Origin of the sequence: Clostridium sp. 19966 (genome assembly GCF_032335695.1) — a bacterium.
Classification (GTDB): Bacteria; Bacillota; Clostridia; order Clostridiales; family Clostridiaceae; genus JACTOJ01.
In genome coordinates this window covers 1-57,671 of sequence record NZ_JACTOJ010000023.1, presented here as the reverse complement: position 1 = coordinate 57,671, position 57,671 = coordinate 1, and the positions used below count along the sequence as shown (strand labels likewise).

Below are 57,671 nucleotides of genomic sequence, written 5' to 3'. Positions count from 1 at the left end.
TTCCATATTTAATAGTGATCCAAAATTTTTAAAAACAGGTATATGGGCTATAAAAATTTATATGGCAACTTCTTTTATATTAGGAGCTCAGTCTGCCTGCCAACAAACTTTTATAGCAGTTGGACAAGCAAAATGGTCTATATTTCTTGCATTATTACGTAAAGTAATCTTGCTTATTCCACTTATATATATTTTACCTAATTTCTTTTCAGATAAGGTTTTTGCCGTATTTTTCGCAGAGCCTGTATCAGATTTAATAGCAACTACTGTAACTGTGATTACATTTAAAGTTCAATTTAAGAAAATGTTAGATAAAAATGTTGAACTAATGGAGAAAAAAATTGCTTTGTAGAATTAAATAATAAGGAGATAATGTTAATGAAAAAGAAAATGGTAGCATATTTAGTAAGCGATCCAGGAGGACAATATAAAGTAGATGGGCAAAGACTTCCTACCAGCCTGAATACCGATAATGGCTTCCTACACAATTTACGATTACATTGGAAAGAAAATTCTAGGGGACTTATTGTTTGTTCATCTCCAGATAACCCAGAGATTAATGATAGTATTAAAAATATTTTTCAGCAATCCTTTCCAATGAGCGGCTTATCCGTAACGAAGTTTGATGTATGTGATAATCGTAATAAGGAAATTGTACAGAAAATTTCTAAATATGATGTTGTTATTTTGTCAGGAGGTCATGTGCCAACCCAAAATGATTTTTTTCATAAAATTCATTTAAAGGAAGCGTTGAAACAATTTGATGGAATTCTTATAGGAATTAGCGCTGGATCAATGAACAGTGCAGAAATTGTATATGCACAGCCAGAACTAGAAGGGGAAAGTACGAATCCGAAGTATCAGCGGTTTCTACCGGGTTTAGGAATTACGAACATAATGCTTGTGCCACATTATCAGGATGTGAAAAATGATATTTTGGATGGAAAGCGTGTAATGGAAGATATCACATATCCGGATAGTTATGGACGAGAATTCTATGCTCTGGTAGATGGAAGTTATGTTCTTGTAGAGAATGGGGTACAGACTTTATATGGAGAGGGCTATCTGATAAAAGATGGGACTGTTCAACGAATTTGTGAGATAAATGAGCACATTTGCTTAGGGTGAAGAAGAGACTTATAAAAAAATTAAATGAGCAGATGACATTGTAAAATAGATAGGATAGTCCCCCAATGGGGCGTGGCCCAAAGAGCCACTTTTCTAACATATTATCTTTTTTCTTTACCGGTAGCATCACCATACATGAGGCTTTCAACTTCAGCTACGGTTGAAAGATTAGCATCACCCATCATGCTGTATTTTAGGCATGAACCAGCTGTTGCAAATTCTATAATATCTTGAGTTGAATATCCAGCTGTTATTGCATATATAAGCGATGCGGCAAAAGCATCTCCTCCGCCTATATTATCTATAACATGTATGTCATACTTCTTAGCATTATAAAATTCTTTTCCGTCATAAAGTACTGCCGTCCAGTCCACATCTTCTGCTGTAAATCTGTTTCTTAAAATTATGGTAGCATATTTCATATTGAATTTTTCCACAAACTTTTTAAGTATTTCATTGCAGTCTGCTTTGTCGTCTTCTGGTAAGCCTAATGCCATTTGTGCTTCATCAAGGCTTCCAAGAGATACATCACAATAAGGTAGAAGCTCTCTTATTGCCTTGCTAAAGGCTTCTTTCTCCCATAGAGTTGCTCTGAAGTTTAAATCTACGCTTATTGTTAAGCCTTTTTCTTTAGCTGCTTTTACTGCATCTAAAGTTATTTTTGCACATTCTTCTGAAAGAGCTGGAGTTATTCCTGAAAAATGGAACCAGTCAGCTCCTTCAAAAATTTTATTCCAATCAAAATCTTCTCTTTTAGCGTTTGCTATTGCAGAGCCTTTTCTATCGAAAACAAACTTAGTTGGTCTTTGAGATTCCCCATATTCGCTGAAATAAATACCTATTCTGTCTCCGCCTCTTACTATGTCCTTAGTATCAACTCCATATTTTCTTAATTCATTTATTGCACATTGGCCTATGTCATTGGCTGGAAGCTTAGTTACATAACTTGTTTCTTTTCCGAATACAGCAAGCGAAACTGCTACATTTGCTTCACTTCCACCATAAAATGCATTGAACTGCTTAGCTTGAGAGAATCTATCATATCCTGCAGGGGAGAGTCTAAGCATCATTTCTCCTATTGTTACTATCTTTCCCATTTCTTCACCTCGTGTAATAATTTTTATTAATATTATTATATTTGTGCAAAATACTTTTTTCTATGTAATAGATAAGAAAAGAATTCTAGCATAATTTAATTATATGTTAAATAATTAAAAATATCAAAGTATCGTTAAGTGCTAAACATTACCCATTTAGTCTATAAAAGAATTAAGGGTTTTATTTATGACTGTGAGGAATAAAAATGGTGCTGAAGGCTCAAAATGCCACAGCACCTTTAACTTTTGTTACTTTCCTGGAGTGAAAGGACAATAGCCTATCTCATCACTCTTGTGCTTCATTTCTTCCCATAATGCTTTATCCTTTAAGGCATCCATGGCTGTAGGATAAAGTATATAGTTTTCCTTATAAATATGGTCTCTTAGATGAAATACAATATATTTAGCTAATTCATCTACTTTTATCTTGCATTCACTAAAATCCATGTTTGCAGCCGCATGTGCAGTTTCTTTAAGCATTCGTTTCCTCTTTCTTAAATCGTCATGTTCCATTCTCATGATTCTTGTTGGACCTGTGATGTTTCTCTTTTCCAGCTCTGGGAATAGCACATCCTCTTCACGCTTATGATGTTTTTCAGCATCAAGAATATTGATAGCTAAGTTTTCTAATTTTTTGAATAAGTCTGGATTTTCACTATAACTATCTAATGCTTGAATAACCTTGTTTAACTCTTCCAATTCCATTAAAAACTCTTTTATTTTATCATGCTCAATAATTAGGGTATCCAACATATGTCCTGGTTCTATCTTCTTTTTAAGCTTTACTAATTCATCACTTAACACTTCCATGTGTATGTCACAAAGGTTTCTTAATTCCTGTGGGTCCATACCTTGTTCTATAAGTCTCTGCTCTGCCACAGATAATTCAATAGGATCAATGTTTGCAACTATATTAAGAGCTTCTCCTCTTACTTCTTCCGTTACCACATTGTCATTAAGCTTTTTGAGAATAGCTGTAAGTTTTTCAATTCGATCTTCATTAACTAAATACATAAAAATACCTCCTGTAAATTTGTTTAAACTGGTTAATCTATGAGTTGATTTTACTACTTAAAGGTTATAATTAATGTGATTTGAATCACTGATTAGTAAAAATAATTTTGGTACAATACAGATGTGAAATAAATCAAATCCATTTATTCTGGGATTAAATAAATATATTGGAGGCGTTATTATGAAGGCTTACGTTGATAAGGATGCTTGCATTGGTTGCGGACTATGTGAATCGGTTTGCTCAGAAGTTTTTTTCATGGACGATGATGGAAAGGCCCAGGCGGTAGAGGCAGAAATTTTAGCTTCTAAGGTTTCTGAAGTTCAAGATGCTGCTAGTTCCTGTCCTGTTGGAGCAATAACAGCAGAATAAATTTGAAAATGCTGCTAGGTGTAAAGCATATGGCAGCATTTTTATTGCTTTTAAAGCCGGTTTATTTTTTACCTTCTTAGCAAAATATGATAAAATAAGTATTAAACTCATGAATAAGTAAGAGAAAATTATTGATTAAAAGATGGGTTATAATACCTAATTATAACCCATGTAGTCAATAAATATTGATTATTCATCTATAAGGTTATATAATATTTTTATCAGGTTGTGCTTTTTTATTAAAATAGGGAGGCTTAATATGTTTTTTTTATTTAATTATCATCCATATATTGCTATAATTGGAGATATGAAAGAATCTAAGAAAATTGAAAACAGAAAAGAAGTACAGGAAAAGTTTAATAAAATATTAAATGAAATAAACGGCAAGTATGAAGAAGATATAGCTTCAAAATTTATAATCACCTTGGGGGATGAATTTCAAGGGTTGCTGCATAATGGAGAGCATACTCTGCAAATCATATCTGATATTGAAAGAAAAATGTATCCAGTTAAACTTAGATTTGGAGTAGGAGTAGGGGCTATAACTACTGATATAAACAAGGATATGGCTATCGGAGCGGATGGACCGGGGTATTACAATGCGAGAAAAGCCATTGAATATTTAAAGGAAAAAGAAAAGAGGAAACAAAGTAATGCATCGGATATAAGATTTGAAGTGGAGGGAGAAAACCAGGCAGCTGCAATTATGATAAACACCATATTGTCCTTAATGACAGTAATTAAGGAATCCTGGAGTGAAAGGCAGCGTGAAATAATTTGGAACATGATGGAGCATGAAGACAGCCAATCTAAGGTGGCTGAAAGATTGAATATTAAGCAGCCAGCTGTTCAAAAAAGTCTAGCTAACGGAAAATACTATGCCTATAAAGAGGCTTTAGATAATATAGAGAAAGCTTTGGCAGAGATAAGGAGAAAAGATGTTTAAAGAATATTTCATATTGCTCCTTTTGGCACATATAATCGGAGATTTTTATCTTCAGAATCAGAGTATGGCAGATAAAAAGGAATACAGCATAAAATGGCTGTTGTTTCACTGCTTATGCTATTGGGCAGCCGTAATGATTGCTTTAGTGCCTATCATGTCACTGAAGGTAGTTGTATTCGGAACTGTACAAGCTATTTTACATGCCATTATTGATGTTGGTAAGTTTGCTGAAATTTATATATTAAAGAAGAATAAGAAACTAATGCCTCTTAAGGAAAGAAACATATTTGTTTTAGATCAAGCATTACATGTTACTTCTATAGTGATTATTGCATATTTGTTTGTACTTCAAGACGGCACAATCAGCGTTTCTAGTGGTGTTTCTCAATTCTTTAAAATTATTGGAGTGTCAGGAATATCCTTAGTATCCATGGCAGCCGCATTATTAATTATCCATAAGCCGGCAAACATAACTATATTTAAATTACTGGGAGTTTATAAGCCAGGGACTAAAGAGGATTTGGTGAAAAAGGATTATAATGCAGGAAGATTTATAGGCACAGTTGAAAGAATTATTATGCTGATATTTATCTCTATTGGTCAGTATTCAGCAGTTGGACTAGTACTTACAGCAAAGTCCATAGCAAGATACGACAGAATATCTAAGGAAAAAGATTTTGCAGAATATTATTTGCTGGGTACATTGTTAAGTACAGTCATCGTAATTATTACTGCTCTATTATTATAACAGCTAAAAAGCTGTACAAATAAGGCAGCATATGTACATATAATCTTACTAAATAGATATGAATAATGTCTTATAAGTTATATTAATGAGTTATACAAGGGTGGTGTAGAAAATGTATAAAAAATCTCTTTTCTTTAGCATTTTAGCATTAATAATCCTACTAACAATAACTGCTTTAATTTTTAATTTATCTGCTGCTGGCAAAGTTGCTGGAAGCATAGGCTTAATAGGCATGCTTTTATCAGCTGTTTTTTATGGTATTCTAGGAAGCGGCGATAGAATCAGATTAAATTACTCTGTGGAAAATAAAAAAGAATCAGCTGATAGGCAAAAGGCGGCCTTAATTCTACTTATCCTTTCTTTGCCCTATATAGTGGTAGCAATAATAATACTAGGTTTCATTAATTAATGCCTTTGTTTTAAATCATATAAAATTACATTTATATTATCCCATTTCGATGTAGGCAATACCAAATATTAATTACTAATGCGATACATGTGACTGCTATAATTCCAACTGCTATAGGCAATGTTATTCTCAGAGAACGTCTTCCCATTTCCATCCACTTTTTTAAATGCCGCTTATAAAAATGTAGGCTCAGATTTCAATGATGGTAAAATAAGCTACATTTAAAATAAGAGCTAGACAAGCTCTTATTATTTGTTCATTGTATCATTTTCTGTAGACTTATTTAGAAATTTCATGGCTAATTCTTCACGTAATCCGGGAACATTTGTTGTCCCATTTTCTTTTGATATTCTGTAAAATTCACATTTATAATTTATTCGTTCCAAAGCATTTTGTAAAATTGAAATCTGCTTTTCGGTCTTTTCTTTTTGATGAACGAATAGCTCATATCGCTGGTCAATTGTAGAATCTCCTTCTTCACACCATTCGAAAAATTGTTTGATATCCTTAAGTGGCATTCCTGTATTCTTTAAGCATTCGATCATTTTAAGACATTCAACATCTGTATCATCGAATACTCGGATATTTCCAGGCGTTCTATTGACCAGAGGAAGGAGTCCTTCTTTGTCATAGTAACGTAGGGTTGATACGGATATGTCTAGCATTTCTGAAATATCGCCAATAGAATAATTCATAAATTATCTCCAATAATTTTAAATTTAAATTTTAAATAAAGTATTGACCTAAAGTTAGGTTTAGGTATTAGAATATATTTATCATAAGACATAAATGAAACTTATGCAAGACTAAAATATATTTTTAGCTAAAAAAAATAAAAAAAGAAAAGGGGTATTTGATATGAGTTTTATGAAATATTCCCCAACCAGACTACTGTTTGGGCAAGGGCAATTAAATCAATTAAGAGAGCAGCAGCTTCCAGGAAAGAAGGCTTTACTAGTTATTTCTAGTGGAAAATCAACAAAAGCAAATGGTTATCTTAAAAGATGTGAAGAGGAACTTCATGCTGCAGGAGTAGAAACAGTTCTATTTGATAAGGTGGAAGCGAATCCGTTAAAATCAACTGTAATGTCTGGTGGAGCCTTTGCAAGAGAAAATGGATGTGATTTTGTGGTTGCATTAGGCGGCGGAAGTGTTATGGACGCATCAAAAGCAATTGCAGCTATGGCTACAAATGAAGGAGATCTATGGAATTATATGTATGGTGGAACTGGAAAAGGCCAGCCACTTACAAAGGAACCATTACCAGTTGTAGCAATTACCACTACAGCAGGAACTGGTTCAGAGGTTGATCAGTGGGGCGTTGTTACCAATGAAGAGACCAATGAAAAGATGGGCTTTGGTGGTCCAGACTCTCTTTACCCAGTTTTGGCGATAGTAGATCCTGAGCTAATGAAAAGCGTTCCGCATGCCTTTACAGCTTATCAGGGCTTCGATGCATTATTTCACAGTACAGAATGTTATATATCAGCAGCTGCTAATATGATGAGTGACATGTATGCTCTGACAGCAATTGAGAATATTGGAGCATATCTTGCTAGAGCTGTAAAGGATGGAAATGATATGGAGGCAAGAGAACATGTAGCATTTGCCAATACTCTTTCTGGAACTGTTATGACCATCAGTGCATGTACTAGTGAACATTCTATGGAGCATGCAATGAGTGCCTATCATCAAGAACTTCCACATGGAGCAGGACTTATCATGATAAGTAAAGAGTATTATCAGTATTTTATAGATAAGCATGCATGTGATGACAGGTTTGTTCGTATGGCAAAAGCATTAGGTATGCAGGAGGCAAAAGATCCTCAGGACTTTATTACGATGCTTATAAAGCTGCAGGAGGCATGTGAAGTAGCTAATCTGAAAATGTCAGACTATGGAATACAAAAGAGTGAATTAGATAAGATGGCAACAAATGCAAGGGAAACAATGGGGGGACTATTTATGTGTGATCCATGTCCTTTATCCCAGGAAGATTGTATAAAAATATATGAAAAATCATATAAGTAAGAAAAAAGAAGAATGAGAAGGAGAATGAAAAATGGACGTAAAAGGACTAGAAAAGGTATCTGACTTTTCACTTGGAGAAGAAAATACTGCTTATGCACCTTATTTTATTGGGAAAAGCTATTTAAATCTTTTGAATAGCAAGGAAGTTTTTATCAGCAATGTAACATTTGAACCGGGATGTCGTAATAACTGGCATATCCATCATGGCAGTGGACAGATATTGATTTGTGTCGGTGGTCACGGATGGTATCAGGAGATGGGTAAAGAACCACAACTTTTAAAGAGCGGAGATGTGGTATATATTGCTCCCGAAATCAAGCACTGGCATGGTGCTGTAGCAGATGAGGCTTTTGCACATCTAGCCTTATCTGTTCCAGTAGAAGGCGGTTCCAATGAATGGTGTGAACCAGTGACAGATGAAGAGTACAGGAAATTGAAATAAGACAAATTAAAAAGAGGAGGATTTATTTATGAGATATGTGACATTAAATAATGGAGTAAAGATGCCAATCTTAGGATATGGTGTTTATCAAGTAGACCCAGCAGAATGTGAAAAATATGTGCTTGAAGCAATTGATTCTGGATATCGTTCTATTGATACAGCTCAAGCTTATGCAAATGAAGAAGGTGTTGGTAATGCCATTATAAAAAGTGGTGTTCCAAGAGAAGAATTATTTATTACTACAAAAATCTGGATTAGCAATGGAGGCTATGAAAAGGCAAAGGCATCCATTGGGGAGTCATTAAAGAAATTGAAGACAGATTATATTGATTTAATGCTTATTCATCAGCCATTTAATGATTATTATGGCACTTATAGAGCTATGACAGAAGCATATAAAGAAGGAAAATTAAGAGCGATTGGTGTAAGCAATTTCTATCCTGACAGGTTGATTGACCTATGTAAGTATCAGGAAGTAATTCCGGCAGTTAATCAGGTAGAAACACATCCGTTCCAACAGCAGAAAGAAGCTCATGAAATCATGAAAAAGTATGGTATTATCCATGAATCCTGGGGACCCTTTGCCGAAGGAAGAAAAGATATATTTACAAATCCTATACTTACAAAAATTAGTGAAAAATACAACAAATCTGTGGCACAGATAATTTTAAGATATCTTATGGAAAGCGATATTGTAGTTATTCCTAAATCTATTCATAAGAACAGGATGATTGAGAATTTCAATGTGTTTGATTTTGAACTTAGTTTAGAAGATAAGAATGAAATCGCAGGGCTGGATGAGGCTCAAAGTGCATTCTTTTCGCATTATGATCCGAGTACAGTTGAATATTTAACAAGCTGGAGTTTATAAACAGTTAATAATAATTTAGATTAAAACTTTATGAAAAACTATTTATGATCTAGATAATAGTTTTTCATAAGAATTGGAGGTTACTATGAAAAAGCAGACAGCAGGCAGAGACGCGCTTGGAACATTTGCACCTAAATTTGCAGAATTAAATGATGATGTCCTATTTGGTGAGGTTTGGTCACGAGAGGATAAATTGTCCCTGAGAGATCGAAGCTTGATTACCGTAACTGCATTAATGACAAAAGGGATTTTTGATAACTCTTTAAAATATCATATGGCAAATGCAAAGAATAATGGTGTGACTGCAGAAGAAATTGCTGAGGCTATAACACATCTAGCCTTTTATGTGGGATGGCCAAATGGTTGGGCAGCCTTTACACTGGCAAAAGAAGTTTGGGAGGAATAAAGTGTATGGGAAAAAAATTGATTATGTATTATTCTTACACAAATAATACGAAGAAAATTGCAGAGCAGCTTCAGAAGGCTACTGGTGCTGATATATGTGAAATTGAAACAGCAAAACCTTATACAGGGGATTACAATTCGGTGGTTGATCAAGGGAAAAAGGAGATAGATCATGGATTTAAACCGGAAATAAAACCTCTTTCAGTAAATTTAGCAGCTTATGATACGATTATTATAGGTACTCCAGTATGGTGGTATACTTATGCTCCAGCAGTTGCAACTTTTTTATCTGAATATGATCTGTCAGGAAAGACTGTAATTCCATTTGTAACGAATGGAGGATGGATTGGACATACAATAAAGGATATGGAAGAGGCTTGTAAGAATAGCATTGTTACAAATGCCATTGATATCAGATTTGATACAGACAAAATGGTAATGCCTGAAAGCAAGCTTAAGAAATGGATTGACTGTTTATAAGCAGCTATATAAAATCATGGATTACAAATAGAATTTTCTAGGTATGATTCTGAAATATGATATAATATTGCTATAGAGTAGTAAAATATCATAAATCAAAACATATTAAAACAAAGGAAAATTAAAATATGGATTTAAAAGCTAGAGCTAGAAAATTAAAATCAGATATACCTGCTGTATTTATTGCTTTAAGGAAGAAGGAAACACCTGTAATTGCAAAAATTTTTGCAGGAATTACAATTGGGTATGCGTTATCACCTATTGATTTTATACCTGATTTCATACCGATTATAGGTTTGTTAGATGACTTAATTTTACTTCCAATATTTATAGCGATAACAGTAAGATTTATACCAGAAAGAACATTTAATCAATGCAGAATTGAGGCAGAAAACTTATGGAGTAGCGGAAAGCCTAAAAGGTGGTACTTTGCAATACCAATTATATTAATATGGATAGCATTAATATTGCTAATTATCAAGGCTATTATGAGATAAGATGATTTAATTAAGCAGTTATATTGAAATCCCTTAATTCTCTTGCTTTTGACTTTTTCCATGCATGATGGTATAATAATAAAAAATTGAAATTTGAGGTGAAAAAATGATTAACTTTTCTTGCTAATTTTTAAAGTACAATATAACAAAAAGATAGGCAGCTATGCTTTGTTTTTTGTTGTACTTATGCGAGAAAGTTGTTATTTTTTTCTTAACATATGCCTTGTGTTATGCTATAAAGCTTAGCTTAACTATGTATGTTTAAGAGCTGTAAGAATAATAATTTCTTGCGGCTCTTATTTTTTTATAAATAATAAGAATAAGGAGGATTAATAATATAATGAGCGATAAAGATACTTTGTTAACACATGATAATCTCCATATGAAGCCGGATGCTTCAGGTGACATTTATATGGAGTAGTAATAAAGTCACCTATTGTTCCGACTTTGTTATATATACTATTAATTACAGAGGAGGACAAAAACATGTCTTTAATAAATGCTACAAATCTAACCTTCGCTTATGAAAGCAGTTACGATAATATTTTTGAAAATGTAAATTTTCAAATTGATACAGAATGGAAATTGGGCTTCACAGGAAGAAATGGAAGAGGTAAAACTACCTTTTTAAATCTTCTACTTGGAAAATATGAATATAGCGGAGGTATTTCAGCTAATGTGACTTTTGAATATTTTCCTTATGAGACGCAAGAAAATGAAAGCTTCGTCATAGATATCATAAAGGAAATCAGCCCAAATTCAATGGATTGGGAAATAATCAAAGAATTATCCTTATTGGATATAGAGGATGATGTTTTATATCGACAGTTTAATACACTGTCAAAGGGTGAGCAGACCAAAGCTTTACTTGTTGCTATGTTTTTGAAGGAAAACTCATTTTTGCTTATTGATGAGCCTACAAATCATTTGGATGTAGATGGCAGAAAAAAACTTAGTAATTATCTCAGAAAAAAGAAGGGATTTATTCTCATCTCACATGATAGGTCTTTTTTGGACAATTGTATTGACCATGTTCTTTCAATAAATAAAACAAATATAGAAATACAAAGAGGTAATTTTTCCAGCTGGTGGGAAAATAAAAAAAGGCAGGATGAATTTGAGCTGGCAGAAAACGAAAAGCTGAAAAAAGATATTAATCGCTTATCAAAAGCTGCAAAGCGAACAAGTAATTGGTCAGATAAAGTGGAAAAATCCAAAAAAGGAACAACAAATTCTGGCTCTAAGCTGGATAAAGGGTATGTGGGGCATAAGGCTGCTAAAATGATGAAACATTCCAAGTCAATGGAAAATAGACAGCAGGCAGCTATTGAAGAAAAATCTATGCTTCTCAAAAATATTGAAAGTTCCGACAGCTTGAAGCTTTCTCAACTTTCTTATCATAAAAATAGGCTTGTGGAACTTGAAAATGTTTCGATTTTTTACGGTGACACCATGGTCTGCAAGGATGTTGATCTTATTATTGAACAAGGTGACCGAATTGCACTGAAAGGTAAAAATGGTTCGGGAAAGTCAAGCATTATAAAACTTATTTGTGGTGAGGACATAAATTATACAGGTATTTTTACAAAAGGGAGTGAACTTAAGATATCCTATGTATCTCAGAATACATCCCATCTTAAGGGAAACTTAACGGATTACGCTTTTGAAAACAATATTGATGAAAGTCTTTTTAAAGCTATTTTAAGAAAACTTGATTTTTCAAGAAATCAATTCGAAAAAGATATGTGTTCTTTTAGCGGGGGACAAAAGAAAAAAGTTCTTATTGCAAAAAGTCTTTGCGAGAAAGCTCATTTGCACATATGGGATGAGCCGCTTAATTTTATTGATATTATATCCCGCATGCAGATAGAAGAGCTATTGCTTCAATATTCTCCAACTTTATTATTTGTGGAGCATGACAGTGAATTTTGCAAAAATGTTGCAACGAAGTTTTATGAGCTTTAGCCGGAATTAAATCCATCGGTTTCTGACACAAATTTTCTTCTGATTAGAGAGTTAAACTTTTCTTCTTTGGAAAGTATTTCAGTCATTATTTTTGAGGACAGTCTATAAACCTAAGTGTTACATAGATTAATGGACTGCCCTCATTGTAAAAAGTAAAATTTTTAGCACTATTTTATTAATAAATTAAAAAGGATTTGATAAAGGGAATGAATGCTAGTGAGTATTTGGAAAAGGGCCTTGGAATTAAAATAGATAAGAATACTGCTGACATAATTAATGGTGAAGCTCATTTCGTGAATTTCCATGACAAACATATTGTGCTGCTGGAAGGTATAAAATCTACAAGCCTTTATTTTATCATTCATGGCATAGTTAGAGGATATTATATCGATGATCAAGGAAATGACATTACAAAATGTTTCAGCAGTGAAAATGAATTTTTTTCTTCTGAAGGCTTACGGAAATCAAGTGTTTCATCATTTACTATCGAATGCCTGGAAGATTGTCAAAGTATTCAGCTACCATATGAATTGGTACATAAAATTATAAAAGAAGATGAAGACTTAAACAACATATTTGTTAAGTATTATCTAAGAGAAGTGGAAAAACTGGAAAACAGGATTAAGAATTCAGCTTTAATGAATGCTGAAGAACGATATATTAATTTTTGCGAACAATATCCTAATCTTCATGATAGAGTTGAATTAAGATATATTGCATCTTACATAGGCGTCAGAGCTGCATCTTTGAGCAGGATAAGGAAAGGGATAAAAAATAATTCTTTCAATTAACATATGTGAATTACTGCAGCATTTCTTGCTTCTATAATTATATAAGAAGAAAGGAGTGCTTACCTATGGAATATGTATTAATTACGGGAGGAACAAGTGGAATAGGCTTTGAGCTTGCTAGAAATTTTGCTAGAGATGGCTGCAATGTTGTAATAGTTTCTTCTAGCAGTGAAAGCTTGCATAACGCTAAACAAAAATTAGAAGATGAGTTCAAGACCACTGTATTTACCTATCAGCAGGATATGGGAAAGATAGGTGCAGCAACAGAAATATATAACTGGACAAAAGAATCTAATTTAAGAATTTCTATACTTGTGAATAATGCTGGAATAGGCTTGGCTGGCGCTACAGATAAAATCCATTTAAAGAAAGATGAAAGTATGATGGTATTAAATATCATAAATCTTGTAGAACTCTGTAAACTATATATTTCTGACATGTATGGACAGGGAAAGGGTAAAATTTTAAATGTTTCCTCAACTGGCGCTTTTCAGCCTGGACCATATACCAGCACATATTTTGCAAGCAAAGCTTTTGTACTAAGCTATAGCAGAGCAATTCGATATGAAGCAAAGAAAAAGGGTGTACAAGTATCTGTATTATGTCCAGGAGCCACAAAAACTAATTTCTTTATTAGAGAAGAAAAAGAAACTCCACGTGGTGCTATGGCTGCCGAAGAGGTTGCTAGATTTGCGTACAAAGGATTTATGAAAAATAAAGAGATAATTGTTCCGGGATTCATAAACAGAATAAAAAATTGCTTTCCTGTAAAGCTGAAAATGATAGCCGTTGCAAAAATGAAAAACAAATTGAATGCAAAAATATAACCTCCATAACTTTGCTTGGCACAAATCCATGGAGGTTACATATATATTATTTAATTGTCATGTGCCCAATATCTTTAGGCAAAGAAATAGTTTTAATAATTGGTAATACCATTAGTAAACCAAGAAAAACAAAGCCTAGCTTATAAGCTGTGCTGGAAGCTGCAATCGATTGAAGCAAATTTACAACTACTGTGATTATGGATACACCTATACCCTGTGCTAGAGTTTGTACTACTGAACTCAAGGTATTAGCACTGTTTCTATCCTTTGGATGTATTTCAGATAAATTTAGGCCATTAAAAGCAGTTAATGCCAAAGAACGTCCAACGCCAGAGATTAATGCCAGAAGCATTATCAATATACCAATAGTTGCAGCATTTATAAATGCAAGGGCAATAGAGCTAGCTAGTACCATAAAGAAGGAAGCTAGCAGCGCTCCTCTATAACCGAGGCGGCGGATGATGGGGTTAGTAAAGGGCTTAATACCAATGTTTCCAAGAAAAATAAATAGAACATAGGAGCCTGCTTTCACTGGTGACCATTGGAAAATTGTTTGTAAAAATACGGTTAATAAATAAGGCATTGCTCCAACGGATAACCAAAGAACGGAGCCGTTTGTCTGACAAATTCTAAAGGAAGTAACCTTTAAGGCAGCTACTGAAAACAGTGGATTGTCAGTGGTCTTAAGATGTTTAAGCACATTAAACCCAAAGAATATTCCTATAATAACCATCAGCAGTGCTGCTATCCAATATTTGCTTCCATGGGTGGCTAATTCAGCACCTACCAGTACAAGCGCAGAGGCAGCGGTTATTTCAAAAAATCCAAACCAGTCAAAGGGAGTTTTAATATTAGCTGTATCATTTTCAATCAAATTTGAACCTATAAATGTAATAATAATGCCAATGGGGATATTTATTAAAAAAATCCAATGCCAGCTCCAGTAAGTTATTATGAACCCGCCTGCTATAGGTGCTATTGCAGGAGCTATCAAGGCAGGCCAAATTAAATAGCTGACCATGCGTAATAATTGTGATGCTGGAGTTTTTTCTAAAACAATCAATCGAGCAGTGGGTGTCATTAATGCGGCTGAAAAACCTTGTATGATACGCATGATTAATAAAATTTCAAAGTTAGGCGATAAAGTGTTTCCTAAGGAGCTGAGGGTAAATACTATCACTGCCAGCATCCAAATATTTTTTTTGCCAAATCTATTTGCCAGCCATCCGCTCATGGGAATAAAGATTGCCAGAGTAATCAGATATACGCTTACCAGCAGGGCTGCTGTGGAAGAACTTGTGTGAAAATAATTTGATATTTTTGGCAATGCAGTTGTAACAATTGTTCCGTCCAGCATATCTATGAATAGGCTAGCAGCCATCAGCAGGGCCACTTTTATTTCTTTTTTCATTTTTTATATTCCTTTCTTTAAATCTTCTCTAAAATCTTCTATCCACCTGATTGCTTCTTTAGCCTGACGTAATCGTAAGTCTAGCTTTTTCAGTGCATAGTAGTGATCTTTAGATTTTTTCTTTGCTAAATGATCCATAGCTTTTTCAGTATCAGCAATGATCATCTGCTGTTCTTCGAAAAATTCTTCTAAAAGCTTAAATTGACGTTCAGTAGAAAGATGCTGCATAGCATCCAGTTTAATTGAAAAAATGTCAGCTCTATATGAACCTTTAGGCACAGGCTTTTCCATCAACTCAAAAAAATAAGCTTTTCCCTTTTCTGTTATCATCGCAATTTTTTTATTATGGGCATCTTTGTCAGCAATAAGTTCGACGAAGCCTAAATCAGCCAGTTTATCTAGCAGAGGATAGATAACACCAAAGCTTATCTTGCGATTAGGACCTAAGGAGGTTTGCATGGCACTGCGCAGCTGGTAACCATTTTGAGGCTCTTCCATTAGTTCAGCTAAAATATAAAATTCATTCATCATATAATTACCTCCTTTATATCTAAAAGATATATCTATAGTATATCTTTTAGATATAAAATGCAACACTAAAATTTTAGAGAATAAAAGTTTTATTAACTAACAGTTAACTTTCATGAGCAAAAAATGAGAAGGCTTCAATTGTTTAAATAAGGCAGCTTTGATATGATTTAATTAATGATTGTAGATAGGTGGAGGAATTTTTCATGAAAATAGGTGAAATTATTAGGGATTGCAGAAAAAAACAAAATCTTACTCAAGAACAGGTTGCTAATTATTTAAATATAAGTGCACCAGCAGTAAACAAGTGGGAAAATGGAATGTCCTACCCAGATATAACTCTGCTGGCACCTCTTGCAAGGATTTTAAAAATAGATGTTAATACTTTATTGGCTTTTAACGAGGAACTGACAGAGTCAGAGGTAAATAGACTTGGAAGAGAGGTTAGTGAGCTAGTATCAAAAGAGGGGTATGAAAAGGCGTTTGAGAGAGGCAGCGAGTTAATTAAGGAGTATTCAAGCTGTGATGAGTTGATACTAAGGGTAGCTTCAATATTAAGATTATTTTTAACTACATCTAAAATTGAGGAAAAGGATAAGCATGAAAGAAAATTACTTGCCTGGATTGAGCTTGTAGCAGCAAGCAGCAACGAAAAGGCAGCTTCTATGTCAAAAATATTGTTAGCTGGAATATACAGAGAGAAAAAAGAGTATGATAAGGCTCAAGAAATATTAGACAAGATTCCGGAAGCAAATATAGAAATGGAGAAGCAGCTTCAACAGGCACTGCTTTTTCAAAGCAGTGAAAAATTTGAGGAAGCTTACGGTGTCTGTGAAGACATACTATTTAAAGATGCCATGGAAGCAGAGGCGGCTTTATTTTTAATAATAGAGATGTTATTGAAAGAAAATAAATTTGACGAGGCAGAAGAATACACAGAGCGAGCTAAAAGGCTAGTGGAAGTGTTCGATTTAGGAGCATATAAAAAATACTCCTTTGATTTATATTTGGCAAAGCAAAAGCAGGATAAGGAAAAGGCTATAGAGCTGATTACAAAAATGGTAAATGAAGCGGAAAGCATGGAACATTTACATTCAAAGCTATACAGGCATAGAAAGTGGAAGAACCTTAAGGGGTGGAGCAAAGATAAATGTGAAAGCTTAGCTAAAAGGAGAATTAAGCTAGATAAAAGCCTTGATTTTGTAAAAGATGATCCTAGGATAAGGTTTTTATTGGAACAATGAAATGATAAAGTTGGTTTATAATTTTTATTTAAGCGCCCGCTGTAACTCTTATAGTGGACGCTTTTTAAATGATAAAAGTTTATTTTAAGTCATGGCTTAATTGCAATTGATTGTCCTGATATTTAGTTCCCCAATCATACATGGATTGAATTATTGGAGACATAGAGGTGCCAAGATCTGTTAGTTCGTATTCTACTCTTGGGGGAACTTCTGCATATACTGTGCGCTTTATGATGCCGTCTGCTTCAAGCTCTCTTAATTGCAGTGTAAGGGTTCTGTGAGTTACATTAGGCATTAATCTTTTAAGTTCATTAAAACGTTTTTTGCCGCCCAAGAGCCTGTATAGAATAATTCCTTTCCATTTCCCGCTAATTAGATTTAGAGTTGTTTCCACTGGGCAAGGACGACCGCCGCAGTTAGAATTAATAGTTTCCATAGTATCATATCCTTCCAATAGTATAAAAAATATACTTAATACCATATGAGTATATTATATATCAAAAATGTGCGTACTTCAATATAGTATCTAAATATGTTATATTTGAAGCAAGGTAAATGAAAGGTGGTTTTATAAATGAGTGATAAAAACGAATTAATATTGGATGCTTTTAAGTTTAGGCATGCATGCAAGAAATTTGATGCCAGCAAAGTGGTATCAGAAAAAGATTTTAATACAATATTGGAAGCTGGCAGACTTTCACCAAGTTCCTTTGGTTTTGAACCTTGGAAGTTTTTAGTTGTTCAAGATCCTAAACTAAGGGAAAAATTATATCCAGCTGCTTGGGGAGCACAAAACAGCTTTAATGGAGCAAGTCACTTCGTTATACTTTTAGCACGTAAAAAGGTTGATACCTTATATAATTCAGATTATTTGTGGAAAGTTATGACTGAGGTACAAAAACTTCCTGAAGAAATCGCTAAAGAAAGAAAAGCACATTTTGAAAATTTCCAGAGAGATGATTTTAAGCTTTTGGAAAGTGATCGTGCATTATATGATTGGGCTTCAAAGCAAACTTATATAGCCTTAGCAAATATGCTTACTACTGCAGCATTTTTAGGTATAGATTCCTGCCCAATAGAAGGCTTTAATATAGCTGCTGTTGAAAAAATATTAGCAGAAAATAATCTTTTGGATACTGAGCACTTTGGAGTTTCAGTTATGGCAAGCTTTGGCTATCGTGCAGGAGAACCATATCCAAAGACAAGACGATCATTAGAAGAGGTTGTACAGTGGGTTTAATAGTTTAGATTTCATTTGCTTCCTGCTAGTGAAAAATATAAAAGGCTGTGGCTCATCATAAGCACGCAGCCTTTTTTTATGAAAAATATAGATTTCAAATTCACAAGAGTAGGGGGGGAGCTATCGAATAAAATTAGTGAAAATTTTCTCTTCTCTTTCAGGCTCTTTGATAGAAGCTTTTCCATTTTCAATAACTTTCATAAGCCAAGCCATATTTTTACCTAATACTCTCATTATTTGAACGCCTTCTTCATCCTGCAGTGCTTCGCCTGGTAATCTTCCATTAATAATGTTCCAATAATTTGAAGTAGGGATTATCATTTCAGAATGATTAATGTAATTATTTAATTGGTCAAAGGTAGGCATTCCACCTGTACGTCTTACTGCAACTACTGCAGCTCCAACTTTGAGCCTTAGCATATTATCATTGCCCTCTGCTACGCGAAAAGCTCTATCTAAAAAGGACTTCATTGTTCCGGCAATTGCAGAATAGTGTACTGGCGAAGCCAGAATTATCCCGTCAGCATCTTTCATTTTCTCAATCCAATCATTAACTGGATCTACAGCAATAGCACATTTTCCATTTTTGTATTTTGTGCAATATCCACAAGCAATACAGCCTCGTACAGATTTATTACCTACATGAATTATTTCTGTTTCTATTCCTTCCTTTTCCAGTTCCTCAACAACTAGCTTTATTCCGTGATAAGTATTACCTTATTTATTTGGACTTCCGTTAAAAACAACAACCTTCATTAAATTTTCCTCCTCTTATACTTTATAATATTTATTATTTAATTAATCAAACTGAACGTTTAGTTTATAAATATATAATATACTAACCGTTTAGTTTTGTAAATAGCTTTTTTCAAAATAAATCTATGAGGATGTACCAAAATGGGAATGAGATTATAATTATTCCCAACAAAAGCAAAGTTAAAATATGAACTGGAGGAATAGTTATGATAGTAAAATCAATTCAATCACCATCAAAATATGTACAAGGAGCCGGGGTATTAAGTGAGATAGTTGAATATGTAAAAAGCCTAGGAAAATCCTTTCTAATAGTATCTGATCCTTTTGTGTTTGATAGTGCAAAATCTCAAAGTTGATACAGACATAATTTTAGGCCCACCTGCAAAGTTTTTGGCTGCTGGTATTGGAGATGCCTTTGCAACCTATTATGAAGCAAGAGCCTGCTACAAAGCCAATGCTTTGAATTTAGTTGGAACTAAAATAACAAATGCAGCTATGGCACTTGCAATTAGCCATGGTCTATATTCACCAGCAGGGATATTAGTGATAAAAGTTGAATTAACCATTATTTCTTTAGTTTCATTTTTGGGAGATTCGCTTGATTTTATGCATCTATAAATAATGAAAAATTTGCTAGTTATTAAATTTTATAAATGTCAAACAATAAAAAATAGAATTTAAAAGTTGATGAAGCATTCTCTAGTTTAAGTTTGCAGTTTTCTTTACTAGAAAGATATTTATACATATTATGAAGGAAGGCGGTACTTTTGAATAAGAGAAAGAAATTTCTATTTTTTCACGTAGTTTTTTTATTGGCTATTTTTAATATAGCAAATATGTTAAACTTTATAGTTTTAAAGCCCGTATATGCAAATTCAGACATAAATAAGAAAGTAGTCTATTTAACTTTTGACGATGGGCCTAGCAATGCTATTACTGATAAAATTCTAGATATACTAAAAGAAAATGAAGTGAAGGCTACTTTTTTTCTTATAGGAAATCAAATTGATGGTTTAGAGCAGGTTGTGAAAAGAATTAATGATGAAGGACACAGCATTGGACTTCACACTTATACTCATAAATTTAAACGAATTTACGCTAACCAAAATGCATTTATAAAAGAAATGCTGCAATCTCAAGAAAAAATAAAATCAACTATTGGAATTTGCCCTAACATTATTAGGTTTCCTGGAGGCAGTAAAAAACATCTTACAGAAGCTTATCTTACTAAACTTCACAGTTATAACTTCAAAGTATATGACTGGAATATGGAGACTGTAGATGGCATTAAACCAAAAACTTCTCCAGACAGACTATACAGGCAAGCAACAGAAAATAGCGAAGAACTGTCTAATGTACTGTTACTTTTACACTGCGATTACATGCATAAGAATACCTGCAAGGCATTACCGAAAATAATTAAATATTACAAAGATAAAGGATATGAATTTAAAGCTATTATCAACGATACACCTGAATTTTGTTTTCCTATAGTCGGAAAACATTTTCCGCAATAATTCTTTTTTAATGACTGCTTGAAAACAAGCTTTGATAGTTATTATTTTTGTCTTGGTCTTAATTTTGCTGAGTGAAAAAGCTGCTTACTAAGAGAGCAGAATTAACAAAAATGATGTGAAATAATAATAAATAGCAGAATCTATATGTCGTTTTTGTGAAAGCAGCAATATATATGAAGTGATTGAAGACTATATGAAAAAATAGCTACGATAGCACATGAATGCTATCAATTTACTAGTATCATCACATGTACATTGGACAAAATAGTAAGGTAATAACAAAAATAAATTTTAATTTTAGGAGGGATATATTTTATGAGCAGAAAAGATGACTCTTCTACTAATCAAGGGAAAAAGCGAAAAAAAGAAAATAGTTCAGGAACTAAAGCTGTTAAGAAAAAATAAATAGGATGATATTCTGAGCATCAGAGGAAAGTCCTTGCATTTTGCAAGGACCTTATTTTTGCTAAGCTTAATCAGCCTAGGAGTAACTATGTAAAAAGTTTTTAGCCAAAATGAAACTTAAGACTATTCTTCTGTGCTAAGCTGCCATCCTATGCCAAACTTATCTATGATATAACCGTAGCATTTACTCCAAAAGGTTTTTTGAAGTTCCATAATTACCTTACCATTCGTCTTTAATTCATTGAAAATTCTCTTGATTTCTTCCTCGTCTTTACTAGTAAATATGAGATTAATGTTGTTTCCAAAAGTTACGGACATATCTTGTGCTGTATCGGAGAACATGATAGTACTTCCATCAATTTTAAGTTCACCGTGGAGCACTAATTTTTTTGTTTCTTCCGTCATTGGAAAAGCTTTATTCGCAGGCATATCACCATATAACATGATTTTAGGCTTTTCAGTTTTAAAAACTTGAGAATAAAATTCTAATGCTTCGCCGCAATTTCCATTAAAGTTTAAATAGGTTTGTATAGACATGTTCTTCACTCCTTTTTTATTCTTACGTATTCTTTTATTATCTTATTATAATAAATAATAAGATATATTACAATTTATTTAAACCTAAAAAATAAGAAGTTATTCAAGGGATGCTCTGTTTCTATTTAATGGACAACTAACGAAGAAGCATAGTGCATATTAATATACTTATATGATAGTGCATTTAATTTTTTCCACTAGAGTATCATCAGAAATACTAAATATATTATCTATAAGCTCAGTCCTAAAGCTTGCTGTACCTTTGGCATTTTCAGAAAGTTCACCGCATATTCCCATTAGAGCTGTCGCTAGAACAGCTCCATTAAGTAGGTCTCCAGAGGAAATATAACTTGCTGTAAGTGCTGTGAGCATGCAGCCTGTGCCGGTTATCATAGACAGCATCTCACAGCCATTTCTTATTATATAAGTGTAAGTGCCATTGGTTATTACATCTAAAATTCCTGTGACTGCAACAATGGAGCCTGTTTTTAACGACAATGCTTTTAACATACTTATAGTTTCAGATATATTTTCCTCTGTTACAATATCGGATTGTCCAACATCAATTCCTTTTGCAGTATTTTTGATATTACAAAGTGCCTTTATTTCAGACATATTGCCCTTAATTATATTGGGATGGCACTTTTCAATGTATTGTTTTGCGTAATCCAGACGAAGCTTGCTGCAGCCTGCCCCTACAAGATCAATTATGTGGGGAATACTATTTTTATTGGCGGTCTCTCCTGAAATAAGCATGGACTTCATTCTAACATCTGTTATATTTCCAAGATTAACTGCTAATGCCTTTGAAGCAGCAGTGATTTCGGCTACCTCTAAAGGATGCTCCGCCATAATAGGTTTTCCGCCAACAGCAAGTACCACATTTGCACAATCATTTATTGAAATTGGATTTGTGATGCAGTGAATCAGTGGCTTTTCAAGCTTAACACTATGCTTGATTTGCAGTAAGCTCTTTATCATCATTTCTTGCTCTATCACATACCTTTGCCCCCAGTATTTTTTGAGTTTTTGAAAGTATTCCTATTTTACTTAATGCTCTTAGGAATAGGAAAGCAATTGTTCCTCCGATAATGGTTGCTGTAAAAAATAAGGGCATGTAAAATAACCAGGTAAGACCGGATCTGCCCCAGATAAATCTCATCACAGGATAGGAGGCTAAAGCTCCAACAATTCCAGTTCCTATAACTTCACCTAAAACTGCAAAAATTATCTTTCCATTAGATTTTCTATATAAAATTCCAGATAAGGCAGCGCCAAATACTGCACCAGTTAAAGCTAAAGGTGGGATTCCCATTAGTGACATTCTTATAATTCCTATCATTACAGCACATAAAAGTGCGTACCAAGGTCCAAGAATTACAGCGCATACAATGTTAATAACGCTAGACATAGGGCACATTCCTTCCACACGCAATATTGGTGAAATTACAACGCCCATAGCAACCAGCATTGCCAGCATGATTTTGTTTAATAATTTTGAGTTTCTTTCCATAATAAAAAACCTCCATAATAATGTTTATTTTCCTGCCACGTCATACAGAAAATAAACATATCATGAAGGTATAGCTGCAGTGCACCTAAATAGCAATTTTCTATATGACATAGGCCATATAATTCGGTCGAAGCTCAAAAGCTTCCTCTCACCTTGAAACACAAGTTCCCTCGCTATTTAGTTATATTTTTGCTATATAAGTTCAAGACGCTCCTCTATCACTTACCAAAGAAAAAATCTTTGAAGCATAAAAAATGGAATATACCTAAATAAGGCATATTCCATCTATACTCATAAAATATATAAACAAAAGCACAAATCAAATATTTCCTTACGTCGGCATTATCCGAATCAAGTTGTGGGTCGAAGTTTAAACTTCCTCTCAGCCTGCATACAAGCTCCCCTTTTCGAAAAGAATTATAACACATACGGTTAAGAATTTCAATATATAAGACAATTACTTAGTAAACACAGTCATATCCGCCTGTATTTAAGGAAGCTAAAGGCTTCCCTTAAAACATAGTATTCTCTTTAGCTAGCTGCTCCATAGCTGGAATATCTGCAGGGGCCCATTTTAGGGATGCTAAATTTTCTCTCTTGAGCCATATTAGCTTTGAATGCTCCTTAGCAGTAGGAAAACCTTCTGACAATTTACATTTCACGGTTATTAAATTTACTACAAAGGCTTCATATTCATGAGTATTATCATTAAACTCTTCTATAAATTCAACTCTACAATCAAGTTCTTCTCTTATTTCTCTTTCTATAGCTGCTTTCAAATCCTCGCCTTTTTCAATCTTTCCGCCGGGGAACTCCCACAGGTTTGGCATATTCATCTTTGGAGAGCGAAGAGCACACAATATTTCTTTATTCTCATTTTCAATAATTGCTCCTACAACTTTTAATAACTTTTTCATAACAAAATCACCCTTAATCAGTTTATCATAAAATTCATATATTTTTTGATTTTTACATATGGAAACTGCAAAAAAAGCTAAAAAATATATAAAACTGTTAAAAAATTTGCTTACATTCACAATGAATATTGATATATTATGTAAAATAACTTATAATATACCATATGAAAGGAATGGTATAAATGGAAAATAAATCTAAAAAGATTAAATTAAATCCAGCCTTCGTAAATAACACTAGCAAGGATAAAAAGACAAAAATAGTATGTGCTACTGGTTCCTGTCTAGTAAATAATGACTAATCTAAATTCCTGAACTAAAGGTGCTTTTGTTCATGGAATTCAGTACATGAACAAAACACTTTTACTAGTGATATGTCCATAACCTGCATTTCAAAGCTATTAAATCATAATGAAATTACTATTAAGCATTTGGTACTATTCCTTTATTTTTAATCATTACATATAAAAGCTGTTAAAAATTTGCCAGCATAATTTATAAGTAAATTATGTAAAGCAATTTATAATTACTATGTTGAAAGGAGTGGTGTAAAGTGGAAAACAAAAAGAACAAAGTTAAATTAAATCCAGCCTTCGTAAATAATACCAGCAAAGACAAAAAGACTAAAGTAGTATGCGCAACAGGTGCTTGCTTACCAGTTGAACTATAAGCAAAATTCCTAAAATAAAAGTGTTTTGGCTCTGCTTTAAGTCAGTGTAAAAAACAACTCTGACTTAAAACAGAGGCCAATTACTGAATTTTAAGGGGAGGGATATATTGTATTATTTTAATTATGATTTCATTTTAGTGGCAAATACCGTTGAAGATACGTATTTTGCTTTTAATAGGAAGACTAAAGACAAGTACTTTTTTAATGAAGATATGTTTATATTATTATCCATGCTCCATGATGAATGTATGGAAGACAGTTCCATCGATGAATTATATGAAGCTTCTTTGATTGAGGATTTGAAGGGTAAAAAATTTATTATATCGTATCCCACACCTTGCAAGTGCTCAAATATAAGGATTATGAATAAGGAATTTCCATTGAAAAGAGTATTTTTAGAGATAAGCAAGAAATGCAATCTATACTGCCAGCATTGTTATGCCAATGCTTCGGGAAAAGAAGAAGACAGCTTAAGCTATGAGAAGATTTGCAGCTTGATTGATGAAGCTGCAGAGCTGGGAGCCTATACTTTTCAAATCACGGGAGGGGAACCCTTTCTTAGAGAAGATATCAACGATATTATAAGGTATTTGTGGAAGAAAGGTTTTTTGATTACTGTGTATTCTAATCTTACTGTGCTGTCTGAGGAAAATTTGAAAACAATAGTTGAATGTGCTGTCCATGTTAATACCAGTCTTGATTATGCTGATGCTGATAAACATGATCAATTTCGAGGCAAGAGAAATGCATTTGAAGAAACTATAGCTAATATTAAAAAGGTAAAAAGTAAAACTGATAACATAGCCGTAAACATAGTAGTAAATAATAAGACAGATGAAGAAATCAATAAATTAATAAATTTCATCAAATTTGATTTAAAACTGAACTATCATGCAGATGTTATAAAACCCATAGGCAGGGGGAAAGATTATAAGCTTACTCAGCATGATATAGAGGCTTATGTATATGCAAATTATATTTGCAGCACAGAGGAGCTCTGCCATATAAGCAGCGGTTTCGGCATTCAGAAGGATTTAGTCTACGGGTATAATTGCAATGCAGGAAAGGATTTTATATTTGTTAATTGCGCTGGAGAGTGTTCCTTGTGTCCAACTCTTACCTTGGCTCAAAGTCAGGAGTTTTACTTTGGTAATATTTTAAACACTTCTCTTTATGATATTTGGGCATCTCAAAAGCGTGTTAGCTTCAGCAATCTTAATTGCAAGCATATAGATACATGTCCTAAAGCATCCCAATGCAAAGGCAGCTGCCGTTCAAAGGCCTATGAAGTAAATAAAAATGTGTTTGATCCAGATTTAATAATGTGCAAGATCTATGACATAGATGTGGACAAACTATCTTTAGCAGAAACAGCAGGAGGTAAATAAATAGTGTACAAACAAAATGAATATCCTATTTTAACAATATCTTCTAAGTTGAATGATAAGGCTATGAATAAGCTTTTTAAGGAAGCTCAGGAATTAAGTATATCTACTATAAAGTTAGTCTTAAAAAGCATAGATCAAGATATGATAGAAAATATTAATGGGCTTGATGCTGAAGCAGCAGAGTCAATTTATTTGAAGTTTACTGAGGCTTCCTTGTATGATAAGATTAAGGCTTTAACTGATTATAGCTTGATTTACGAAGCTACCATTGACAGCAGAGATTTTTCCTATTTATCAGAATTCTCACAGGTTAGCTACTTACATATGAATTTAGACGTAAATTCCATTGAAATGAAAAAGCTCAAAAGTATGCTTGATTTTTTCGATAGCTATGAGCATCAGGAGCAATACGTGGTATTCAATCCCTTTTTTAGTTCTCAGATAGATTTCCCTAAATATGATGAAATAACTAATTTAATTGATGAATCCAATACAGTTTATCTGGAAAACACTCACATAGACAAGCTTATATTAACAGCGCATCCTTGTAATGCTTATGCCTGTGCGCACAATACCTGCCATCAAAAAAAATCTAACTATCCAAGAGATATCTCAATAGATTCAAAGGGAGACATCTATATTTACAATATAGATAGTGCTATAGGAAATATAAATAATAATGGACTTGAGGAGCTTTTGAAGCTCAACGAAGCACCTTTTGTGGCTTTGTGTAAACAGATATATACGGAATACATAATTGATTATCCTTTTAAGTTCTTTCCACTTAAGGAAATTTTAATTAAAGAGGCAGGTAAAGGAAGATATGAAGATTAGAGCTGCTGCGTTTCAAATCACCGATTCCTGTAATTTAAATTGCCGCTATTGCTATATGGATGCAGATAATAAGCATCGTGAATTTATCCCTTTGGAAAAATTGCATGAGGCTGTGGAATATCTGGCTTCTCGAGAAATATATTTCATTCAATGGACAGGGGGAGAACCTCTCTTGTACCCTGATTTAATTAAAGCTCTGACCTTTGCAAAGGAAAAAGGCATATCCTCATCATTATTTACAAATGGACTGCTTATAAATGAAAACAATATAAAACAGCTTAAAGAATTGGTGAGTAATTTTGCCATAAGCCTGGATGGAGGAGAAGCAAACAATAACTTGGACAGGGGCGGTTTTAATAAAGTAATGGATACTCTGAAAATATTCAAAAATAATGACATACATTATTCAATCAGTTCAACTCTATCGAAACGTAATTTAAATTCCATGGAGGAGATAGCTTGTATAGCTAGGGACTATGGAGCTCATATTGTAAGATTTAATGCGGTTTCATTTTTTGGAAGAGCTTCTTTATATGCTGATGAAATGCTAAGCGATTCAGATATGGAATATATTAAAAATGAAGCCAAGGAGCTTACCATAAAAAATAACTACGAAATTGTTATTGAGACAAATCTGCTTAATTCAAGAGAAATTAAAGCATATGGCAGAGGACTCAGTAATACTTTGACAAAAGCAGTGTGGATAAACAAGAAGCTTGAAATTTCATTTTTCCCCTTTGCAGCCACATTGAAAGATAAGAATTATTCTAATCTTTATTCCTTGGATAGCTTACATATTGAAGAAATAGAGGAGAAAATTAACCATATTTTAGAGTATATGATGAAAGAAAATAGAACTATATACAATATTTATGAAGAAATACAGCTTAGATATTATTCTGATGAACAAAGGAGGGTTTATTTTGAAGAAATCTCTGGTAAGAAATAAATCTTTTGTTTTAGTTATGTTTGGCAATACCGTTTCTCTATTAGGAGATAATATGCAGAGGTTTGCCTTGTCTCTTTATGTGCTTACCATTACTCATTCTGCTGTTAAGTTTTCGCAGGTATTAATGCTGGCAGCTATACCTCAAGCCTTATTGCTTCCCTTTGCAGGAGTATTTGCTGATATTAAGGATCGTAAAGCAATCATGGTTATCTGCGATCTGATAAGCGGTGGTATAACCTGTTTTTTTAGTATATTTTTCATTATCCACGGAAGAGTACCTATAGCAGCTATCTATTTTCTGGTTTTTGTATTGTCCATCACTTCAGCCTTTGAGGATCCTGCTGCAAATTCTGTGATACCATCCATTGTGGAGGAGGAGCAATACATTAAAGCTGCCAGTATAAATTCTACCCTAAATTCTATAAATAATATCATAACTCCCACCATTTCAGCCACTCTTTTTGGATTTTTTGGAATTCTTCCTTTAACCATTATAAATTCCATAAGCTTTTTTATATCGGCTATATGTGAAGCTATTGCTGATATACCTAAAATTAAGGATACTGGGAGGATAACTCCAGCCAAGTTTTTTGAGAGTTTGTTAGGGGGAGTCAGGTTCGTTAAAGAAAATTCCTTCATTAAGGCTTTGATTTTCATGATTTTGGCATTGAATTTTTCGGTGTGCGCCATCACAATAGGTGTGCCTATTATAACCATAGAGCTTTTTAAGGGATCTACCTTGCAGCTTGGAATTGTAAATAGTTTTGCATCAGCAGCTATGCTATTATCACCCTTTTTTATAAAAACAATTGCAAAAAACAAGAAGGCTCAGCATCTCATAATATTGTTAAGCTCCTTAATAATTTTATATTTTGGATTATTTGCAATAATTACGCTTCCTGCCATAAAAGGAATGATTAATAATAAGCTGAGTTCTATAATCTTGCTTACTTTGATTTATTTTTTATATATGGGAACGGCGGTTTCAGTAAATATACTCGTTTCTGCAACAATACCTAAAATATGCCCTATGGAAAAGATGGGAAGAGTAGATGCTTTAATCACTATGTCTGCCTATACAACTTCCTTAATAGGCAAGCTCTTATTTGGATATTCCTACGCTTATCTTCCTGCCTTTGGCAATATGCTTATCGGCATAGTATTTACAATGATTTCTACTTTATTTATTTCCTATCCAATGCTTAGAAGTAAGGATGTATATGTGACGTAAAAATTTTTTATCCCATAGAATTTGAAATAATTAAAATATACCGTAAAGCTGCAGTCATATAGTATAATAGTAATAAGATAGCATTAGAGGATTATCATGACAAAAATCAGCTGATAATGAGGAGCAAGCATGGTGTTTGAATAATTTTTTGGAGGATGAATTTAATGAAAAAGATATTTAATTTCCTCTTACTTCTTTTAATAATTTTGCTGTCATTTTCTATGATGGGGTGCAATAGCTCATCTAATGAGGATAAGGCAATTATTAAAAATGCCTATGAAGCTCTAGCTGACAGCGATAAGAAAACCATCAAGGATTGGGAAAATGCAAAATTGGAGAATTATAAGTCTGACCAAGATCATGCAGTTGCGAATCTTAAAAATGGGGCTTCAACAAACATAAAAAGCATGGACACCTACAAAGTTACTTTTAAGGTGCCAAATAGTATGTTGGGAGATATAAAAGTCTACATCGATAAAAAATCCAAGGATGTGCTAGGAATAGACTTAAGAGATTAGAATTTTACTAGAATAGGAGTATTTAAATGATAGATTCAAAGCAGTTTTGGAATGATGTATATGAAAAGAAGAATGAGAAAAAGCCCTCTTATGATTTATGGCTGGAGGATTATAAAGAGGTATTAAATAAATGCAGTGTCCCTGTGATTGATTTAGGCTGCGGAACTGGAGGAGATACCTTATATTTGACGGAAAGAGGGCACAAGGTCATAGCTTGTGATCAGTCACAGGAAGCATTAAACATAATAAATAGCTTTATTCCTCAGGTGAAAACTATTCAAATGGATATTTCAAAACCCTTGCCCTTTGAGGATGAAAGTGCTGAGGTTATAATTGCGGATTTATCCTTGCACTATTTTAATCATGAAACAACTCAAAATATTGTTAAAGAAATAAAAAGAGTTTTAAAGAATAAGGGCTATTTGCTTGGCAGGGTGAATTCTATAAATGATTTTAATTTTGGTGCAGGCAGCGGAGAGGAAATAGAAAGAAATTTTTACCTAACTCAGGATGGCAATAAAAGGTTCTTTAGTGAAGAAGACATAAAAAATTATTTTCAGAACTTTTCCATTGAAGTGTGTGAGGAAAAGAGTGTTTTAAAATATGGAAAAGAAAAAAGAGCCTTTGAATTTGTTGTTAGAAATATGTAGCTATAACCAATAAATTGAAAAATAATATTAGAACTAGTGAATAAAATTGGTCATAATATAAAAGGTAGAAATTTTTTGGAGGAAATTATGTATTTTGATGATTATCAATGCCCTTTTTATCGTGATTATTGTGGATACAGAAATTCTGATATGTACATGCATAATAGAAGGGCTGCGGCTTATATAACTGGAGGGCCACTGGCTCCTAATATTAGAGGTACCGTGCTTTTCACAGAGGTTCCCGGAGGAATTGAGGTTTCTGCTGAAATTAACGGGCTTCCTCAATACAAACCCGCGGTGGGAGAAAATCCACAAATTGGACCTCATGGCTTTCATATACACCAAGGAACTAGTTGCATAGGAAATACTGATAAACCTTTTATGTCTGCTGGAGAACATTGGAATCCAACTAATGAGCCTCATGTAAACCATTCAGGGGATTTTCCTGTGCTTTTTTCAAATGATGGTTATTCTAGAATGACTTTTTTTACAAATAAATTTAGCATTCCACAGATTATTGGAAAAACAATAATCATACATGAGAGCCCTGATGATTATAGAACTCAGCCTTCAGGAGCATCAGGAAAAAGATTAGCGTGTGGCGTTATTCAAGAAATGCTATGAATATAGATTCCGTTTTAAATAAGTGTTGATTTTCAACGCTTATTTAAAACTTTATTCAGATAAATACAATGTTTATATAAAAATTTAAGTATAACATCTATATATCCGCAAGGTTTTCCAATAATTTGTACAGCATATCTACAACCTGCTCAATGTAGTGATCAACATTCTTAGTGGTTTTATCATAGAGGATTTGATGACACACATCTTCAATTAATAAATTACAGTAATGCATAAAAATATCAGAAGCTTCTTCGCTCTTAAAGGGTATGGACATGATCTTAAAAATATTTCTTATACCTTCTGTACGAGCCTCATAATTTTCTTTTTTTATAGCTGCAATGTCTTCATCTAACAGCTCTAGAGCTGTCATTTCATCATGAAACAGCTTTGAGAAGTTATGATAGCCAATCATTAATTTTACAAAAGTTTTAAATAAACTTTTTATGTTCTCTTCATCTTTGAAATTTAATTTACCCTTTTGCAGCCAAAAGTCACTGGAAGGTTCAAAAATGTTTTTACTAATTCTTTTTATAATTTCAATATAAATATCTTTTTTATCCACAAAATAAGAATAAACTGATCCTGTGGCTACATCAGCTTCTTTAGCTATATCAGCAGTAGTTATATTATAATAACCTTTTTCGTTAAAAAGCTTAAAAGCAGCATCAATAATTTTTTCATATTTTTCAAGAGACCTTTTTTGTGTAGGCTTCCTTGTTTTTCTATCCATCTTTTCCTTAAGTCCTTCCTTTAAAAATACCTGTATTCTATATAAATAATAATTTATAAAAAAATAAAAGTCAATAACGTGAAATTTATTTCATATTATTGACTTAGTTATTTGCAGATGATATTATATGAATATGAAATTGAATTCATATTATTTAAATAATGCTGCAGCTATTATATAAAATGATTATTGATTTCTGAAGATCACAAAGGGCTTGGAAAACAAATCTAGAGTAATACTTTCAAGATTGGTTTTTCTGCGAGAAAGGAATGGATAAATATGAAAATATCTAAAAGAATTTTGGCCTTCATAGCAATAGACATAGCCTGCTTTCTAACGGTGCTTGACAGTACTATAGTAAATGTGTCACTGCCAAGCATGGCGATTTATTTTAATACTAATACCACAGGCATATCCTGGGTTAGTACTGCTTATTTAATTGCTTTTTCTTCACTTCTTATCAATTTTTCTAAGATAGCTGATATCTATGGAAGAAAAAAGCTGTTTTTGATTGGACTTGTGTTGTTTGGAATAGCTTCCGTTTGCTGCGGTTTGGCAGATTCATTACCTATGCTTATAATTTTTAGAATCATTCAGGGAATTGGAGCAGCTATATTAACCCCTCTGTCAATTCCCTTAGGTATTGAGCTGTTTGGAAAATGTTCCATGGGTAAATTAGCAGTTATCGTAGGAATGACTATATCAATTTCAGCAGCATTAGGTCCAGTTATCGGAGGAATCTTAAATGAATCCTTTAACTATAGAGCAATATTTTATGTAAATGTACCCTTTGCTATAATTGCGCTTATATTTGGAGCGCTGTATATAAAAGAATGCTATGATGAAACCATAGAAAAGAAAATAGATCTGATAGGATGTATTCTTTTAGCAGCTGGTTTAGGCATGTTGACTTTTTTACTGGTAAAAGGGAATGACTATGGATGGGGCAGCACAAAGATAATTGCCATGATTATAATTTCAGCGGCTTCAATACTTTCCTTCCTAATATACGAAGGAAAGATAAAGAATCCTATGATTGAATTCAGTTTATTTAAGGTTAGAACCTTTTCTGCTTCAATTATTTTAATAGCAGTTTTCTTCTTTGCTTATATGCCAGTTTCCTATTTAATGAATTTCTATTTTGAAAATACTCTCGGCTATTCAGTGTTGAAGGCTGGACTTATGATGGGTATTCCAAGCCTAACTGCACTTTTAATGGCACCGCTAATGCCCGTTATATCAAGAAGACTTTCCGCTAGATGGATATCCTTTCTATCCATCCTTATAGTAGTGGCAGGAAATTTTATGTTTGTTTTTATGAATAGATCAAACTATATGGTAATGATTTGTATTTCCTTTATACTATTGGGAGTTGGAGTAAGAATAACTACCATATTGTATCAAACTGCTTATGAGGAAATTTCAAATGACAAAAACGGAATTGCATCAGGGGTGCAAAATAGTTTAAGACAGCTAACTGCCTGCATTGCTATAGCTTTGGTGTCAACTCTAAGCAGTCATTATACAACCACAGCTGTTCAAAATGCTAAGGATAGAATTGTCACAGAGATAAGCAGCAATTCATTATTGGAGCAGCAGGTTAAGACTTCTTTCATCTCTGCTATAAAAACCTCTCAAGGAAAAGCAGACAGCAGTTTTTCAAAGGAAGCTGTTCATAAGCTCTTTGTTAATGAAGAGCAAGCAGTTTTAAGAACTCTTCCTAATACCATGCAAGCCTCCGTTACTGCCAATTTTAATAAGCAGGAAAAAGAAGTGGATAAAATAATAGATGATTCAAAAATAATAAAGGAAGAAGAGAGCTATAAGATTTATAACAAATGCTTTTTAGTGACTGGAATAATAGCAATGCTGGGATTTTTCGCTGTACCTTTTAATAAGAAAGGAAAAAAACTGCATATTGTTGAGGATAAAAAAGTGGTGAATATATAGAAGGCTGTGTAAAAGTTTAATAAGAAAAAGAGCTGGTACTACAGTTTGTAGCTCAGCTCTTATTGCATTTAAAATTTATATTTAGCTTGCATTGCGCCTTTCCTCCAAAATCATAGGGGACTCTTTAATGGCAAAGCTTAGGAGTAAACTTCCAAAGGCAAGCAGTATAAATAAATACATGCTTAGCTGGGTGGCAATAAGGTTCATGCTCACTATAAAAATCAGTCCTGATATTTGCCCGGAAAGTATTATAAGGCCTTGAGATAAAGCTTCGGAAGCAGGGTAGCTTAATTCTGCGCTGTATTGAAAGCCTATTGGAGCAGCGCTCATTAGGAAAAATCCAAAAACAAAGGAAGCAATCAAGGTTCCTCCGTAGCTTTCAGCAAAAGTAAGTCCTAAAAGCCCTGGCAGGGAAAGCAGAAGAGGTAGAGCTATAAATAATTTTCTCCGCTTATATTTGTCAGACAATGCAGGAAGTATGCAGGCGCCTACAACTCCTCCAATTAGCATTATCCCTCCTACGATTCCGGTTTTAGCGGCATCTAGGCCTTTAAGACTGCAGATTTTATCAATGCAGGTGCTTACAGCATTGAACATTCCAAGACCTATGAAGAATATGATAAGTAAAAATATTATATCCTTTTTCTTCAGCATGAAAATAATTCCAGATCCAGTGCTTAATCTTTTTTCTTTTCCTTCCTTTGCAGGTGGCATAGGAGGTTTTTCTTTAAGGAGTAATAGAACCAAAACAGCAGTAGTTGCAGATAGAATACCGTAAAACATGAGCATGAACCTGAGACTGTAAACTTCCTTTCCATTAATAATGCTGGATTTTACAAGCATAGGTGTTACTACCATTGCAAAAATGATTCCAAGATATTGGAAGAGAGAAGCTATTCCAGCTTCTGCAGCTCTCTCATCTATAGGAAACCAATTGGAACCTATTTTTGTAGTGGCATTTAATATAAAGGGCTGAGCAAGGGCAAGTCCAAATTGAGCAATGAATATTATAGTGTAACTATCTGCATAGAATCCTTTTATAATTCCAAAAACACCTGTAAGTACTGCCCCGATGCCAACTCCTACTTTAATTCCGTACTTATCAATCACATAGGAGGCAGGGATACAGGCAATTATAAATACCAGCATAAATATCATAGAAAGACTATCTATTTGAAAAGAGGATACCTTGTAGGCAGCTTGAGCTATACTTGCTATGGAAGCAAAAGTAAGCCACTGCATTTGTATTACTGCATTAATTAAAGAAAATATGGCTAGTAGTACCCATCTGTATTTATATATTTTTATTTCATTATCTTTCATGAAAAACACCTCACCTAATAGGGCAAATTTATTACTTTATTTTTAGCCAAACTTTCATCACAAGTTTATGTGGCAGCAGCTTTGACATCAATTGAAGCAGTTTTACGTGAAGCCCAAGCACTGACATATCTTTTCCTTTTCTGCTGTCTCTTAAAGCTTTTCTAACTACATCCTGAGGTTCGTACATAGGCTTGAAATTCTGGCAGGTATCAGGATTTTTAGTTTCTTTTGCTACTTCAAAAAATTCTGTCCTCACATATCCTGGACATACTGTAGTTACGGAAATTCCACGGCTTTTAAGCTCCACATTTAGAGCACGACTGAAATGTACGACAAATACTTTAGTGGAGGCATACAGGATAAATTCGGGAAGGGGCTGAAAAGCGGAAGAGGAGCCCATCATAATTACTCGGTCACCAGCTTTCATATAGGGAAGGCAGGCATAGGTCATATGGATTAAGGCTTTGCAGTTTAAATCTATCATGCTGTCTATCTCTTCCTCTGTTAAGTCCTTATAGGTTCCATACTTTCCAAAACCAGAGGAGTTTACTAATATTTTTATTTCTGGCTCTTCCTTATTCAATAGTTCTTTTAAAACATAAATGCTCTGCTCTTGTAATAGATCTAAAGGTATGGGTCGTATCTTTTCAGATATTTCAAGCTTAATTTTCTCTAAACGATCATATCTTCTGGCTATGACCCATATTTCATCTAGGTCTTCTGAGGCGGCAATTTGTTTCACAAATTCAAGGCCTATACCAGAAGAGGCTCCGGTTACAATTGCTATCTTCATTTATAATCCTCCTTGTATAAATTATTTATTTTGGTTAATATTTCAGTAATTTTCTGCAGGAAACATTTCGATGTATAAATTCTTAGGTAAGCAGCCAGCTAATTTTTTATAGCTTTTATTCATGTGTGATTGGTCATAATAGCCAGATTGAATAGCAAAATTGCTAAGGGATAAATCCGTGTTATCTTTGTTAAATTTTGAAAGATTAAAGAAGGAATTTTGAAATTTTATTATCTCGCAGAGCTCTTTAGGAGAAATTCCAACGTGCTTGTGAAATAGTTCTCTCAAATATCTAATAGTGTAACTGGTGTCTCTTGCTAAATCTGATATGGAAACATTACCCTCAGAAAAAATTATTTTTTTTGTGCAGTAATTTACAATTTCAGTGGAAGTATAAACTTTTTTTGATTTCTTTAACAAGTAATTAGTCATAAGTTCAATTCGTTTATTGAAATCCTTGGCTTCATCCATCTTATCTAATTCATAATCCTCCTTTAATAAGTCCATTAGAGGAATTCTTTTTCCAATTAAATCTGCGGTATGTATTCTTAATATATTAGTGAGAGCTCCCGGAAAAAAGCGCACTCCAAAGGCACAGCCCTCTATATCTAATGGAACAATTATTTTCTCCCTATAGAATCCTTCTAAGGTTTTAATTACTCCAGCTTTTGTGTATATGAATAAAAAGTCTATGCAGCCGTCTGGAATTACAGAAATTTTTTTATCCAGCTTATTAATGGAGTCAAATTGATAGAAATCAGACACGACACCAAATAATGGATGGGTATTTGGTATAACAAAATTGTGATAATTTATATTTTTCTCGAAAGCTGGTTGATAGGGAATGTAATGGGAATATTCTGAAAAATTGCTTTGCATTTTACCATCATCCTTTTGTGACAGAATGTAAACTTTTACGACACTTTCTTAATAAAATGTTAAATATAACAGTTAAATTTTAATATTTTATTATATAAGTTAATTATATACAGGCAAATTCGTTAATGTCAACAGGCATGAATATTCCCTTTTTTACTATACCTAGTATAGCCTTTATGCTAACATAAATTAAATGTATTATAAGAGACAGCTTTTATTTTTAGTACAAGGAGGAATGCATTTTGATAACTGAAACAGATAGTAAAACTTTAGCGTATGTAAATTTATTTGCAGTGCTTGGCACTTTAGAAAATCTATGCCAATTGGTGGAAGAAGCAAAGAATTTATTAAAAGGGAAGCCACCTATATCAATTGGTTTTGAAGTTAAAAATGGACCAAGCGCTACCTTGTTTTTCGTGGACGGTTCCTGCAGCATAAAAGAAGGGTGCAATTCCTGTACTATGAAGCTGAACTTTTCATCCTGTGAAAAGTTTAATGCTTTCATAGCAGGAAAAGTTAAACCTATTCCTTCCAAGGGATTTACTAAAATTCCATTTCTACTGAGAACCTTTGCTCCATTAACAGAGGTTTTATCAAAATATCTGAATCCTGCTAAGAAGGATCTTGAAAATCCAAAATTTCGGGAAATAAATACAAAGCTTACACTTTACGCAGCAGCTTCAGCTATTGCTCAGGTGGGAAATCAAGACAAAAGCGGAAGGTTTAGCTCAAGTCTCATGCCGGATGGTGATATTGCCATAAATATAACAGATACCATGGGAGTTACTATAAAAGTAGCAGCTCACCATCTAACAACAATAAAAAGCTTTTGTGAAAAGCCAAGAGCAATTATGGAATTTGCAGATATCGAGGTGGCTGGTAAATTACTAAGCGGAGAAGCAAGTGCTATAGCCTGCATAGGCAGCGGAAGCATTAGTATGCGTGGAATGATAAATATGATTGATAATACCAATAGAATACTGGATCGTGCTGGTCAGTATTTGAGTGCATAAGGAGGTGCTTTATATGAGTTTTCCTATTAATAAATATCCAAAAAGCCAGGAGCTTTTTAAACGAGCCTTTCAAGTAATTCCCTCTGGAATATATGGACATCAGGGACCTACTGAAGGCTGCTATATTCCTAACGACGCTTTTCCTTTGTTTTCTTCCAGAGCTAAAGGAGCTCATTTTTGGGACGCAGACGGAAATGATTATATAGATTATATGTGTGCTTACGGTCCCAATGTGCTTGGCTATGGAGATCCAGATGTGGATGCAGCAGCCCTTGAACAATTAAAAAAGGAAGATTGTGCCACTATTCCTTCATCTATATTAATAGATTTTGCTGAGCTCTTAGTTGACACTGTGGCTTCAGCAGACTGGGCCTTCTTTGCTAAAAACGGAAATGATGTAACCACCTTAGCTATCATTACAGCCAGAGCGGCCACTCGAAGAAAAAAAATTGTGCTTTTTAATGGTTATTATCATGGAATCTCTCCTTGGACACAGAAGATTGATTATCCTGGAATTCTTGAGGAAGAGGTTTGTAATAATCTTTATGTTAATTTTAATGATTATCCGGCATTAGAAAAGCTTTTTTCCGAGAATAAAGGAGAAATTGCTGCCATCATTGGTCAGCCTTATATGCATGGTAATTTTATAGATAATTTTTATCCTGATGAGGGTTACTGGAAAAAGGTTCGTAAGCTTTGTGATGATAATAATGTGGTACTTATAATTGATGATGTACGTGCTGGCTTTAGAATGGATCTTGCAGGCTCTGATCATTACTTTGGAATTAAGGCTGACTTGATTTGCTTTTGTAAAGCTCTTGCCAATGGTTATAATGTTTCTGCTCTCTGCGGAAGGGAGTCTTTAAAGGATGTGGTTAGCAGCATCACTTATACTGGAAGCTATTGGATGAGTGCCGTGCCCTTTGCGGCAGGTATTGCCTGTATAAATAAAATGAAGAGATTGGATACTCCGAGGCTTTTTGAAAAACTGGGAAGGGAGCTTACGGAGGGATTTGCAGCAGCAGCTAAAACCAATGGCTTTAACTTAGTGGTTTCTGGACATCCTTCTCTTTTCTATTTAAGGCTGGCAGATGATGATTCCTTGATGCTGCATCAAAGGTGGATTGCAGAGTGCGTAAAGAGGGGGATTTTCTTAACTTCCCATCATAATCATTTTATAAATGCGGCTCTCACAGAGGAAGATATTAAAAAATCTATAGAAATTGCAGAGGATGCTTTTCATGCTCTGCGTAAATCATTATAATTGCGGCAGTATAATATAGAAAGTTTTATAAATACTTCTGAAATATAGATTTCTTAAGTATATAAGGCAAAGTACTAGGAGTTATTGGGGTACTTTGCCTTTATTAGCCTATATCAACCTTTCCTTAAAGAATAACCTCATTAAAAAATTGCCACCTGCTGATTAGTGAGTGCAAAGTTTTTTCCATCCCAGCCTAAGGTATTTAATACATAGCCTAAGGAGTCTGCATCGTACAAGCCAGCTATCTTTTGATAAGCCAGCAGTTCATAGATGCCATTGGAATCGAAATCTACTGGGTATAGTCCGCTTAAGGGATTTACAAAGCCGCTGATAGGTTTTTTTAATTTTCCATTAGGCTCATAGATGGCATTAAGATAATCTGAGCCTCTAGTTGATATATCTATAATGTATTTTTGATGATTTATTTTGCTTAACACTTGAACCTTATAGCCATCCATATAATTAACTTCATAGTTGTATTCCTTGTTATAAACATTAAAATCAAAAAGTAATTGAGGGTTATTGTTTAAAAAGGAGTAAATATAGTGGTACATTATTGCGCCGCTTCCACCTGAATTGATGCTTATCATTATATCTTCACTATCATATTCAGTAAAGTGACCTAGGAATACTTTTGGATCATAGCCTGCATTTTCACTTATAGGTATGTTGGTAAATCGTCCTGTCCTTACATCTTGTATTACCAGGGTAATATTTTGAATGAAGGGGCTGTCTGGTCCTCTCACACCTGTTAAATATACATTCTCAGGTATTTTATCACCATTTACATCTCCGCTGGCAAAGGACATGATACTGGAATAGGTCATATCGGATCTAAAAAAATTATACATAACCGCTCCTTGCAGCATAATACTTCACATAGTCAGCTTATGAATTAAAAATTGAGCTGACACAAATTTTATGGCGGCTGAGCTGTAAAAATTGATGAAGTATACATATTAAAGACTTCAAATTTAGTCAATATACCGAATTTCAAATATAAGTTGAAAAAGCCTTTGGGGTACTTTAAAATTTAAGTGAATAGGAGGGGTAACAACTATGAATGAAAACGATGAACTTAAGAGATACTCTTTATTAGATATTGGTAATTTGAAGCTTCATGGAAGAAATGCAGGCTCTCTTGAGCCGTTAACTTTATTTTGGACCGGCAGCGGCATTGAATTAAATGCAAAGGGCTCTGAGCTTTGGATTGAGCTTGAGTCAGGCTATGAAGCATATGAACCTTGGATAAGTATAGTTATAAATGGCGCACTAGTAAGCAGACAAATGGTAACTTCGGGAAAACACTGGATTTGCGTGTTTAGAGGTATGGATAAAAATGCTGTAAAGAATGTACTTATAGTAAAAGATGTTCAGGCTATGAGTGGAGATCCAAGCTGTTATTTGCAAGTGCATGCAGTGAAGTTCGATGGACAATTTCTTCCTGTAGAGGAAAAGCCTTATAAAATTGAATTTATAGGTGACAGCATCACTTCAGGTGAAGGTGCTATTGGAGCCAAGCCTGAGATGGACTGGATTTCTATGTGGTTCAGTGCATTAAATAATTACACTAAATTTACTGCAGATGCTTTAAATGCAGATTATAGAGTACTTTCTCAAAGCGGATGGGGAACTCTTACCAGCTGGGATAACAATCCTCATGCTAATCTTCCAGATTACTATGAAAAAGTATGTGGACTATTAACCGGGAAGAATAATGAAGCTCTAGGAGCCTTTAAGGACAATGATTTTGCTTCCTGGCAGCCAGATGTGGTGGTAGTCAATCTTGGTACTAATGACGGAGGGGCTTTTAATTCACCAGAATGGAAAGATTCAGTGACAGGAGAAACCCACGAACAGAGATTGAATGAGGACGGCAGCTTTAATGAGGAAGACCTAAATGCTTTCAAGGAAGCAGTTATTAATTTCCTCTTTAAGCTTAGAAAATATAATAAAAATTCTAATATAGTATGGGTTTATGGAATGCTTGGACTTCCTATGATGCCAGCTATTTATTCAGCTGTGGATACTTATATAAGAAAAACAGGGGATAAAAAGGTATCGGTTTTTCAGCTTCCTAATACCACAGATGAAACAGTAGGCTCAAGAAGCCACCCAGGAGCTTTAGCTCATGAAAAAGCAGCAAAAGAATTATCAGCATACCTAAAAGAAATATTATCAAAATAAAAATAAAACCTTGGAAAGCTCCACAGCTCTCCAAGGTTTTTTATACTTTATTTTGAAACTGGTATCTGTATTTCAGTAATATACTCTTCAGGATTTTTTACAGACCATTCTCCTTCTAGATAAAGTTCTCTATTAGGTCCAACTATTTCATAGCCATTATCCTCAATCCATTTCATAAGAGCAGTGTAAGCAATGCTTAATTTCTCATAGCTGCCCTGATGCACCGTGCAAGCCATTTGCTTTACTGCTTGTAAAGTTTTAATTTTTATTCTTTCATTACCAGATAAATTTCCAGTGAAATGTTCGCAAATTTCAATATCTACGTTGTTTTCTTTAAAGCCTTGGTCATAATAAATAACCACACAGGGTGGAGTGATTTTTGCATTGTTTTTTTCAATATATTCCCCAAGCTCCTTCCAAAGTCCATGCTGCTCACTATAGGAAGGTATTATATCTCTTATGGAAGCAATTTTAATCGCTTCTGCCTCTTTAATTACAATATCATATTTTGACATTATTGAATCAGCCTCCTCGCTAATACTATTAATTATTCTTTCAACTCTTGAGAGTTTTTCTTTTTCTAATATTATGTTCTTTCTGATTTCTTCTTTTCTTGAATTAAGCATAGAACATAAAACTTCCTTAGTAACGTTGTTATCAATGATTTCATTGATTTTGCTAAGTGAAAAACCTAAATCTTTTAATGCCAGTATTTTATTGAGTCTTGGCAGCTGCATTGCTGAATAAAAGCGATAACCTGTCTGCTCATCAATTTTTGCTGGCTTTAGTAGTCCAAGTTCATCATAGTACCTTAAGGTTTTAATGGGTATCTTATTAAGTTTTGAAAAATCACCTATTTTAAACAAAGTAATCAGCTCCTTCTGTGCACATCTGGATTACAATTTTATATTAAACCTTCCAGCAAGTGGAGAGTCAACTCTTTTGTGAAAAAAATATAAAATTTATTTTTATTGATTTATATAAACATAATTGGTAAAATTATCAGGTAATTATCTAGTAAAGGTTGTGATTAATATGTTAAGTAAGTTGTTGGTGAGAGGATATTAATAGGAAGATTTCAAATTAAAATTAATAATTCTCTCAATAGGACATTATTTAATAGAGGAGAGATTATTTAAATATGTACAAAGTCATACGAACAGAAAAGTCCTGGATGGAAAGTGAGGCTGTGGAACAATTAAAAAAGTTTTCTCAGCTGAAAGGAGTAACCCTAGCTTTAGGATATCCAGATTTACATCCCGGCAAAACTCCAGTAGGAGCAGCGTTTTTAACGGAGGGAGTTATTTATCCTCATTTAGTAGGAAATGATATTGGCTGTTCCATAAGCTTATTTCAGACTTCTGCTTTAGAAAAGAAATTTAAAATAGATAAAATAATGAAGGACTTAGAGAATTTTAATCTGGAAAAAACTTCTTCTGCAGATAGCTTTAATATAGGTACCATAGGAAAAGGCAATCATTTTGCAGAATTTACTGTGGTGGAAGAGATTTTAGATAAGGATGAATTTGATAATTTAAATTTGGATAAGAGAAAAATTCATTTGTTAGTTCACAGTGGCAGCAGAGACTTAGGGGAAAAGATATTGCGAAAGTATATAGAAGAATATAGCTGTCAAACTGGATTGATAGAAAGCTCCGAAGGATTTAATGATTATTTCAGTGATTATAAAGAAGCTATAGAATTTTCTAAAAGGAATAGGAAGCTTATAGCAGAAAAGCTTTGCGCAGCTATAAAGATTAATATGGAGCAGCTTGTAATAGAAGCAGTTCATAACGGCATTGAAGCTAAGGACAACTATTACGTTCACAGAAAAGGAGCAGCACCTTCAGATAAGGGATATGTTGTTATAGCAGGTTCAAGAGGAAGCAGTTCCTATATTGTAAAACCCATAAATTCTAGTTTTGCTACAGGCTTTTCCATGGCTCATGGCGCAGGCAGAAAATGGCAGAGATCTGGTTGTAAAGAGAGGCTTGAAAATAAGTTTTCCAGGAAAGCTATTAGAAATGGAAATTTCAACTATAATGTAATCTGTAAAGATGCAAATTTACTATACGAAGAGGCACCAGAGGCTTATAAGAATATAGAGAGGGTAATTCAAGATCTTCTTGCCTTTGATATGGTTCAGGTGGTAGCTAAGCTAAAGCCACTTGTAACCTATAAGGATTGATATGTGGGTACAAATCAGTGCAGGAAGTGGGCCTGCTGAATGTTGCAAATTCGTATATCTATTTTTTGTTTTAGTTAAAAGAGAGTGCAAAATTGAAAATATTGAAGTTGAAGTTTTAGATTTTCAAGAAGGTGAAAATAAAGAAACCTTAAAATCTATATTTTTGAGGCTTGAAGGAGAAGCAGTTGAAGATTATATTCAAACTATACAGGGCACTCATCTTTGGATTGTGGAAAGCCCCTATAGAAAAAATCATAAAAGAAAAAATTGGTTTATCGAGGTAAAAATTTTTGAAGAGGTCAATAATATAGCAATTGATGCTGAAGAAATAGTTATTGAGAAGATGAGAAGCAGTGGTAAGGGAGGACAGCATGTAAATAAAACCGAAAGTGCTGTAAGAATAATTCACAAGTCTACAGGAATTGTTGTTAAGGCGCAGGAAGAAAGAAGCCAGTTTCAGAATATAAAATTGGCTAAGGCAAGACTGCTTCAAGAACTTTTAAGACTTAATGAGAATAAGGAAAAATCTTATAGAGAAAAGCTATGGAGTCAAGGAAGAAATATTATAAGAGGTAATTCTTCTAGAGTGTTTAAAGGGGTTAAATTTATTGAGATAGAAAATAGGGGCTGAGATGTAAATTCTCAGCCTCTGTTTTTGTATAACGAATACCACGGGCTATGCCTGTGGTTCCCAAAAGCTTATAGCTATGAGTAGAAAAAAGAAAACCTCCGCATTAAAATGAGAGTAGGTTTGCCGACCACAAACATTTTAAGAGGAGGAAAATCCAATATGGATAATAAATAGTTTAGCACATACAAAGTTAAGTGTAGCTCAATTTATGGGATATTTGAAGGGTAAAAGTTCATTAATGATATTCGATAGGCATGCAAATTTAAAATATAAGTATGGAAATAGAGTATTTTGGTGTAAAGGCTACTATGTAGATACAGTAGGAAGAAATAAAAAGGTAATAGAAGAATATATAAAAAATCAAATACAAGAAGACATAGCATATGAACAAATGAGTTTAAAAGAATATATTGACCCGTTTACGGGTGGTCATGACTGTAGAAGGATTATATAATGTTTTGTAGAATAATGTGATCATTATAATAATTTTGTAATAAAGGAGTAACAGATTATGATAACTTATAACAAATTAGTAAGAGATAAAATACCAGAAATTATAGAAGCTTCAGGAAAGAAATACGAAATAATAATAGCTTCTAAGGAGGAGCAAGCAGGGCTTTTGGAGAAAAAGCTGCAGGAGGAAGTTCAAGAATTTATTGAAGATAAAAATCTAGAGGAGCTTTCAGATATAATGGAAGTGATTTTTGGGTTAGCTAAAAATCTAGGCTACAGTGAAGAAGATTTAATAAATAAGAGAAATGAAAAAAAAGATGAGCGAGGAGGTTTTGAAAAGGGAATAGTGCTTAAGGGTGTTACTGAATAAGTTTTGAGGAGTGACTTTTATGGATTTTATATCAGCTATATTAGCTGAAGATTGGTGGGTATTTCTATTAGTTATAGTTGTGTTAATAATTAGCCCCTTCATTCCTAAAATTAAGGGCTACTTTGGTGAAAAAACAGTTGCGGCCTTATTGGCGACTTTAAATAAAGATGAATATAAGATTATAAATAACATCATGCTCATGACTTCTAGGAAAACTCATCAAATAGATCATTTGGTGGTATCTGATTATGGGATATTTGTAATTGAAACTAAGAATTATAGCGGCTGGATTACTGGAAACGAACAGGATGAGTATTGGCGTCAAACTATATATAAACGCAAAGAAAGGCTTTACAATCCTATAAGGCAAAATTATGGACATGTAATGTGTTTAAAGGAAGTGCTTAAGGACTTTCCAGAAATTAATTATATACCTATAGTAATTTTTACGACTAAAGCAGACCTAAAAGTAACGGCAAAATCTGCAGTTATATATACAGTAAATTTAATTAAAACTATCAAAAAGTACGATACTAAGACTATTAAAGAAGATAAGAAAAACGAAATATACAGAAAACTTTTAAAATTGAACATAGACAATAAAGATAATAGAAAAGCACATGTACAGTCTATACATGAAAAAGCTTCACAAGATAAAGAGAAGGTACAGAAAGATATCTGTCCTAGGTGTGGAGGTAAACTTGTATTAAGAAATGGCAAATATGGTGAATTCAAAGGCTGCAGTAATTTTCCTAAATGCAGATACACAGCAAAATAAACTTAATGATAAAAAATGAAAGGAGTCTTATGAATATAATAAGTACAGAAGATGAAATTGATGAATTGCCTTCTATTGCTGGAAAATTTTCAGTATTTGCCTTGCCTTGTATATTGATATTTTTAGAGGGAAAGGAAATTCTTCGAGAGGCAAGATTTATAAGCATTAATGAGTTAGAGGGAAAAATCAAAAGATTTTATGACTTGATGTGAAATCAATTTAACTAAACAAACGGAATTCTCCCATCCTGTTAGGTGGGAGATGGGTAGCCATTATTATTTTAGATTCTATATTTAGAATAATGAATAATTGCTAACAAAATGGCAATAATATAAATAAAGGTTTGCAAAAACAACTTGTAAAGTTGTAGTACCGTTGGTACAACGGGAAGGTTTTTCCTCATAAAAAAGCCATAGCCTTGGAAACTGATATTCTGTAAAAGAAATTTCCCATTGTGGTTAGAATGGATTAAAGGAAGCCATCCACTTCTAAAGTGGTGGTAGTTCACGCTACCGAATAGGGTGGCTTTTTTTTATTTAAAAATATATAAAAAGAATGACAAATATAAATTCATTATGTATAATATATACATAATATTCCAAAAATGAAAAAATGTTCATTGAAGAAAGGGGGTATGGGTCAAATTTAAAATCTATATATGTTGCTTCTAATATTTTTTAGTTAACTCATTTCAAATCATTCTAATTTAATTATCTTTTCATTCTAATATCATAAAAGAATAATAGACTGTTTAATAATTTCATAACAAAATCCATCTTGACTTAGACTAAAGTTTTCAATTAAAAAATATAAATTGGGCGCTGATATGCCTAAAGTAGGGGGAGAGGTATGCTTAAAATTAGCTATAAAAAGGGAATAATATTATTCCTAATAATGATAGTCTTTATTAGATTTGATTATTTGAACTTTGAAAACAAGAAAACAGTTGTAAAACAAATGAATCCAATATTAGCAAAGTCAAATAATAAACTAAAAAAGGAAAAAAATAAAGAAAATATTGATAAAAATTATGCTACAGACAGGTATATTGTTAAATATAAGGACGACTCAAAACTAAAAAATTTTAAAAACGGAATGAAAAGTAAAATTAAATACGTCAAAGATAAGAAAGATAAGAAATTGAGCGTGATAACTACTAATGAAAAGGTTAAATTGGAAGATATGAAGCTTACAATTCAGAAAAATAATTTAGACTCAGACATAGAGTACATACAACCTGATTATTGCATGCAGTTGTCTTCAACGGATTCTCTATATGGTGAGCAATGGAGTATTGAAAATAATAATTTGATAAAAGTGGAGAATAAGGAAGGCAGCAGTTCAGAATATAAAGTTGATGGCAATGTAATACCAGCATGGGAACAAACTAAAGGAGAGGGAATAACGGTAGCAGTTCTTGATTCTGGCATAGATATAACACATGAGGATTTAAAGGATAATATTTTTGTAAACACAAAGGAAATACCTAATAACGGTATAGATGATGACGGGGATGGACTCATAGATGACGTGAACGGATGGAATTTCTATGATCATACTAATGTAGTACATGATGCCAGTAAATTAGAGGACGAAATTCATGGAACTCATGTTGCTGGAATAATAGGAGCAGCCAATAATGACAAGGGAATTGAAGGCATAGCTCCCGAAGTTAAAATATTGCCTATAAAAGTATTTAGTAATGGTATAGCTTATACAAGTGAGATAATAGATGCTATCAATTATGCATCAAAGATGGGAGCTAAGATTGTAAATTGCAGTTGGGGAACTAAAAATTATAGTCCGGCATTAGAAGATGCAATAAAAAGCTCTGGAATGCTTTTTATTTGTGCAGCAGGCAATGATGGACAAGACCTGGATGTAAATCCTGTTTATCCAGCTTCATTTCAAAGTGATAATATCATAACAGTTGGTTCCTTGAATAAAAGCGGAACCTATTCTCTATTTTCAAATTATGGAGAATTGTCTGTTGATATAGCAGCTCCAGGGGAGGATATATTAAGTACTATTCCAGGTAATAAATATGATAAAAATAATGGAACTTCTATGGCAGCAGCACTTATTTCAGGAGAAGCGGCTTTAATCTTTAGCAAAAACACCGATGAAACAGCGGGTGAGGTAAAAGAAGGTATTATTAATTCAGGAGAAAGGTTATCTTCTTTGGTGGGAAAAGTATCAAAAGCTAAGAAGATGAATTGTGGAAATGCTATAAATGATATTTATCCAGATATCTCAGATATAAAAAAAGTACATGGAACTGTATCAAATTTTTTGCCTTCTGACAATTTATCAAAGGGTGATGGTTACGCGTTGTATAGTAATCCAATACCTCCAGTGACTAATTATAATAATTTACAAACCTTATATGTTGATTCTTCTGTAAATGGCAAGGTTACAACTCCTATTTTATATCAATTTACAGTAGATAATAGTGGTACTTATGATATTCAACTTGATGGAGCAGGAGTTAATGCTAATTTATTATCTAGTAATAAAGAAGTGATTAATAGTGTAGAAGGTTCCAATATATTAGTAAGTAGTCTAGAGGCAAATAAAACATATTATTTAAGCGTATATAAGAGGATTACCTTAGGTAATGGAACTTCCAGTTTACCATACTCAATTAAATTATATAAAGGTACTCGTTCGGAAGTAGAAATATCAAGAGGATATATTGATAAAGATGCTATGATTTATAGCCCTAATGGTGAGTATAACATTGATTTTAAAACTGTAGAAGGGGGCATATATAATATATCGACTAAGGGCGATTTAGGCATCTATGGATATATTTATGATTCTAACGATATATTAGTTGCTTATAATGATACTGGTAATGATCAAAATTTTGTTATTAGCTGCAATTTAAATGCCAACTCTATATACAAAATTAAAGTTAGAAATTTAAGCAATAATGTAACAGGATATTCTAATATTAAGTTGCAAATTAGATATCAGGATGGAGACAATTTCTTTGAAACGGCAAAAGACATATCTAATATATCAAACATAGCATTGATTGAATCAAGAGTTTCATATCCAACAGATGAGGATTATTATAAATTTACTCCTAAATCAGGAGGAGATTATGTAATATCTACTTATATAAATGAGCCTAATATATGCATTTATGTATATGATAACAATAAAAATCTAATTACTAAGGAAGAAAGTAATTTTATCAATAAAAATTCAATACATTTAAATTTATCGGCTGATAATAATTATTATATAAAAATTGTAGATATAAATTCTGATAATGCAGGAAACTATAATTTTTCAATTAGTCCAGTGATATCATTTGAAACCATTCAAAACTCATTTACTTTAAATCTAACTGGTGATAATATTTCCATTCCTTCAAAATGTTTATTTAATATAGAATACAATCCACAAGAACTAGAGGTTACTGATTTATACGGGCTATCTAATAAATTGGATTCTAACTCTATAAATGCAGAAAGTGCTAATGTAAAATTAGAAGGTTTTGATTCAGGAAAAATTTGCTTTTCTCTGAATTCTGATGTTAACGACACAAAACTTTGGTCTGGATTGTTGAATACTGTCCAATTTAAATCAAAGGTAAATTATAAAACAAAAATAACATATTTCATACAATATAAAAGTTCTTCTTATTATTCCGCAGAAGATTTAAAGGGTAATATACAAAGTAATGGTAACAATCCAAATCCAGGAAAAGGAGAAGAATATTAATTATGAATAAAAAATATATAAAGAAATTAATTACGAGTTTAATTTTATTGTTTTTCATAATGACAGTTCTCCTTGAAGTTATGAAGACTAAAGTAAATGAAGCAAACATTAAAATAACTGCTGAAGATAAGCAAATAGCTGAGAAAATTTCTAATATGACAGGTATAAAGACGGATAAAATAGAAAAATTGAAGGCTGAAAGCAGCAACTGGAACGAAGTTTTAAATAAGCTTAAAGGTAATGAATATAAATTAGCGGATAATAAAAGTTCAAACCTTGATAAAGGATTAGATTCATCTGAATTGTTAGAAAATCTTACTAAACAGGGATATTCGGATAAAGAAATTTTGGAAGCAAAGATGCTGGTAGAAAGAGTAGAAGAACAATTAAATGATATTACTCAGCAAGACGGAAATAAAGACATTACAGAGGATTTCACTGATGAAAATGCTAAAACAGAAGAGGACACAAATCAATATATAGAGCTGCTTAAAAAATATAAAGCAGAAGCTGCAGTAGTTTTTTTACTTAAATTAAAAAGTGATTTTGGGACAGAAGAAAAAGTATTAGATGAATATTTATATTCACTGCAGCTAGATCTAGATTTAAATTTATATATAACGGACAAAAAACAATATGAGAAAGAAAAAGAAGATAAGAATTCAGAAGTAGATACCAATAAAATAATTACTTTAGAGAAAATAGAAGCAAAACAATTAGAAATCATTCAAAAGCAAAATAAAAAAAGTAGTACAGAAATTTTTAATAGTGAAAAAAATAGTAACTCCCAGATTAAAGATTCTAAGGATAACTCCAATCCTGAAAATGAAAAAAAAGTAGTATCTCCAGTAACAAATGATGTTATGAATGAAATTAATGATCTAAATAAAAATGTACTGAATCAGGATGGGAGATGAGGATATGAAGAATATAAAAAAAGTTAGAGTCATAGGGCTTACGGCCATAACATTACTAGTATGTCAGCTAGCATTAGTAAGCTACTTAAAGTCAAATGAGGTTCCAAAAGAAAAAACTAAAGCTAAAGCGTCAAGTCAAGATATAGTTAATTCTAATAAAAATAATAATTCAATTTCGGAGGATGATTCCGTTAAGATAAGCGATACTTCTGCTAAAAGCATAGATATAAGCAAAATTAGTATATCAGATTATGAAGACAAGCTTATAAAAAAGGCGGATGCTAAAAATTATAAGAGGAATATAGAAAATTATAAAAAGGTTTTGGTACAATTTTCCGTGGATGAAGGCTATAGAGATGAAATTGATAAGCTTATAGCTGAAGGAAACAATATGACTGATATTTTTACAGCTTATGATTTTTTAAATGACAATTATGGAATGTTAAAGGATCTAGAAATGCTGCTGCAGGAAAAAAGGAAGGGGGCAAATTGGACAAACATCTTTAGTAAATACAAGGCTGAAAGCAGAAACTTCAAGCCATCCGATTTTAGCGCAGAATACTTGAATAAACTTCTTGGAGAATATAAGTTAACAGCCGAGGACATAATGCTGGCAGATAGAGTTTCACAACTAAGCGGTAAAAAATTTGAGGATATAATTGAAAATAAAAGAAAAGGAAAGACTTGGAGTGAAATTAAGAAAGAAATAGGCATCATCAATCTTCAAGCTGATATGGAAAGGGTAAGTATAGCAAGTAATGATGTAAAAAAATATGTGGGAGAGAATTTTTCCCAGCAACAGGCGATGGATGCTTTAGTAATGGCTAAAAAATTAAATAAAGAAGCCAATGTTGTAGTAAATGAAATTAAAGCTGGTAAAACGCAAGAAGATATATATGCAGAATACTATGCGGAAAAATATAACTAATGGTAGGGGTGAGGTATTATGAAAAAAGTTATAAAAATATTTTTTGCTATAGTCATTTTGCTGTTGGCTATTCCTTATAAATCAATTAAAGCAGACTCATTAACCGATTATTTAAATAATGTAGTTGGACCTAATGAACAGTATAGTACTAAAGTTTCACCAGCATATTTGAAAAATAACAGCGAAGAAGAATATATAAATCCTCAAAATGGAGAGCTAACTTTGGTTCAAAATGATTACTCTCTTCCTGGAGTAAATGGATTAAACTTAAATATAGCAAGAATATATAAAAGTGGCATCTCTAATGTACATGATATGAAGGCTATGTATAATTCGGCAAATGGAACTTGGGTGGATTATATAGAATCTGATGTAAAAACAGCTTCTTTTTATGAAAATAGATATAATCTAGGAATAGGAGAAAGATTCTCTTTTCCAACCATAGAAGTAAAGCAAAATGAAGACAACACTGATGTTAAATTTTTGCACACGGAATCGGGAGATGTATACAGATTAATAGGAGCGGCAAACAATACCTATACTTTAGAAAATCATCCAGTAAAAGATGTGGAGGTAAAAGAAGATAATTCTTACAATAATGGGCAAAGCGATGGCAAATCAAAATATGTTATGACTGAAAAAGATGGTAAAAGCACATATTTTTCAGAGGATGGCAGAATACTTCAGATTCGTGATAGATACGGAAATAGCATTAAATTTGAGTATGGAACCTATAATTACACCATCGATGGATATACAAGAAGCAGGAGATTAATCAATAAAATTACAGATACAATAGGACGTATTGTTACTATTGATTATACGGAGGATCCTAGTTTAACACTTAGTAAAAACTCAGATGGAACCTATTCTGGTGATTTACAAGGAAAATTTCAAGTAATAATCCATCTGCCAGATGGTAAAAAAATAGTATATGACAAATCTTCAGTTTTATACTCAAGTGCCTCCTTTCATAGTATAAGAGAACGAATGCAGAGAGTGTATGGAATAGATAATAATATAAAATATCATTATTGGTACGAACAACCTGATTTAGGCTTTACATATATGGGCGGGGAGAATAGGCAGGTAAAAAATAGATATGAAAATCTAAATCAAATAAATTACTTAAGCAGTAATAAACTAAAAAGATACAGTTATGGAAGTTATGTGAAAAATCTAGGTTCAAATGGAACTATGGAGTACAGGAAAGTAATAGGAGTACAAGACTCAGAGAAAACAGGATACGACACAAGTAAGACTAATTTTCTTGACCAAATTTTAGTTAACATAAAAAAACAAGTTAGCTATACTTATTTGGGCGAACCTGACGGTCATGGAACTTCTGGGTACAATTCCACAGATAATAATTATCTGAAAAACACTTATTCCTATTCTACAACAAAAACAGATTTGAGTAAGGTGAGTACCACTTATAAATATAACGGACTTCAAGATCTTACAAGTGTTGAGAGTAGTGGGAATAATCATAGGGAAACAACAGAAACAACTTATGATAATAATAAGCTGCCTATCATTAAAAAGAAACAAATTTTTAATTTTATTGGTGAGTATGAAACGGATCTATCTATTACAGAATACGAGAATTATGTCTATGATAATTGTGGAAATCTTACAAGTTATGCAGGACCTATTGCCAATAGAGATTCCAATGGAAATCTTAAGGATAATGAAAATACAGTTATGTATACCTATGGACCTTTTGGAATTGTAAAATCTAAAGCTTGGAAGCAAGATAGTGCTATAGCATCAAGAATTGATTATGATATAGCAACCAATGGAAACATTAATACAGAAACCAAGCTTCATATGGAAAATGGTATCAACAATTCTATTGTTACAAATTTTCAATATGATAGCAAAGGAAATCTAATTAAAAAAATATTGGATAATAAATATGTAACCAACTATGAATATGGAGTAGATGGGGATGGAGTTGATCAAAAGGGAGCACTTTTGACTAAGGAATACTCTATTGTAGACGGTCAGGAAATATATAAGAAATATGCTTATGACTATAGTACTGGATTATTGAAGGCTTCTATAGATCCAAGTGGCAGAAAATCAATGGAATATGATGCTTTATATAGAGTGTCAAAGGTTACTTTTCCAGACAATAGTATAGAGGCTTATCAATATTTAGACAATGCTATTGGTGATAGAGAGGTAAGGTATATAGATCCTAATAATCATACTTTTTCTTACACTTATGATATATTTGGGAACATTTCAACCTATAGCATTGATTATATCACAAATAAAAAAATAATGTATGATGCTAACAGCAATAAAACTAAGGAAATAGATGCTAATGGAAATAGCACTAGATATGAGTATAATTCACTTAATCAGGTTACCCAAAAATCCTTTTGGGAAAATGATACTGCTCAGAAAAAGAGTATGAGTATTCAATATAATTATGCATACTCGCCAGATATTCCATTGCAGATAATTCAAACGGATGAAGAGGGGTATATAACAAAGCTCTATTATGATAAGCTAAATAGATTAATAAAAAAAGAAGTCACACCAGATAAGGTTAATTTTTATACTACTAACTATGCTTATGATTATAAAAATAATGAGTTAAGTGAAAAAGATGATATAGGCACTATAATAACCAAAGCTTATGATGATTTAGGAAGATTAGTTAGTAAAAAGGATGCTTGCAATAATGAGACCACATATAGGTATAATGCGGATAACAGCATAAGTAAAGAAACTAATGCTAATGGATTTTCAACAGATTATGAATATGATTCTTGCGGCAGGATGATAAGAAAATTTCAATTATCAACCGATAGCACTATTTCAGTAACTAGGTATATTTATGATGTGTCGGGAAATAAGATTAAGGAAATTACACCTAACAATTACGCTCTAGGATTAGATAATCAGGCTAATATTATGAGCATGCCAGGAACAAGCTATGTATATGACTGCATGAAAAGAGTCATAGCCACTGTTTCTCCGGAGGGCAATACCATAGAATATAAAAAATATGATGGCAATGGTAATGTAAAGAAGGAGGTAGATGGGCTTAGATATGATGGGAAAAGCATAGATTCATCTCCTGGAAGAACTTACGAATATGATGCTGCTGGAAAAGTGATAAAAGATACGGATGCTAATGGAATAAGCAGTTATAACGGTTATGATGCTGTTGGAAATTTAATCTATTCAATTAATAAAAACGGAGTAAAGACCACCTATGAGTATAATTATGATAGAACCTTAAAAAGAATAAATTACAATGATGGAGAAACTCATGTGGACTATACCTATAATAGATTAGGCCAAAAACTGACAGAAACTGATCAGAGAGGAAATACTACCACCTATTCCTATAATGGATTAGGGAAGCTTAAAGCAATATATGATCCTTATTATAGTTCGAGTACTCCTAACTTAAATTCCATAACTTATACTTATGATGGAAGAGGAAATTTAATAGACACTATAGACAAAAAAGGCAATATAACTTATCTAAGCTATTATGATAATAATCTGTTAAAGGAAAAGAGAATACCATTAGAATTGAATCTCAATAACAATATAATATACAGTATTGAAAGCTATGAATATGACCCAATTGGAAATATAACCTCAAAGACTTTAACAGGTACTAAGGATAGTTCAGATAAAAGAATAACTAATTATAGTTATTATAAAAATGGCCTTTTGCAGACAGTTTCAACTAATGCAGGGGAAAGCAGTAAAAACTATTATGATAAAAATGGGAATATCATTAAAACTGAAAGCCTAAGAGATAATCAATCATATAACATAACTAAAGCAGAGTATGATATAAGTAATCGACCTGTAAAAAACATCACTCTTGTAGATGAGGCAAGCATATATAATGCTTCTGCTATACCTAATATAAGCAATTTAAGAGATTCAGAATACAATGGAAAACTGCAATTAATAACAGGTTACAACTATGATATGCTTGGCAATATTACACAGGTTATAAACCCGATGGCGTATATGTATTTGGAAAGTGATGCTGACAATAGGAGTAAGTATATTATTTTTAAAAGTTATGATAATTTAAACAGACTTAATAAAGAATCTTGGCGTTATTATACAGGTTATACGCCCAATTATTCTAACTCTGGAATAGACCTAAGCGGAAATTACGGAAATATTATTAAACATATGGAGGATAAACTTACATTTAATTCACAGTATGAATTAGTGTACAATCAATATGGATATGATAACAATGGAAACATTGTTTATAAAGAAAAAGCTGATGGAACGTATACTGATTATTCCTATGATAAGCTGGACAGATTAAAAGCTGTAAAAGACAGGGATAAGAGTTATTATTCTGCAGCCTATGAATATGATGCTGCTGGCAATAAGACAAAGGTAACTAATGCTATGGGAAATGCTATAGCTTATACCTATGACAAGTTAAATAGATTGGAAACTACTACAGATCCATCTCAAACAGTTATAGAGAAAAATATATATGATGAAAATGGAAATATAATAAAGAAGATTGATGCTAAAGGATATTTATCAGGAAATGATGATAATTCAAGGTATGGTACATTATATAAGTATGATTTGGCAAATAGATTAACAAAAATTATAGATCCAGAGATAAGTGTATTAAATGATAACACAAAATTTACTGAAAGCTATGAATATAATCAGTTTGGAGAAAAAGCAAAAGAGATAGATGCTTTAGGAGAAGCAACTCAATATAGTTACAACAATTCTGGGAAATTGGTTAAGGTCACAGACGCATTAGGTGTGTCTACACAATACAGCTATGATAGCGCCGGTAATAAGATAAACATGACGGATGGAAGAAACTATAATACCTATTACAATTACGGTACAGGAAATTTAATGCTGTCAACCAGTGACCCTAATTCCAAAAATACAAACTATAAATACGATTTAGCTTTGAATATGGTAGATAAGCTAGACAGAAATTTAAATGAAACAATTTATACCTATGACAGCAGAAAACTTCTTTTATCACGTGAAGTACTGCAAACAAAGGACAAGGTGTCTTATCTTTATGACAGCTTAGAAAACAGAATTAAGATGACAGACTCCACTGGAGCAACTGATTATACTTATGATAATAATAATTGGCTTACTAAGATATCAAAGAATAATGTTTCGCAGCTTTGCTATACTTATGATGAGCTTGGCAACATTCTTACAATCATGGATAGTAAGGGGTATGTTACAACTAATGAATATGATAACTGCAGCCGGTTAAAAAATGTAAAATATAGTTTGGGAACAGTGACTAAGATTACTACTTATAACTATGATAAAAATGGCAACAGGGAAGCTATAATTTATGATGGTGGTGTAACAGAGAGCTATAGCTATGATAAAAATAATAAATTGAAGGCGGTTCAGAATAAGGATCCTAACGGAAAATTGATTTCCAGTTACAGTTATCAATATGATTTAGCTGGAAGGGAAATTTCAAAAGCAGATTCTTACGGAACTACAAATTATACTTATGATGGAGATGGAAGAGTTAAATCTGTACAAGCCCCGGGAAAGCTTACAGTATATAGCTATGATAATGCAGGAAATCGTGTATCTTTAGCAGAAACCTATACATCGCCTCAAACCAGCGATTACAAGGACAGTACCACTGGAAATCCAGTAAAATATTCTTTAAAGACAAGCAATTACATTTACTCAGGCACTAATTCATTATTAAGATTGCAGGAAGTTATGAGCAATGGAGAGGAAGTACTTCAAAAGCTAGTAAACTACAGTTATGATGATAATGGAAATGAGACCTCAAATAATACGAATTATATATATTCAACAACTAGTACTAAAGCAGCCTTAGGAATATCAATAATAGATGATACAAGTACAGAAATAGACAAGTCAATTGAACTTACAAATAAGGAGTATGACGGTTTTAATAGGCTGAAAAGAGTTGAAATTATTAAGTCAGGGACTAGAACCATTATTGAATATGCCTATAATGGTGATGACTTAAGGCTTAGCAAAACTATAAAAAAATCTACTAATGGATATGCACCAGAAATAACAAATTACCTATATGATAGACAGCATGTTATAATGGAAACAGACGAAAACAATAATCTGAAGGTAAGGTATATAAGAGGCGTAAACTATATAGCTAGAATTGATAATCAAAACAAGCTTTCTTATTATTTGTACAACGGACACGGAGATGTGGTACAGACAGTTTCCCCAGCAGGAAGTGTTGAAAATCAATACGACTACGATATTTTCGGAGAAACAACCTTATCAATAGAAAACTACAGCGATGCTATAAAGTATGGCGGAGAATACTATGACAGTGAGACAGGTTTATACTATTTAAGAGCAAGATATTATAATCCTTATACAGGAAGGTTTATAAGCGAGGATAGCTATCTAGGAGAAGACAGCAACCCTTTAAGCCTTAATTTATATACATTCTGCTCTAATGATCCCATAATATTTATAGATCCTAGCGGACATGTACAGGTAGAACTAAATGAAGATGGAACAGAACAAAGGATATTTGTAAAAACCAGCCCAGGCTATGAT

At 33.0% G+C, this 57,671-nt stretch carries 56 protein-coding genes, 2 pseudogenes and 1 riboswitch (1 of these 59 running past the window's edge); of the genes and pseudogenes, 41 read left to right on the top strand and 17 right to left on the bottom strand.

Annotated features, from left to right (window positions below; genetic code table 11):
• Positions 1-352, top strand: partial view of an MATE family efflux transporter gene (locus tag IAI10_RS19375; protein ID WP_315674955.1) — the end only. 1,037 nt of this gene lie to the left of the window's left edge; only the last 352 of its 1,389 coding nucleotides appear in the window; its start codon lies beyond the left edge, outside the window; the stop codon is at positions 350-352.
• Between the two features lie 26 nt (positions 353-378).
• Entirely contained in the window at positions 379-1,128 is a 750-nt protein-coding gene (locus IAI10_RS19370) for a Type 1 glutamine amidotransferase-like domain-containing protein (protein ID WP_315674954.1), read from the top strand.
• A 101-nt stretch (positions 1,129-1,229) separates the two neighbouring features.
• On the opposite strand, the gene IAI10_RS19365 is transcribed toward IAI10_RS19370, so the two are convergent.
• Positions 1,230-2,225 (bottom strand): sugar kinase, encoded by a 996-nt coding sequence (locus tag IAI10_RS19365; RefSeq protein ID WP_315674953.1) that lies wholly within the window; start codon positions 2,223-2,225, stop codon positions 1,230-1,232.
• Between the two features lie 249 nt (positions 2,226-2,474).
• Positions 2,475-3,239 (bottom strand): DUF438 domain-containing protein, encoded by a 765-nt coding sequence (locus IAI10_RS19360; protein ID WP_315674952.1) that lies wholly within the window; start codon positions 3,237-3,239, stop codon positions 2,475-2,477.
• A gap of 181 nt (positions 3,240-3,420) precedes the next feature.
• Here IAI10_RS19360 and IAI10_RS19355 point away from each other — a divergent pair, with 181 nt between their 5' ends.
• The 4 genes from IAI10_RS19355 (at position 3,421) to IAI10_RS19340 (ending at position 5,712) form a co-directional block, all read left to right on the top strand.
• Positions 3,421-3,609: a ferredoxin gene (locus tag IAI10_RS19355; protein ID WP_315674951.1), complete on the top strand. Its 189-nt coding sequence runs from the start codon at positions 3,421-3,423 to the stop codon at positions 3,607-3,609.
• A gap of 259 nt (positions 3,610-3,868) precedes the next feature.
• Positions 3,869-4,555, top strand: coding sequence for a SatD family protein (locus tag IAI10_RS19350; RefSeq protein ID WP_315674950.1), 687 nt, complete (start codon positions 3,869-3,871; stop codon positions 4,553-4,555).
• Positions 4,548-5,303: a DUF3307 domain-containing protein gene (locus IAI10_RS19345; protein WP_315674949.1), complete on the top strand. Its 756-nt coding sequence runs from the start codon at positions 4,548-4,550 to the stop codon at positions 5,301-5,303. The genes IAI10_RS19350 and IAI10_RS19345 overlap by 8 nt, the downstream gene beginning before the upstream one ends.
• 112 nt (positions 5,304-5,415) lie before the next feature.
• The gene (locus tag IAI10_RS19340; RefSeq protein WP_315674948.1) at positions 5,416-5,712 is read left to right on the top strand and encodes a DUF5316 family protein; all 297 of its coding nucleotides are present in this window, start codon (positions 5,416-5,418) and stop codon (positions 5,710-5,712) included.
• A 248-nt stretch (positions 5,713-5,960) separates the two neighbouring features.
• Here the strand turns inward: IAI10_RS19340 and IAI10_RS19335 are convergent, their stop codons facing one another.
• Positions 5,961-6,407 (bottom strand): MerR family transcriptional regulator, encoded by a 447-nt coding sequence (locus tag IAI10_RS19335; RefSeq protein ID WP_315674947.1) that lies wholly within the window; start codon positions 6,405-6,407, stop codon positions 5,961-5,963.
• Positions 6,408-6,570: 163 nt separating this feature from the next.
• On the opposite strand from IAI10_RS19335, the gene IAI10_RS19330 reads away from it, so the two are divergent.
• The 9 genes from IAI10_RS19330 to IAI10_RS19290 all read left to right on the top strand — a co-directional run bounded on the left by IAI10_RS19330 (position 6,571) and on the right by IAI10_RS19290 (position 14,021).
• The gene (locus tag IAI10_RS19330) at positions 6,571-7,743 is read left to right on the top strand and encodes an iron-containing alcohol dehydrogenase (RefSeq protein WP_315674946.1); all 1,173 of its coding nucleotides are present in this window, start codon (positions 6,571-6,573) and stop codon (positions 7,741-7,743) included.
• 31 nt (positions 7,744-7,774) lie between these two features.
• Positions 7,775-8,185: a cupin domain-containing protein gene (locus IAI10_RS19325; RefSeq protein WP_315674945.1), complete on the top strand. Its 411-nt coding sequence runs from the start codon at positions 7,775-7,777 to the stop codon at positions 8,183-8,185.
• Positions 8,186-8,213: 28 nt separating this feature from the next.
• On the top strand, positions 8,214-9,056 hold the full coding sequence (locus tag IAI10_RS19320) for an aldo/keto reductase (RefSeq protein ID WP_315674944.1): 843 nt from the start codon (positions 8,214-8,216) through the stop codon (positions 9,054-9,056).
• Between the two features lie 85 nt (positions 9,057-9,141).
• Entirely contained in the window at positions 9,142-9,462 is a 321-nt protein-coding gene (locus tag IAI10_RS19315) for a carboxymuconolactone decarboxylase family protein (protein ID WP_315674943.1), read from the top strand.
• A 5-nt stretch (positions 9,463-9,467) separates the two neighbouring features.
• Entirely contained in the window at positions 9,468-9,941 is a 474-nt protein-coding gene (locus IAI10_RS19310) for a flavodoxin (protein WP_315674942.1), read from the top strand.
• A 128-nt stretch (positions 9,942-10,069) separates the two neighbouring features.
• Positions 10,070-10,438: a DUF1232 domain-containing protein gene (locus tag IAI10_RS19305; protein WP_315674941.1), complete on the top strand. Its 369-nt coding sequence runs from the start codon at positions 10,070-10,072 to the stop codon at positions 10,436-10,438.
• A gap of 486 nt (positions 10,439-10,924) precedes the next feature.
• Positions 10,925-12,403: an Lsa family ABC-F type ribosomal protection protein gene (locus IAI10_RS19300; protein WP_315674940.1), complete on the top strand. Its 1,479-nt coding sequence runs from the start codon at positions 10,925-10,927 to the stop codon at positions 12,401-12,403.
• A 206-nt stretch (positions 12,404-12,609) separates the two neighbouring features.
• Positions 12,610-13,194: a Crp/Fnr family transcriptional regulator gene (locus IAI10_RS19295; protein ID WP_315674939.1), complete on the top strand. Its 585-nt coding sequence runs from the start codon at positions 12,610-12,612 to the stop codon at positions 13,192-13,194.
• Between the two features lie 65 nt (positions 13,195-13,259).
• Positions 13,260-14,021: an SDR family NAD(P)-dependent oxidoreductase gene (locus IAI10_RS19290; protein ID WP_315674938.1), complete on the top strand. Its 762-nt coding sequence runs from the start codon at positions 13,260-13,262 to the stop codon at positions 14,019-14,021.
• A 46-nt stretch (positions 14,022-14,067) separates the two neighbouring features.
• Here the strand turns inward: IAI10_RS19290 and IAI10_RS19285 are convergent, their stop codons facing one another.
• Together IAI10_RS19285 and IAI10_RS19280 are read right to left on the bottom strand one after the other, a co-directional pair.
• Complete coding sequence (locus tag IAI10_RS19285; protein ID WP_315674937.1) at positions 14,068-15,432, bottom strand: MFS transporter; 1,365 nt, start codon at positions 15,430-15,432, stop codon at positions 14,068-14,070.
• A 3-nt stretch (positions 15,433-15,435) separates the two neighbouring features.
• Positions 15,436-15,963 carry a PadR family transcriptional regulator gene (locus tag IAI10_RS19280; RefSeq protein WP_315674936.1) on the bottom strand — a complete coding sequence of 176 codons (528 nt, stop codon included), beginning with the start codon at positions 15,961-15,963 and terminating at the stop codon, positions 15,436-15,438.
• Positions 15,964-16,166: 203 nt separating this feature from the next.
• On the opposite strand from IAI10_RS19280, the gene IAI10_RS19275 reads away from it, so the two are divergent.
• On the top strand, positions 16,167-17,204 hold the full coding sequence (locus IAI10_RS19275; RefSeq protein WP_315674935.1) for a helix-turn-helix domain-containing protein: 1,038 nt from the start codon (positions 16,167-16,169) through the stop codon (positions 17,202-17,204).
• A gap of 79 nt (positions 17,205-17,283) precedes the next feature.
• Here IAI10_RS19275 and IAI10_RS19270 read toward each other — a convergent pair whose 3' ends face one another.
• Positions 17,284-17,640 (bottom strand): helix-turn-helix domain-containing protein, encoded by a 357-nt coding sequence (locus tag IAI10_RS19270; protein WP_315674934.1) that lies wholly within the window; start codon positions 17,638-17,640, stop codon positions 17,284-17,286.
• A 138-nt stretch (positions 17,641-17,778) separates the two neighbouring features.
• Here IAI10_RS19270 and IAI10_RS19265 point away from each other — a divergent pair, with 138 nt between their 5' ends.
• The gene (locus IAI10_RS19265; RefSeq protein ID WP_315674933.1) at positions 17,779-18,444 is read left to right on the top strand and encodes an NAD(P)H-dependent oxidoreductase; all 666 of its coding nucleotides are present in this window, start codon (positions 17,779-17,781) and stop codon (positions 18,442-18,444) included.
• A gap of 120 nt (positions 18,445-18,564) precedes the next feature.
• Here IAI10_RS19265 and IAI10_RS19260 read toward each other — a convergent pair.
• Positions 18,565-19,200: pseudogene (locus IAI10_RS19260) on the bottom strand (flavodoxin family protein).
• Between the two features lie 206 nt (positions 19,201-19,406).
• Here IAI10_RS19260 and IAI10_RS19255 point away from each other — a divergent pair.
• The 3 genes from IAI10_RS19255 to IAI10_RS19245 all read left to right on the top strand — a co-directional run bounded on the left by IAI10_RS19255 (position 19,407) and on the right by IAI10_RS19245 (position 20,717).
• The gene (locus IAI10_RS19255) at positions 19,407-19,556 is read left to right on the top strand and encodes a hypothetical protein (protein ID WP_315674932.1); all 150 of its coding nucleotides are present in this window, start codon (positions 19,407-19,409) and stop codon (positions 19,554-19,556) included.
• Positions 19,537-19,818, top strand: coding sequence for a hypothetical protein (locus tag IAI10_RS19250; protein ID WP_315674931.1), 282 nt, complete (start codon positions 19,537-19,539; stop codon positions 19,816-19,818). Before IAI10_RS19255 ends, IAI10_RS19250 begins: the two co-directional genes overlap by 20 nt.
• Positions 19,819-19,967: 149 nt before the next feature.
• Positions 19,968-20,717, top strand: coding sequence for a polysaccharide deacetylase family protein (locus IAI10_RS19245; RefSeq protein WP_396334409.1), 750 nt, complete (start codon positions 19,968-19,970; stop codon positions 20,715-20,717).
• A gap of 528 nt (positions 20,718-21,245) precedes the next feature.
• Here the strand turns inward: IAI10_RS19245 and IAI10_RS19240 are convergent.
• The 4 genes from IAI10_RS19240 to IAI10_RS19225 form a co-directional block, all read right to left on the bottom strand.
• On the bottom strand, positions 21,246-21,659 hold the full coding sequence (locus tag IAI10_RS19240) for a VOC family protein (RefSeq protein WP_315674930.1): 414 nt from the start codon (positions 21,657-21,659) through the stop codon (positions 21,246-21,248).
• A 168-nt stretch (positions 21,660-21,827) separates the two neighbouring features.
• Positions 21,828-22,625 (bottom strand): hydroxyethylthiazole kinase, encoded by a 798-nt coding sequence (gene thiM, locus IAI10_RS19235; RefSeq protein WP_315674971.1) that lies wholly within the window; start codon positions 22,623-22,625, stop codon positions 21,828-21,830.
• Positions 22,609-23,172, bottom strand: a complete 564-nt coding sequence (gene thiW / locus IAI10_RS19230) for an energy coupling factor transporter S component ThiW (protein WP_315674929.1) — start codon at positions 23,170-23,172, stop codon at positions 22,609-22,611. Before thiW ends, thiM begins: the two co-directional genes overlap by 17 nt.
• A gap of 308 nt (positions 23,173-23,480) precedes the next feature.
• A riboswitch (TPP riboswitch) is annotated at positions 23,481-23,587 on the bottom strand.
• 97 nt (positions 23,588-23,684) lie between these two features.
• Entirely contained in the window at positions 23,685-24,089 is a 405-nt protein-coding gene (locus IAI10_RS19225; protein ID WP_315674928.1) for a (deoxy)nucleoside triphosphate pyrophosphohydrolase, read from the bottom strand.
• Positions 24,090-24,863: 774 nt separating this feature from the next.
• On the opposite strand from IAI10_RS19225, the gene IAI10_RS19220 reads away from it, so the two are divergent.
• From IAI10_RS19220 to IAI10_RS19190, 7 genes are all read left to right on the top strand, one after another.
• Complete coding sequence (locus IAI10_RS19220; protein ID WP_315674927.1) at positions 24,864-26,144, top strand: radical SAM protein; 1,281 nt, start codon at positions 24,864-24,866, stop codon at positions 26,142-26,144.
• A 3-nt stretch (positions 26,145-26,147) separates the two neighbouring features.
• A complete protein-coding gene (locus IAI10_RS19215) occupies positions 26,148-26,978 on the top strand; it encodes a hypothetical protein (protein WP_315674926.1) in 831 nt (276 codons plus the stop codon).
• Positions 26,968-27,927, top strand: a complete 960-nt coding sequence (locus IAI10_RS19210; protein WP_315674925.1) for a radical SAM protein — start codon at positions 26,968-26,970, stop codon at positions 27,925-27,927. The genes IAI10_RS19215 and IAI10_RS19210 overlap by 11 nt, the downstream gene beginning before the upstream one ends.
• The gene (locus tag IAI10_RS19205) at positions 27,902-29,158 is read left to right on the top strand and encodes an MFS transporter (protein WP_315674924.1); all 1,257 of its coding nucleotides are present in this window, start codon (positions 27,902-27,904) and stop codon (positions 29,156-29,158) included. The genes IAI10_RS19210 and IAI10_RS19205 overlap by 26 nt, the downstream gene beginning before the upstream one ends.
• A gap of 164 nt (positions 29,159-29,322) precedes the next feature.
• On the top strand, positions 29,323-29,676 hold the full coding sequence (locus IAI10_RS19200; RefSeq protein ID WP_315674923.1) for a hypothetical protein: 354 nt from the start codon (positions 29,323-29,325) through the stop codon (positions 29,674-29,676).
• 26 nt (positions 29,677-29,702) lie between these two features.
• Positions 29,703-30,326 carry a class I SAM-dependent methyltransferase gene (locus tag IAI10_RS19195; protein ID WP_315674922.1) on the top strand — a complete coding sequence of 208 codons (624 nt, stop codon included), beginning with the start codon at positions 29,703-29,705 and terminating at the stop codon, positions 30,324-30,326.
• 87 nt (positions 30,327-30,413) lie between these two features.
• Positions 30,414-30,950: a superoxide dismutase family protein gene (locus tag IAI10_RS19190; RefSeq protein ID WP_315674921.1), complete on the top strand. Its 537-nt coding sequence runs from the start codon at positions 30,414-30,416 to the stop codon at positions 30,948-30,950.
• 97 nt (positions 30,951-31,047) lie between these two features.
• On the opposite strand, the gene IAI10_RS19185 is transcribed toward IAI10_RS19190, so the two are convergent.
• Positions 31,048-31,683, bottom strand: coding sequence for a TetR/AcrR family transcriptional regulator (locus IAI10_RS19185; RefSeq protein WP_315674920.1), 636 nt, complete (start codon positions 31,681-31,683; stop codon positions 31,048-31,050).
• A 279-nt stretch (positions 31,684-31,962) separates the two neighbouring features.
• Here IAI10_RS19185 and IAI10_RS19180 point away from each other — a divergent pair, with 279 nt between their 5' ends.
• The gene (locus IAI10_RS19180; protein WP_315674919.1) at positions 31,963-33,633 is read left to right on the top strand and encodes an MFS transporter; all 1,671 of its coding nucleotides are present in this window, start codon (positions 31,963-31,965) and stop codon (positions 33,631-33,633) included.
• Between the two features lie 81 nt (positions 33,634-33,714).
• Here IAI10_RS19180 and IAI10_RS19175 read toward each other — a convergent pair whose 3' ends face one another.
• Genes IAI10_RS19175 through IAI10_RS19165 form a run of 3 tightly spaced genes read right to left on the bottom strand, consistent with a single transcriptional unit; the run spans position 33,715 to position 36,628 of the window.
• Positions 33,715-34,956 (bottom strand): MFS transporter, encoded by a 1,242-nt coding sequence (locus IAI10_RS19175; RefSeq protein ID WP_315674918.1) that lies wholly within the window; start codon positions 34,954-34,956, stop codon positions 33,715-33,717.
• A gap of 31 nt (positions 34,957-34,987) precedes the next feature.
• Complete coding sequence (locus IAI10_RS19170) at positions 34,988-35,749, bottom strand: SDR family NAD(P)-dependent oxidoreductase (RefSeq protein WP_315674917.1); 762 nt, start codon at positions 35,747-35,749, stop codon at positions 34,988-34,990.
• Positions 35,750-35,791: 42 nt separating this feature from the next.
• Positions 35,792-36,628, bottom strand: coding sequence for a helix-turn-helix domain-containing protein (locus IAI10_RS19165; RefSeq protein ID WP_315674916.1), 837 nt, complete (start codon positions 36,626-36,628; stop codon positions 35,792-35,794).
• A 242-nt stretch (positions 36,629-36,870) separates the two neighbouring features.
• On the opposite strand from IAI10_RS19165, the gene IAI10_RS19160 reads away from it, so the two are divergent.
• Both IAI10_RS19160 and IAI10_RS19155 read left to right on the top strand, forming a co-directional pair.
• Entirely contained in the window at positions 36,871-37,641 is a 771-nt protein-coding gene (locus IAI10_RS19160; protein ID WP_315674915.1) for a hypothetical protein, read from the top strand.
• 13 nt (positions 37,642-37,654) lie between these two features.
• Entirely contained in the window at positions 37,655-38,905 is a 1,251-nt protein-coding gene (locus tag IAI10_RS19155; protein ID WP_315674914.1) for an aminotransferase class III-fold pyridoxal phosphate-dependent enzyme, read from the top strand.
• Between the two features lie 140 nt (positions 38,906-39,045).
• Here the strand turns inward: IAI10_RS19155 and IAI10_RS19150 are convergent, their stop codons facing one another.
• A complete protein-coding gene (locus tag IAI10_RS19150; protein WP_315674913.1) occupies positions 39,046-39,756 on the bottom strand; it encodes a VCBS repeat-containing protein in 711 nt (236 codons plus the stop codon).
• 208 nt (positions 39,757-39,964) lie between these two features.
• On the opposite strand from IAI10_RS19150, the gene IAI10_RS19145 reads away from it, so the two are divergent.
• Positions 39,965-41,092, top strand: coding sequence for an SGNH/GDSL hydrolase family protein (locus tag IAI10_RS19145; protein ID WP_315674912.1), 1,128 nt, complete (start codon positions 39,965-39,967; stop codon positions 41,090-41,092).
• Positions 41,093-41,139: 47 nt separating this feature from the next.
• Here the strand turns inward: IAI10_RS19145 and IAI10_RS19140 are convergent, their stop codons facing one another.
• Complete coding sequence (locus IAI10_RS19140; RefSeq protein WP_315674911.1) at positions 41,140-41,958, bottom strand: MerR family transcriptional regulator; 819 nt, start codon at positions 41,956-41,958, stop codon at positions 41,140-41,142.
• A gap of 275 nt (positions 41,959-42,233) precedes the next feature.
• Between IAI10_RS19140 and IAI10_RS19135 the strand changes: the two genes are divergently transcribed.
• The 10 genes and pseudogenes from IAI10_RS19135 to IAI10_RS19090 all read left to right on the top strand — a co-directional run.
• The gene (locus IAI10_RS19135) at positions 42,234-43,280 is read left to right on the top strand and encodes an RNA ligase RtcB family protein (protein WP_315674910.1); all 1,047 of its coding nucleotides are present in this window, start codon (positions 42,234-42,236) and stop codon (positions 43,278-43,280) included.
• A 1-nt stretch (position 43,281) separates the two neighbouring features.
• Positions 43,282-43,911 (top strand): peptide chain release factor H, encoded by a 630-nt coding sequence (prfH, locus tag IAI10_RS19130; protein WP_315674909.1) that lies wholly within the window; start codon positions 43,282-43,284, stop codon positions 43,909-43,911.
• Positions 43,912-44,098: 187 nt separating this feature from the next.
• A pseudogene (gene tnpA, locus IAI10_RS19125) lies at positions 44,099-44,365 on the top strand (IS200/IS605 family transposase); the annotation flags it as partial.
• Between the two features lie 57 nt (positions 44,366-44,422).
• Positions 44,423-44,734, top strand: a complete 312-nt coding sequence (locus IAI10_RS19120) for a nucleoside triphosphate pyrophosphohydrolase (RefSeq protein WP_315674908.1) — start codon at positions 44,423-44,425, stop codon at positions 44,732-44,734.
• Positions 44,735-44,753: 19 nt separating this feature from the next.
• Positions 44,754-45,512, top strand: a complete 759-nt coding sequence (locus tag IAI10_RS19115; protein WP_315674907.1) for an NERD domain-containing protein — start codon at positions 44,754-44,756, stop codon at positions 45,510-45,512.
• A 29-nt stretch (positions 45,513-45,541) separates the two neighbouring features.
• Positions 45,542-45,724, top strand: a complete 183-nt coding sequence (locus IAI10_RS19110) for a thioredoxin family protein (RefSeq protein ID WP_315674906.1) — start codon at positions 45,542-45,544, stop codon at positions 45,722-45,724.
• 637 nt (positions 45,725-46,361) lie between these two features.
• Complete coding sequence (locus tag IAI10_RS19105) at positions 46,362-49,247, top strand: S8 family peptidase (protein WP_315674905.1); 2,886 nt, start codon at positions 46,362-46,364, stop codon at positions 49,245-49,247.
• A gap of 2 nt (positions 49,248-49,249) precedes the next feature.
• A complete protein-coding gene (locus IAI10_RS19100; RefSeq protein ID WP_315674904.1) occupies positions 49,250-50,164 on the top strand; it encodes a hypothetical protein in 915 nt (304 codons plus the stop codon).
• A 4-nt stretch (positions 50,165-50,168) separates the two neighbouring features.
• The gene (locus IAI10_RS19095) at positions 50,169-51,092 is read left to right on the top strand and encodes a hypothetical protein (protein ID WP_315674903.1); all 924 of its coding nucleotides are present in this window, start codon (positions 50,169-50,171) and stop codon (positions 51,090-51,092) included.
• Positions 51,093-51,110: 18 nt separating this feature from the next.
• A partial coding sequence (locus IAI10_RS19090) for an RHS repeat-associated core domain-containing protein (RefSeq protein WP_315674902.1) occupies positions 51,111-57,671 on the top strand: 6,561 nt, incomplete at its 3' end.

Excerpts from the sequence above, each read along its gene's own strand:
- IAI10_RS19370 (WP_315674954.1), top strand. The coding sequence starts at position 379 with ATGAAAAAGAAAATGGTAGCATATTTAGTAAGCGATCCAGGAGGACAA.
- IAI10_RS19365 (WP_315674953.1), bottom strand. The coding sequence starts at position 2,225 with ATGGGAAAGATAGTAACAATAGGAGAAATGATGCTTAGACTCTCCCCT.
- IAI10_RS19360 (WP_315674952.1), bottom strand. The coding sequence starts at position 3,239 with ATGTATTTAGTTAATGAAGATCGAATTGAAAAACTTACAGCTATTCTC.
- IAI10_RS19355 (WP_315674951.1), top strand. The coding sequence starts at position 3,421 with ATGAAGGCTTACGTTGATAAGGATGCTTGCATTGGTTGCGGACTATGT.
- IAI10_RS19350 (WP_315674950.1), top strand. The coding sequence starts at position 3,869 with ATGTTTTTTTTATTTAATTATCATCCATATATTGCTATAATTGGAGAT.
- IAI10_RS19345 (WP_315674949.1), top strand. The coding sequence starts at position 4,548 with ATGTTTAAAGAATATTTCATATTGCTCCTTTTGGCACATATAATCGGA.
- IAI10_RS19340 (WP_315674948.1), top strand. The coding sequence starts at position 5,416 with ATGTATAAAAAATCTCTTTTCTTTAGCATTTTAGCATTAATAATCCTA.
- IAI10_RS19335 (WP_315674947.1), bottom strand. The coding sequence starts at position 6,407 with ATGAATTATTCTATTGGCGATATTTCAGAAATGCTAGACATATCCGTA.
- IAI10_RS19330 (WP_315674946.1), top strand. The coding sequence starts at position 6,571 with ATGAGTTTTATGAAATATTCCCCAACCAGACTACTGTTTGGGCAAGGG.
- IAI10_RS19325 (WP_315674945.1), top strand. The coding sequence starts at position 7,775 with ATGGACGTAAAAGGACTAGAAAAGGTATCTGACTTTTCACTTGGAGAA.
- IAI10_RS19320 (WP_315674944.1), top strand. The coding sequence starts at position 8,214 with ATGAGATATGTGACATTAAATAATGGAGTAAAGATGCCAATCTTAGGA.
- IAI10_RS19315 (WP_315674943.1), top strand. The coding sequence starts at position 9,142 with ATGAAAAAGCAGACAGCAGGCAGAGACGCGCTTGGAACATTTGCACCT.
- IAI10_RS19310 (WP_315674942.1), top strand. The coding sequence starts at position 9,468 with ATGGGAAAAAAATTGATTATGTATTATTCTTACACAAATAATACGAAG.
- IAI10_RS19305 (WP_315674941.1), top strand. The coding sequence starts at position 10,070 with ATGGATTTAAAAGCTAGAGCTAGAAAATTAAAATCAGATATACCTGCT.
- IAI10_RS19300 (WP_315674940.1), top strand. The coding sequence starts at position 10,925 with ATGTCTTTAATAAATGCTACAAATCTAACCTTCGCTTATGAAAGCAGT.
- IAI10_RS19295 (WP_315674939.1), top strand. The coding sequence starts at position 12,610 with ATGAATGCTAGTGAGTATTTGGAAAAGGGCCTTGGAATTAAAATAGAT.
- IAI10_RS19290 (WP_315674938.1), top strand. The coding sequence starts at position 13,260 with ATGGAATATGTATTAATTACGGGAGGAACAAGTGGAATAGGCTTTGAG.
- IAI10_RS19285 (WP_315674937.1), bottom strand. The coding sequence starts at position 15,432 with ATGAAAAAAGAAATAAAAGTGGCCCTGCTGATGGCTGCTAGCCTATTC.
- IAI10_RS19280 (WP_315674936.1), bottom strand. The coding sequence starts at position 15,963 with ATGATGAATGAATTTTATATTTTAGCTGAACTAATGGAAGAGCCTCAA.
- IAI10_RS19275 (WP_315674935.1), top strand. The coding sequence starts at position 16,167 with ATGAAAATAGGTGAAATTATTAGGGATTGCAGAAAAAAACAAAATCTT.
- IAI10_RS19270 (WP_315674934.1), bottom strand. The coding sequence starts at position 17,640 with ATGGAAACTATTAATTCTAACTGCGGCGGTCGTCCTTGCCCAGTGGAA.
- IAI10_RS19265 (WP_315674933.1), top strand. The coding sequence starts at position 17,779 with ATGAGTGATAAAAACGAATTAATATTGGATGCTTTTAAGTTTAGGCAT.
- IAI10_RS19255 (WP_315674932.1), top strand. The coding sequence starts at position 19,407 with ATGATAGTAAAATCAATTCAATCACCATCAAAATATGTACAAGGAGCC.
- IAI10_RS19240 (WP_315674930.1), bottom strand. The coding sequence starts at position 21,659 with ATGTCTATACAAACCTATTTAAACTTTAATGGAAATTGCGGCGAAGCA.
- thiW (WP_315674929.1), bottom strand. The coding sequence starts at position 23,172 with ATGGAAAGAAACTCAAAATTATTAAACAAAATCATGCTGGCAATGCTG.
- IAI10_RS19225 (WP_315674928.1), bottom strand. The coding sequence starts at position 24,089 with ATGAAAAAGTTATTAAAAGTTGTAGGAGCAATTATTGAAAATGAGAAT.
- IAI10_RS19210 (WP_315674925.1), top strand. The coding sequence starts at position 26,968 with ATGAAGATTAGAGCTGCTGCGTTTCAAATCACCGATTCCTGTAATTTA.
- IAI10_RS19200 (WP_315674923.1), top strand. The coding sequence starts at position 29,323 with ATGAAAAAGATATTTAATTTCCTCTTACTTCTTTTAATAATTTTGCTG.
- IAI10_RS19195 (WP_315674922.1), top strand. The coding sequence starts at position 29,703 with ATGATAGATTCAAAGCAGTTTTGGAATGATGTATATGAAAAGAAGAAT.
- IAI10_RS19190 (WP_315674921.1), top strand. The coding sequence starts at position 30,414 with ATGTATTTTGATGATTATCAATGCCCTTTTTATCGTGATTATTGTGGA.
- IAI10_RS19185 (WP_315674920.1), bottom strand. The coding sequence starts at position 31,683 with ATGGATAGAAAAACAAGGAAGCCTACACAAAAAAGGTCTCTTGAAAAA.
- IAI10_RS19180 (WP_315674919.1), top strand. The coding sequence starts at position 31,963 with ATGAAAATATCTAAAAGAATTTTGGCCTTCATAGCAATAGACATAGCC.
- IAI10_RS19175 (WP_315674918.1), bottom strand. The coding sequence starts at position 34,956 with ATGAAAGATAATGAAATAAAAATATATAAATACAGATGGGTACTACTA.
- IAI10_RS19170 (WP_315674917.1), bottom strand. The coding sequence starts at position 35,749 with ATGAAGATAGCAATTGTAACCGGAGCCTCTTCTGGTATAGGCCTTGAA.
- IAI10_RS19165 (WP_315674916.1), bottom strand. The coding sequence starts at position 36,628 with ATGCAAAGCAATTTTTCAGAATATTCCCATTACATTCCCTATCAACCA.
- IAI10_RS19155 (WP_315674914.1), top strand. The coding sequence starts at position 37,655 with ATGAGTTTTCCTATTAATAAATATCCAAAAAGCCAGGAGCTTTTTAAA.
- IAI10_RS19150 (WP_315674913.1), bottom strand. The coding sequence starts at position 39,756 with ATGTATAATTTTTTTAGATCCGATATGACCTATTCCAGTATCATGTCC.
- IAI10_RS19145 (WP_315674912.1), top strand. The coding sequence starts at position 39,965 with ATGAATGAAAACGATGAACTTAAGAGATACTCTTTATTAGATATTGGT.
- IAI10_RS19135 (WP_315674910.1), top strand. The coding sequence starts at position 42,234 with ATGTACAAAGTCATACGAACAGAAAAGTCCTGGATGGAAAGTGAGGCT.
- prfH (WP_315674909.1), top strand. The coding sequence starts at position 43,282 with ATGTGGGTACAAATCAGTGCAGGAAGTGGGCCTGCTGAATGTTGCAAA.
- IAI10_RS19120 (WP_315674908.1), top strand. The coding sequence starts at position 44,423 with ATGATAACTTATAACAAATTAGTAAGAGATAAAATACCAGAAATTATA.
- IAI10_RS19115 (WP_315674907.1), top strand. The coding sequence starts at position 44,754 with ATGGATTTTATATCAGCTATATTAGCTGAAGATTGGTGGGTATTTCTA.
- IAI10_RS19110 (WP_315674906.1), top strand. The coding sequence starts at position 45,542 with ATGAATATAATAAGTACAGAAGATGAAATTGATGAATTGCCTTCTATT.
- IAI10_RS19105 (WP_315674905.1), top strand. The coding sequence starts at position 46,362 with ATGCTTAAAATTAGCTATAAAAAGGGAATAATATTATTCCTAATAATG.
- IAI10_RS19100 (WP_315674904.1), top strand. The coding sequence starts at position 49,250 with ATGAATAAAAAATATATAAAGAAATTAATTACGAGTTTAATTTTATTG.
- IAI10_RS19095 (WP_315674903.1), top strand. The coding sequence starts at position 50,169 with ATGAAGAATATAAAAAAAGTTAGAGTCATAGGGCTTACGGCCATAACA.